A 44684-nucleotide genomic window follows, 5' to 3' on the forward strand; every position below is an offset into this window, starting at 1 on the left:
GGGTTAATGATGATGTAATTAACTTTATTGCTTCCAGCTTCTTGTATAGCATGAATTAACTCATCCTCAGCATTGCTTTGATAACAGGACAAATCAATTCCAGCTTCTTTAGCAGTCGCAATCAAATTTGAATTAATTTGATCTAAAGAAGTTCCCCCATAAATAGAGGGTTCTCTTGAGCCTAGTAGATTCAAATTAGGGCCATGTATTACTAAAATTTTTTTCATTAAACTTCAGTATAGTCTAAAGATTTGCAAATTTTGCCTGAACTTTAAAAATTTGTCTATATATCTAAGAGGATATCAACAAGATCAAAGCAAGTTTTCAATTAATACACTCTATTCAATGCATGGAGGAGATGGGGCTGTGAAGATAAGGCCGACCTCTACTTTCAGTCAATAGGACCTGCTATCAGGATGTTCTATATAATAGGTTGTGCTATCGTAAGCGATTATCGTAAATCTAGGAAGACTTATGGCAAAAACGAATTTAACGGATGTGACTTTACGTGATGCACATCAGTGTTTACTGGCAACTCGTTTGCGCACAGAAGATATGGTGCCCATTTGCCACAAAATGGATGCGGTTGGTTTCTGGGCGATGGAGGTCTGGGGAGGTGCCACTTTTGATGCTTGTTTGCGTTTTTTAAAAGAAGATCCATGGGGTAGATTGCGTCAATTGCGCCAAGCATTACCAAATACTCAGTTATCCATGCTTTTGCGAGGACAAAACTTACTAGGCTATAGACATTATGCAGATGATGTAGTTAAAGAGTTTATTCAATTAGCTGTGAAAAATGGGGTAGATGTTTTTCGGATTTTTGATGCACTTAATGATGTGCGCAATATTAAAGTAGCTATCGAAACTGTCAAAGCCTATAAGAAACATGCACAAGGGACAATTTGTTACACAACAAGTCCTGTACACACCATGGATAATTTCTTAGATTTAGGGCTCAAATTGGCGGAGTTAGGTTGCGATAGCATCGCTATCAAAGACATGGCGGGCTTACTGACTCCTGAAGTAACTGTTGAACTGTATAGTCGATTAGCCTCCAAAACGAAGTTGCCTATACATTTGCATAGTCATTCTACATCTGGCTTAGCGAGCATCTGTCATTACGAGGCTATTTTAGCAGGTTGCCAACATGTTGATACAGCGATTTCATCCTTTTCTGGTGGGGCATCTCATCCACCGTCTGAACCGTTAGTTGCCGCCCTAGCTGGTACAAAATATGATACCGAATTAAATTTAAGTTTACTTTTAGAAATTGATGATTATTTTAAGAAGGTCCGTAAAAAATATGATCAATATGAAAGTGAAGCAAAGGAAATAGATCCTCGCGTTCAACATTATCAGGTTCCTGGCGGGATGATTTCAAATTTATACAGCCAACTGAAAGAGCAGAATGCCCTTGATAAGTTGGATGAGGTACACAAAGAAATTCCTATTGTTCGTAAGGATTTAGGTTATCCTCCTCTGGTCACGCCCACTTCCCAGGTTGTTGGTTCTCAGGCAGTCATCAATGTATTAACAGGTGAGCGCTACAAAACCATTACTAATGAAGTCAAATTATATTGCCAGGGAAGATACGGTGCCCCACCAGGGAAAATTTCTTCCTCGCTGAGGAAAAAAGCGATAGGTCATACTGAAGTGATAGATGTTCGGCCTGCCGATTTATTGCCCAACGAGTTGAGCCAACTAAAGAAGGAAATAGGCACCTTAGCACTAAGCGAAGAGGATGTTTTGGTTTATGCTATGTTTCCAGAAGTAGGTCGTCAATTTCTAGAGCAGCGAAAACAGAATCAACTTATTCCCGAGCCTTTGTTAACTCAAGAACATTCTCAGTCTAGTCACGCATCTTCAGAGTTTGATATCAGCTTGCATGGGGAGATGTATCACGTCAAAGTTACTGGTTTTGGTGCATCGGAACATAATCAGCAATCTTGTTATTTATGGGTTGATGGGGTTCCAGAGGAAGTTGTTGTTCATTGGGCTGATGTAGAAAAAAATGCTGACTTTGTTGTAAGTCACAAAATTGGTCCAGGTGATATAACAGTGGCTATTCCCGGTTCTATTGTTGCAATTCATGTTGCAGTGGGAGAGTCTGTTAAGAAAGGACAAGTGGTTCTCGTTCTAGAGGCCATGAAAATGGAAACGGAAATCTTAGCTCCCGTTGATGGAGTAGTACATGCGATTTTATGCTCAAAAGGAGATAAGGTTACACCTGAGCAGGTGTTGATAAAATTAGAGCATATCTCTTAGATTGTGACTCGCCCTAAGGTTCTGAGAAAGAATAGAGTAGGGGACGGACCCTGAGGGATCGACACATTTTTTAAAAAGGGGCATTTATACCAAAGGTCAGGTGCTTCGCCGAATGGCGTTGCCTTAAGCGGTGGTATTAGGTTCATCTATCTGGCCCTCATCGGACCGCTTGCTTATGCGCGCGGCTCGGTTCCTTCGTTGCTGTCTGAATCAAATCCTAGTCACCGCAGGGAGTGAACCGAGCCGCGCGCGTCAGCAAGCGGATACGGAACTATCCGTTTTCACGAATGACGCTGCTAAGGCAGCGCCATTCGGCGAAGCGCCTAATCTAGGCTTACTGACCATCAAAGAAGAGATGAGTCGGGGCACTATCATAGGTGTCGATTCCTCATGGACGGACCCCAGTAGATTCCGTACCGATTTGGCAGTCCTAAAAGCCTATCCCAATAAAAAGAGTTTGCTTTTTTATCACAAGAGGTTAAAATTGGTCCATCTAGGATTAATTTTGTCTTAAATGCACTCATTACGCTTATGTGCTTTCTTGTTGATGCATTTGCTAATTGGTGTGGAAAAACTGAAATTAGTATTTTCAAATAAGATAATTTTATGCTAGTTTGGAACAGTTTGTAGAAGATACACTGGCCTCTTTAAATGAAGCTTTTAAAAAGTATTAGTGCTCTTCCAAATAGATTTGTGTAGGAAATATCTAATGTGTATTTTTATTGCATTAGGGATTGACCTAGTTTTGAAGCCCTTGATTTTGTAGAAATACATTAGCTATGTGATCTAGGTATGACTTAAAAATCTCTGGGTAGTAAACCAAACATGAGTTTTCCAGGAAGGATTGCTTCATGGGAATATCTTTGAAAGGAGTTAGAATCAATGCACCCTAATTATTATTTGTCGCCGATCGCTGTAGCTATTGCATTAGGGGTCGCTTCACCTGTAAAAGCGGCCGACCCGATTGCTTTGCAAAAATCAACGTTCTCAGAAGTTCAACAAAAATTTCAATTTAACGTCCCTGGTGTGCAGCAAGGGGGAGTGGTATCTGTAGACGGATTGCACTTTGTTAGCCAACACACGGATAAAAATAAAGTAACACACGTTCGTATGCAGCAAGAATACGCCGGTTTTCCAGTTTTTGGTGGTTATGCAATTATGCATAGCAAGAACACAGCAAAAATGCTTGGCGCTGCTAAGTCAGATGTGAACATGAATGGACTTGTATACAAAGGGTTACAAAAAGAATTAGGCAAACCTAGTGCTTCTTTTGTAAAAAATGCTTCAGTTGCCCTAGAGCAATTTAAGAACAAATTTGCTAACAAAGCAGTCAGTGAAGAACAAGTGACCCCAATGGTTTACATTGATGAGAATCACAAAGCTCATTGGGCCTATAAAGTCAGCGTATTTGTGACTCATACGGATCAAATTCCTGAGCGTCCAACCGCAATCATTGATGCTGAAACCAACAAACCATTTGTGCAATGGAATGATGTAAAAACAGGTGCTGCACCAGCTAAAGGCATGGGATTTGGCGGCAACCATAAAATGGGCGAATATCAATTTGGTAAAGATTTACCTTTATTAGAACTTACTCGCGATTCCAGTGCTGAGATGTGTTTCATGGAAAATACCGATGTGAAAGTCGTTGACATGGAACATAAATATTATTCTAAAAACAAGCCAATGCAATTTACTTGTAGGGATAACCCAAGAGATCCAGTGAACCAATATTGGACTGGATATAAAGCCGATGGATATGATCGTGATAATGGAGCCTCTTCTCCTACTAATGACGCATTGTATGCGGGTTATGTAATCAAGCACATGTATCATGATTGGTATGGTGTGGAAGCATTAACTAAGTCTGATGGTTCACCAATGCAGCTTGTGATGCGTGTTCATTATGGTCAGGGTTATGAAAATGCCTACTGGGATGGCAAACAAATGACCTTTGGTGATGGTGACACCATGATGTATCCATTAGTGTCACTTGGTGTCGGTGGTCATGAAATTAGTCATGGTTTCACCGAACAACATTCAGGTCTTGAGTATTTTGGTCAATCTGGTGGTATGAACGAAGCGTTTTCTGACATGGCTGCTCAAGCTGCCGAGTATTACTCTATGGGTAAAAACAGCTGGCAAATTGGCCCTGAAATCATGAAAGAAGACAGTGGCTACGATGCACTTCGCTACATGGATAAACCAAGTAGAGATGGAATGTCTATTGACGTTGCTGATGATTACTATGGTGGCTTAGATGTTCATTATTCAAGTGGAGTTTTTAATCACTTATTCTATATCTTAGCAACTCAACCAAATTGGAATGCCAGAATGGCGTTTGACGTTATGGTTAAAGCAAATATGGACTATTGGACACCTTATTCAACCTTTGATGAAGGTGGTTGTGGTGTATTAAATGCTGCTAAAGACTTGAAGTATAATCTTGACGACGTTAAAAAATCGTTGAGCGATGTTACCATCAATTACCAATCTTGCTTCACTGAATAGGGTTGCATGAGTCAATAAATTGAGCCAGAAGTCGGGTTACCACTTCTGGCTCTTCCAGATGGATATGATGTCCGCCTTCAAGTTGCTTAACTTCCATATGTTTTATCGCTTTCATTCTAGCGTTGATTAGATCGGAATTGAATGCAAATCCACTTGTAGCCCAAATTAAAAGAGTTTTGCATTGAACTTCAGAAAGACAAGAAAGAACTTGTTCCTCAGTCATTTTTAGAGGAGAGGGAATTAATAATTTTCGATCATGCCTCCAGTAATATATTCCATCTTCTTCCATCGTTCCTCTTTCACAGAGTATTTTTGCAATTTCTAACGATACATAGCCTTTTGTTGAGCGTGCTCTGGCTGCATGATCAAACGCTTTATAGCCAGTAATTTTAGAGGATTTTTTTTGGTCAAGGTAATCCATGAATGTTGTTAGTTGCTTACAAGCTGTCTCAGCGGGCAATGAAAATGGACCTAAACCTTCGATCAAGCTTAATGATAGAAATCGCTCAGGTGCGACTCCGGCAAGAAGACTTCCTAAGCAAGCTCCCATGGAATGTCCTAACAAATGTACTCTTTTCATTTTTAAAGCATTGAGTATTTCCAAAACAATAAATAGGCCATCGATAAAATGATAAATGCATCCAGCAGGCAAATGGGATGAGTGTCCATGTCCAGGAAGATCAACGGCTACAATATAGTATTTATCTTGCAGTCCTTTGGCGATTTCATCAAAGCTATTTGCATTATCAAGCCATCCATGAAGCGCAATAATGGGTGGATTTTGTGAGTTTCCCCAAGTTTTATAGGCAATGGTAAATCCAGGGATTTGAAGATGCGTAGTATTCATGTTGATTGAGAGCATTAGTTATTTTCTATAGCTTAGTACTTTATTGGACTTTGTGTAAATTGATCTTCACTGTATCTCCAGATTTCCTCCAGGGCAATCTTGGGACTTAGGCGTATCATGGCTAATTCTGGGAAGGATTTTTTTATATAAAAAATAATTTAAATATGGATTATACTTAGGAATGTTAGCCTAACTTCTGAAATTCTCACCTTGATAGAGCGATCATTTATGCTACAAAACACGAATACTGTTTCATTAATTACTTACAATATTCACAAAGGTTTTGGAGTAGGGGCAATGCGTTTTATGCTTCCAGAAATGCGCGAGGCTATTATTAGCTTAAATCCTGATTTTGTCTTTTTACAAGAGGTTCAGGGTAAGCACAGAAAACGTGAAAAGAGAATAGAAAGCTGGCCTGATTCTCCGCAATTTGAATACATTGCTGAGAACATTTGGCCTCATTATATTTATGCTAAAAATGCCGTTTACCAATCGGGGCATCATGGCAATGCTATCTTAAGCAAATACCCTTTTGAAAGTTTTGAAAGCATTAATTTATCCAATATCAATCGAGCATCGCGGGGTATCTTACATACTCGTCTGAAGTTGAATAATTCAATGATACATTTGTTGTGCGTACACTTGGGTCTATTTAAAGGTGAAAGAGCTGAACAGTGCAAAGCACTCATGGAAAGAATTCAGTCCGTTGTCCCATTGAATGAGCCGCTGTTAATGGCAGGTGATTTTAACGATTGGAGAGCAGTGATCTCTAAACCCATGCACGATGATTTGGGGATAAAAGAAGCGTTTGTTGCTGTTGAAGGGCAGCATGCACGATCTTTTCCGGCAATTAGGCCTGCATTATGTATTGATAGAGTCTATTTTCGCGGGATGCAAGTGAAAGAGGTTGCCTGTTTGCAAGGTAAACCATGGAGGCTTTTATCTGATCATTTGCCTTTGTATGCAAGCTTTGAATTGAATGGATAACTGCTATAGTTTCAGTGAGCTATCATTATACTCATCTATTAGTTCTTCTATCGACCTATCAATTGGTTGAGAAAAAAATAGGGAGGAACTTTGGGTAGTGGTGGTGAGTTGGGTCTTGACTTTGGCTTCACTGATTAAAGACTCAAGGAGAATTCCACTCACGGTAATTCCCGAATTGGTTAAAGTGGCAATTTGTAAAAATAACTCTTTAGTGAGTTTTTTATGATTCTCACGAAGCCATGTCAAACTGCAGATATTGTCTAAAGAGATTAGCCTCGCTTTACACAAATCATTAATGCAATTAATACTCAATTGATCTTCAAAGTACAAAAGATTTTGCGTAATGATTAACGTGACGGGCATGGACTCTTTTAGTTCAGGATCTTTCCAATAATCATCAAAACGAGAGCTGAGATCTTTAGCAAAATCCATGCTTGCAACAGATTTGGAGCGTTTAAGAGCTAAATCCATATCTACTAGAGTAACTTCTCCAGTATCTAATGCGGTTAGAAAATTACCTCTGGTTGCAGCATCCACGACTATTCTTCGGGTATCATTGTATAATTCGATAAGTTTATTTGCTATCTCGGCATCGGTTGAAGGCCTTGTGTTTGTTATGTAAGGGGAAACCCAACCAAGCTTATATCTCCCTGCAAAAGGTAATTTACGGTTGACTTCGTTCCATACTCTAATCGCACGGTCTGGAGTATTCATTGCATTTAGAATGGGTTTGTCTTTCTCTACAATCGGATATTTGAGAACCCATGGCCCCTCATAATCGCTAGTTGGAACTAATTTAGATGGACCAAAATTTGATCGCCAACTGATGTTGTTAGCTCCTTGTCCTATAGATAACCACTGATAACTCGATTGTGAACTTTGCGTGCTAGCTTCTGAGTTAGAAGGATTATTATCTTTATCCATGTTTTCGATAGTAGAATCTTTTGCTGAGGAGTCATTGTCAATTAATGGCATAGAAGATAGGTTGATTGCTTATAAAAATATTGAACACAACTAATATCAAATATTCAATTTGAAAGCAATACATGGCCAATAAGAGTGTGGATATTTGGGATTCATTATGATTTATAAATAATTCCACTGTCTACTAATAGAACTATGAGGATTAATAATGTAAAATATGGCAATTTAAAATTAGAAGATATTAAAAATGCCATTTGAAATTGAGTTAGCAACAAAACATGAAACCGATAAATGGTCCCTAGAACAAACCAAGGAGGCTTTAGAGTTACAAGATTTATTGGACAAAGATGATAGGAAAGGTTATGGGGAGCGCTTGATTGAACTTTCAAAAGAGAGTAATGGAGCGCATGAGTTTACTCGAATAGATGGCAAAATTTATGAATTTTTAAACAAAAATGAAAAAATTGAGGTTTTTATTAAATTCCAAGTAAAAAAATCCGTCATTACTTGGTCATTTCTTGCCCCTAAGGATGTAACTTTTCAATCGTTTAGAGATCGGGTGTTTAATACAGCAGCTATGGCCCATTCCTGCGTTGATAATTCATGTGAAACCTATTACCGAGGTACCGATCATCTGCATATTAGAGAAATGCATAGTTGTGAAGAAGAAGCTAGATACAATCATAATCACTATCGCACTGCAGATGGCGGACCTGTTACACCAATTGAAGTTTATCAGCATTTAGTTGCTTTTTGTGCACAACAAGAGGGTAGGCAATTTATTACTTCCATAGAAGAGAGAGATGACATTATATTAAAATACGCTCTGTATTGGGCTGAATTTAATGCGGATATCAATTATGTCGCTCTCTTTTTAATGGATAAAGAACAGGGATTTAAGCAAATTAATCAGAGATTGCTTGATATTGCTAGGATAGGAACACTTACCCCTGATCAAGCTGATGAAAAGTTGGATAAGTTCTTTTCTTCCACTCATGGCCGAAATATTCTGCATTTAGCATCCAAAAAAGGTTTGCCTTTGGATAAATTGAGCGATGTTAAAAATTATTTGAAATCTACCTATCGACAGATCTATTTAAAAGTATCATCTCCTATTCAAAAAGCAATTGCATCTGATCCTTCGCTTGAATCTGTTAAATCAGACGTAACTATTGTTGGAGGTTCGAAGAGCCCAAGTCGCCAAAGTCCTAGGGATGAGTACTTGTCGTCTTCTGATCAGCAGCTGGATGATATTGATAAGTTAGAGTTTCAGACTTTTGCAAGTGATGTGATCAAGCATTGTCGAAACATTGATAAGAAGTTGTTACAGGATTTGGAGTTAGAGGATTTTCGTAAAGGATTGCTATTATACTATGCACTGCGAACCGCTCAGATAAATTCAAAATTTGAATTAACCTTGGGTGAGCAACGCTTTCATTCTGATCTGACTACTGATGCAAAAATAAAGCAAATGTTAAAAGAGTTACCTTCCTTACAAGTCGGTTCTACGGAAAGTTCGATAGGTGGTGTATTATTGAGTAAATTGATCAATTGGGTTAAAAAATCCACTCCTGAGTTGGATAAGTGGGTTGCCTGGGTGAAAGTAAATGGTTCTCAAAGCTTTGGGTCAAGAATTTCAGGCGTCAGGCTAGTTGATGGCACTGTTAATTTATCTGTTTTACCCCCTAAACCAACTTCAAACACAAATGGTGGGTTTATTGACATTGATTTTGGAGAGGCCGCCTTAAAGACGGTATTTTTACCTAAATCAACAACAGTTCAATTGCCTTCTAAAACATCTGAAAGACACGAATCACTTAAAGTAGAATTAGGACATGAATTAAAATCATTAGTGGATCAGCAGTTGACTGTAAATAAGTTAGAACGAAGTGTATTTCAAGCAAAAGTTCAGGTGATTGAAGCCGCTTTATCTGTTCTTGCAGGAAAATCGTCAAAGAAGGATTTAGAGGCAGCTATGACGAAGAATAAAGGGTGGAATAGTGTTTCTTCAACTGGGTTTAAAAGCAGATTAGAAGTTAAAATTCAAGAAGTTATCGATTTGTACACTCCGGAAGCAAGTCTAGGTACAAAATTGAGCTAGAATCTTAGTTAAAACGTTCTTGAGCTAAGCTTCCCGATACCTTGAATTAAATAGATTTACTGAGCACCCAACACCAAGAGGAATGGTGCTGGGTATTTTTCACTTCTAATACAGTACTGTTGAATTGGAATTATTCCATTTCAGTACGATACTCACCCAAGCAAGCTAAACTATTTAAACGAGCTCTTTTGAGTAAAGCTTGTTGTGCTTCAGCAACATTCGCCTTTTTGCCGCTCCAGGTTTTTAAGCAATCTTCTTGCAATGCTCTGCCATAAGAGAAGCTCAATAACCAAGGTTGATCGCCAATCTGGTTAATGGCATTTAAGTTGGCTGTAGCTTGAGCAGGGGTTTGGCCACCAGAAAGGAAATTAATTGTCGGAACTGCTGCAGGTACATTATTTCGGAAAACACTTATGGTGTAGTCTGCTACTGCATCTGGGGTGCTAAAAGGAGCAAACTCTTTACCGCTAGTTACCATGCTTGGTTTTAATATTATATGTTCTAATTGAACTTGATGAATAAATAAAGTGTGGAAGAGTTCATGAAGAACCATCTCACAGACTTCAGCACAGTGTTCAATACTGTGATCGCCATCCATCAACACTTCCGGTTCAACGATAGGTACAATACCTACTGATTGGCATGCAGCTGCATAGCGAGCTAGGTTTTCTGCTCCAGTTTTAATTGCTGTCAGACTGGGAGTGAGTTGAGAAATAGAATAGACGTTACGCCATTTTGCAAACTTCGCTCCAAGATTTTTAAAGTGTGTAAGGCGTTCGGTCAATCCATCTAAACCTTGTGTGACTTGTTCGTTTTCAGTATTGGCTAAAATAGTGAGACCTTTGTCCACCTTAATACCAGGAACAATTCCTTTTTGTGCAAACAACTCAGGAATAGGTGTGCCGTTGTCATCGGTTTGTGTAAACGTTTCTTCAAACAAGATAACCCCATTAATGTATTGTTCTAAATCAGGAGTTGTTGCAAGAAGTAGACGGTAATCTCTTCGATGTTGCTCAGTATTTTCTGTGTTGATGGAAGCAAAACGTTTACCTATTGTGCTGTTACTTTCATCAGCTGCAAGGATTCCCTTTTCTTCATTTAACATGATTTCCATTGTGTTTGAAAGTTCTTCATAACTCATAATGTTCTAATCTCCTCGATTTATGGGGTGATTTATATACCCAATTCAACTATCTTGTCTTCAACGTGATATGTATTTTTCACGAATAATCTGTTGCATTGCAAATCCATGCACTTTTAAATAATTAAATGCGTCGTCGATCATACCTGGATTTCCACATAAATACACAATATCTTGTTCTGGATTTAAGTTGAGTTCAGGAAATGCATGCTGAACATATCCAGAAAATTCATTTTCATGAAGGGTTTCAGGGTTTTCGCGGCTTAAATAAGCTCTAAAACTGACCTGCTCAAACGAACTTGCAAATGTTCGAAATTCATCTGGATAAAGAATTTCATCTCGTTTTTGTACCCCTTGCAAAATAACCACTTGCAAATTTGGGTGCGTGTTTATCAACGTTTTTAATTCCTGCAACATGGCTCTGTAGGGGGTGGTTCCTGTACTAGTAGCAACTAGAATGTATCGACCGGGTATCTGTTCTTTTAGAGTAAGCCTTCCAAACGGACCATTGATTTGAATCTTATCGCCTGGCTTTAAGTTAAAGAGGAGATTGGTTCCTGGCCCCCCTTCAAAATAGCCAGCAGCGAATTCAATGCGATTATTTTTTGCAGGTTGATTTGCAATACTATAGCTGCGTTTAAGTTGTTTGCCTTCATGCTCAAAATGAATTGTAATAAATTGTCCGGGCAAATAATCAAAGGTGGGAGTAAGGTCGCAATTAAATATAAAGTGCTTTACCTTTGGAGTGATCATGAAAGATTCTTCAAGAGTGATAGGGAATGTATTAATTTGCATGGGGCATACCATATTAGTTATAAAGTGATTAATATAGGGGAAAAATTATGCAATGCAAGAGTTGGGTGCATATAATTAACATATGACTACTGTAGATTTAATCACCATAATAGGGAATATAAGCCAATCTCTATATCCAGTTCAAAAAATGATATCTGGATTGGCCTATATATTGGGAATCCTTTTTTTTTACACGGCCATAGAAAAGTTATTAAAAATAGGAGATAGACGAACTCAGTCTTCATCACACGATAAAATGTACACGCCAGTGATGTACCTGTTTATGGGGGCTTTATTAATCTATTTACCCTCTGCTTTGCCAACAATGGCTGCAACCGCCTTCGGTGTGGGAAATGTATTAACCTATGCCAATTACAACCCAATGAATGTATACAGTTCGGTCGGATTACTAATAAGAACTGTAGGAGTAATCTGGTTTGTACGAGGTTGTGTCTTGGTAGCACATGCAAGCAATCCAGGCACACAACATGGCCCCAAGGGGTTGCTCTTCATGATAGCGGGAATTTTTGCAATGAATTTTGATAATAGCATTGCTGCTGTGAATTGGTTTTTAAATTATCTGATTAAGATTACTGTATCAGTGAAAGACATGAGTGGTTATTAGGAGATGGGTTATTCTTCTTCACCACAAATCTTGAGATTATTTGCTTTCGCAAACTCCATGATCCCTTTGTAAACTTGCGGGCTTGATTCTTTTAATTTGGGATCAAGCAAAACGCATTTGTACCCATCGCTGTTCACACTTGGTTGTAATAAAGGAGAGTAAGCTATACGATTGTTTTTAAAAACGGCAAGGGTGCCACTCATGCGCTCAGCCCAATCGCTTGGTCGAAATGTTTTTCCTTGAGGGGTAATCCCTTGGATAACAATGGTTTTGCTTTTTTGGTCGGGCATACAGGTAGCTTATTTTAATTCACTATGCGTATTATAACATCATTCAACATTCACACCTAGGGTTTACTGATTAAGTTCAAGAACTTTATCTTAGGATATTACGAAGAAAATATGATAGGATGTGCTGGGTTTTGTACTATATGAGGCATGGTTTTGAATGAATAAAGAAAATCATTCAGGGATATATTTATTACCTAATTTATTGACCACTGTCAGTTTATTTGCAGCATTTTATTCTATCGTATCTTCAATGAAGGGGCGTTATGAAGAGGCTGTAATTGCGATGTTTGTGGGCATGGTAGCAGATAGTCTGGATGGCAGAATCGCTCGATTAACAAATACGCAAACGGAATTTGGTGCTCAATACGATAGCTTATCAGACATGGTTACCTTTGGAGTTGCCCCATCATTGATGTTATTTAACTTAACTCTGAGTCAGTTAGGTAAATTTGGTTGGCTAGTTGCCTTTATTTATACTGCAGCTGTTGCTCTGAGGCTCGCTCGTTTTAACACACAAATCGGGATAGCAGACAAAAGTTATTTTCAAGGTTTACCATGTCCACCTGCAGCAGCTGTAGTATCTGCTTTTGCATGGCTATGCATAGAACATGGCTGGAGAGGCTACTTCATTTCTACGCTTACCGCTGTTTTAGCGTTGACCTTATCAGTATTGATGGTCAGCAATTTACGTTATTACAGTTTTAAAGAAGTGGATTTTAAAGGAAAGGTGCCCTTTATCTACGTTTTAATTATGATCATATTGTTTGTAGCAATTGCTGCTGATCCCGCAACGGTTTTATTTATAGGCTCTGCTGTTTATGGATTGTCAGGGCCAATGCTCACTGTAGTTTCACTGCATAAAGTGAGAAAACAAAGAAGAGCTGCAAATAAGGATAAGGAAGGGGAGTTATAGGAACAGGATTTGTCTAAAACCATGGGGTTGAGTTAAAAATAGGCTTCAATGAGGGATTTTAGATAGACTAAATGACTGAATTGAAATTTATTGTTAACGAAGAGAGCATGGTTTTGAGCAAGTCGGATCGAGTTATTCGCTCTCGCCAAACCGGTCTTGAATAAGTTGCACGAGCGCATCATTCATTTCAACTTCATCTGGACCATCAATCTCAAGAGTAAGTTCGCTACCTTTATTTGCAGCTAGCATCATGACTCCCATGATGCTTTTACCATTAACTGTTTGAGAGTCTTTTATCACGTCAATATGGCTTTGAAAGCGAGCAGCAGTAGATACGAATTTTGCTGATGCCCTCGCATGCAAACCAAGTCTATTAGTAATTTTTATCGTTGTCTTAATCATAGCGGGTACAATGTACCATGAGTCGTATATTAGGTATAGACCTACAGGTGATCTTTTATAAAGTGAACAACGAGATAAGTGATATGGAGAGTGGATAGGGACGGCCCCATTGGGGTCCGTCTCATTTAGTATGTTCTTTATTACTTTTATTAACTAATCTTTATCTCTTTGGCTTAATAGTTTTTCCTTATGTTTGATGAGCTGACGATTAAGTTTGTCAACCAAAGTATCAATTGCTGCATACATATCTTCTGACTCAGAGCTTGCATGCAACTCACCCTTTGTGACTAGAACAGTTGCTTCAGCAATTTGTCTCAGTTTTTCCACATCAAATACAACATTAATGGCTCTAATATGATCAAAATGTCGCTCAAGTCTATCAAATTTCTCTTCGGTAAATGCTCTAAGGGCAGGAGTAACATCCATACGATGTCCGGTGATGTTGATTTGCATAAAACTCTCCTTTTATTATCTAATGATTTAACTGCTTATACTTTTTCGTTCATTGGATGGGGGAATTCCCATTGCTTCACGATATTTTGCTACAGTGCGTCGAGCTACTAGTATACCTTGTTCGCCAATTAATTGGGCAATTTTACTATCACTTAAGGGTTTTTTTCTATTTTCTGATGAAATTAATTTTTTAATTACGGCTCGAATTGCGGTTGAAGAACACTCTCCTCCGGCATCAGTATTAACATGGCTTGAAAAGAAGTACTTCAATTCAAACACACCTCGAGGTGTATGAATAAATTTTTGGGTGGTAACACGAGAGATGGTTGATTCATGCATGTCTAAAGCAGAGGCAACGTCATTGAGCACTAAGGGCTTCATGGCTTCATCGCCATATTCAAGAAATCCATGTTGATACTCAATAATGCACGTTGCTACTTTGAGCAATGTTTCTTGACGGCTTTGTATGCTTTTCAGAAACCAACGGGCTTCTTGTAAATTATTTTTTAAAAATTGATTGTCCACACTATTATCAGCTCGTTGTATTAAGGCAGCATACTGGCGGTTAATACTTAATTGTGGAAGTATGGTTTGATTTAAGAAGACTTTCCATTCATTGTCTATTTTTTTTACGGACAAATCAGGGATAATATACTCAGCAATATTCTGATGAATAAGGCTTCCAGGTTTTGGATTCAGTCTATGTATAATCTGTAAAATATCGTCAATTACTTGTTCATTAATTTGATGTTTTTTCATTAATTGTCGATAGTTATGCTGTCCTAGCAGATCAATGTCTTCAATAATTATCTTTCTGGCGATTAAAAGTTGCTCGTTATCTAAAGGTAGTTGTTCCAATTGAACGACAAGGGTTTCAGCTAAATTGAGAGAAGCACAACCCACAGGATCAAACAATTGGATGCGATGTCTAACAGCCTCTATCTCCTCTATATCCAGAGGAAAATCCTCACTGTTCAGGCTCGCGTGCAACTCAGGGACAGACATAGTTAAGAAGCCATCATCATTGATTGCATCAATGATGGTGGTTGCAATTACTCTATCGACATCACTCATAGGCGTTAATCCGAGTTGCCAATTAAGGTGGTCTTGCAAATTCGAAGTAGTACAATGCAAATTGTCAAAATTATAATCGTTGTCCTCGAAGTTATTGCGTTTATTCAAACTGGTATAGAGCTGAGCCCATTGAAAATCTGAGAATTCATCGAACTCTCGCCTTTGATCTAATGTAGATTCGTCCTTTTCTTCTTCGGCAGGGGTGGCTTCAAGCATAGGATTGGATTCGACGACTAATTGTATTTCTTGTTGTAAATCAATAGTTGATAATTGGAGTAGTCTGATAGCTTGTTGTAGCTGCGGAGTTAGAGTGAGATGCTGACCAATACCAATCTGTAATGTCGGTTTCATTCAAATCCTCTTTGTTTTCACTGCCATTATTTATCAGTTTAAACGATCTCATAGGATTATCCAGTACTTATAAGTCTTAATTTCTATTTAAAGAAATAGATTAGCTTGGATTTGCTAAAATAATGAAAAAGTTAGTTTAAAAAAAAACAAAAAGAATATTTTTGAAGAGAGTAAGAGGAGCAGCCCCTAGCGATTAGGGGCTTCATAACGTTATTTTACTTTTTTCTCTTTAAATAGAACATGCTTACGTACTTTAGGATCGTACATCATTAGCTCCATTTTTTCAGGATGATTTCTTGGATTTTTAGTAGTGGTTTTATAGTATCCAGTATCTGCTGTGGATTCCATTTTCACTTTGATAGTAACAGCTGCCATGGCTTATCCCCTTATTATATTTTTTCGCCTTGAGCTCTGAGTTTATCCAGAACCGTTTTAATACCTAATTTGTCAATAATTCTCATACCGCGCGTGCTTAATCTCAAAGTGACAAATCGATTTTCTTCTTCAACCCAGAACTTGTGGTTCTGGATATTTGGTAGAAAGCGTCTTTTAGTTTTATTATTAGCGTGCGACACTTTGTGACCAACCATGGGTCGCTTGCCAGTTACCTGACATACTCTAGACATTGCGTTACTCCAAAATATAGTTCGATAGTAGTATCGTATTTATAAAATTCGGGGCTTATTTATTTCATATAGCCAGTTGTAAAATACAAGAGCGGTTTTATAACAAAAATTCATTAATATTGCAATCATTATAAATCAATATAGTAGAATAATTAGGCAAAACTTGTATAATTGCATGCTTTTATTTTGAGTGATTGCGATGCAGCGTAAAATAAAGAGTTACGTTTTGCGTGCAGGCCGAGTGAGCAACCGGCAGCAGCAAGGTTTAGATTCATGGCTCCAAGACTATGAATTATCGGTAGATACTGTTTCAGTCTGGAATTTGGCTGAAGTGTTTGGGCGTCATGTAGATACGGTTGTAGAAATTGGCTTTGGCATGGGGGCATCACTTCTTCAAATGGCAATCAATAATCCTCAAACAAATTACATAGGGATAGAAGTTCATAAAGCGGGAGTTGGAAGTCTTGCCGCAGATTTGCATGAGCACCAATTAACGAATGTTCGCATTGCTGCAGCCGATGCTGTTGAGGTGTTTGAAAAAAAGATTCAAGAGAACTCACTTTCTGGGATACAGGTGTTTTTTCCTGATCCTTGGCATAAAAAGCGTCATAATAAGCGTCGCTTAATTCAACCTGATTTTATTGCATTACTGGTTAACAAACTTAAGCGAGGTGGGTTTATTCACTGTGCAACCGATTGGCAAGATTATGCTGAACATATGCTTCAGGTTTTATCAGCAGAAAGTCATTTATACAATCAGCAAATAGACGGAGATTACTCACCTAGACCAGACTCGAGACCACTGACCAAATTTGAGAGACGTGGAGAGCGACTGGGTCATGGAGTATGGGATTTGATATTTATAAAAAAATAAGGAAATAAAGATGATAAAGCAATTGCTTGGGATAGTTGGATTCATTTGCTCTTTGGCCTCTGCTGCATCAGAAATGCCCTTGTTATCAACATTGACTGAAATTCCAGGGGCATCTGGGTATGAAAAACCTGTAAGAACATTGATGCAAAATCAATGGCAACCCTACCTTTCTGAATCAAAAATAGATGGAATGGGCAATTTGATTGGACAGTTTAAAAATCAGCCAAAAGGTCCGAAGTTATTATTCATGGCACATCTAGACGAAACTGGGTTTATGGTCGAGTCAATTACTCCAGATGGATTTTTAAAGGTAGTCCCCTTAGGTGGAATTGCAAACTCAGTCCTTTATGCACAGCGATGGAATGTCTCTACAACTAAAGGAGTGGTGTTGGCATACTCCGGCATGGATTCACCCCATTTATTAGGTGATAAGAAGATGTTGAGTTCACCTGACATTAACGTGATGTTTCTTGATATTGGAGCCGAGAATAAAGAGCAAGCTCAGAGTGAGTTTGGCATTCGCCCAGGTCTTCAAGTGACTCCTATCAGTGAATTTAGTCAATTGAGTAAAAATCGCTTTTTAGCCAAGGCTCTGGATGATCGAATTGGATTGGCCGCAATCACTGAGTCTTTGGGATCTATCAAGCAAAAATCAATACCTAATCAATTGTATCTTGCTGCCACAGCACAAGAGGAAGTAGGAATGCGGGGAGCAAGTACAGTATACAATTCTACGCATCCAGATGTAGTCATCAATGTGGAAGTAGGAATTGCTGATGATTACCCAATGTTGCTTGCCGACAGAAAAGGTAGACTATTTTTGGGTAAAGGCCCTTCATTATTTGTTTATGATCGTTCTATGATTCCAAACCAAGAATTAATTAATTGGATCATGGAGTTAGCAAACAAAAATAATATTCCTTTACAACTTGAAGTAGAGCCAGGCTATGGTGAGGATGCTTCGAAGTTGCAAGTATCTGGTGATGGGGTTCCGGCTGTTAATATCGGTATTCCAATTCGCTATGCGCATCAGCATGCGGGTATTTTTGATAAAAGAGATTATGATAACGCCGTGAAATTGTTAAGCTTAATCGCTGAAAACTTAACACAGGACGTTGTTGATAAGCTTAAAACGAACTAGCATTGATCTTCAAATACCCATTATGTATCCTTGGTGATCTTGATAGGGATTTATTAAAAGTTAAAAGGAAGTCATCACTATGGATTTTTCTGCCGAAATAAATGAAATGTTGACCTTGAACATCGATGGATTTAAAAAGTATGTTCAAAAAAAAGTCGCCGAAAACAAAAATTTCCTAGAGCAAGTCTTTTGGTTGGCAGATGGCTCACAAATAAGTGTTTTGAAAGCACTTATTCAAAACCATCATGATCCTTTAAAGGCCACAGAGAGCGATACTCAGGTTAAAAAAGTGGACTTTACACCGATGATCGATCATGTGCTCTCTTTAAGCACAGACATCAATACAGGTGAGCCCGTGCATCAAGCTATTGCAGAGGGCCAAACTCAATTAGCACTCCATTTGCTGCAAGTAGCAAGTGACGATGAGCAAATCCAAGAGTCAGAGCCTAAAACGGTCTATCAATTGTTGAGTAGAGCAAAGTTCATTTTTACAAGCCCTAGAACCAAAAAATATGCTTTTGATGTAAACAAACGCGACCTAAAAGGCAGGACTTTACTTTCCTTGGCGATAGACAGTAAAAACACGGAGTTATTGATTGCTGTTTTAGCTAGAGGCCCCAATGTCCATGCTCCGACTTTAAGAACTTCGCTGGATATTCCTTTTCAACCAATCCACCAAGCAGTAGTCATTGATTCAGCAGATGCCGTTCGACTATTGGCAGCAGAAGGAGGGCAATTGGCTAATCCCTTCGGTAATTTGAAAGATACTCCAGTTATTTTGGCCGCTCGTCTCAGAAAATTGAATGCTCTGGAGGCTCTTCTAGAGAACCCTGTAGAGCAGTTATTTTTAGAAGCCGAAAATAATCATTTTGGCGAGGATAAAGTCACAGGTCACACGGCGATAGAGGAACTTTGTGTAAGTCTGAGCGAATCTAACGAAAAAACAGAGGCTCTTAAAGGCATAGCCATGCTATTGTCTAGAGGAGCTGAACCTCCTCGTAATGAGACAATGCGAGTTTTACTTAGCAGATATCGTGTTGAATTATTGTTGGAAGTTGAAAGATACATTGAAGACAAGCCTGACTTAGTGGATGATTTTGTGAATCGTTGCCATTTACGTGAAAGCGCTTTACATAATATTGTTTATGCTGATCATTCATGGGGTAGTTCGATTAGACACCTTCTCGGGGTACCTAGTGAGGCTGGTTTTATTGTTGAGCGTTTAATCAGTAACAAACATAAACTCAACATAGAAAAAGACATCTCTTCATTGACTACTACCGCGAAGCAGAATTTGGCCTCCGAAAAAGATGAATTAAAGCTGTATGCCGAATTTGTTAGGCGCTATGTGCAGGCTTATGATAGTCAGATATTTACGAACCGATGGAGTACTATGCGCTGGCTAATTGCTGAAGGGAATTGCGATTGGAAAACAGTGAAAGAATATTCTAAATCTCATCCAACCAGTCGTTCGCGATTAATTTTAAATGAAATGTTTTCAGCTAGACAAATAGTTCATGAGAGTCTTGAAACAAGTCCAGATTCCACTGTGAATGCTAATATGTAATTTAAGGCATATACTTGCTTAAACTTAATATACCCCATAAAATCATAGGATCTTTTGAAAATGATGGGAGTAGTACATGGGGTGGAATGAGCCAGAACAAGGCAAGGATCCATGGAAGGGTAAAAATCAGCCTCCAGATTTGGATGAGGCGATTAAGCGTATTCATGACAAGCTAAAAAAAGCATTGTTTGGCGGAGCTGGGAAATCACCGGGCTCTCCTTCCACGGGTACTAATGCTGGTTTGATATCACTATCAGTATTACTGATTGTCTTTATTTTATGGGCCTTATCGGGGATATTCATTGTTGATCCCGCTGAACAAGCTGCAATTCTTAGGTTTGGTAAATACGTAGAAACAGTAGGCCCTGGCCCCCATTGGATCCCTCGATTTATATCGTCCAAAGTTGTAGTGAACGTCGATAGAGTGATGGATTATTCCTATTCAGCTCAAATGCTAACAAGTGATGAGAATTTAGTAGCAGTATCATTGGCTGTTCAATATCGAATAGGTGATTTACAGGATTATTTGTTTAACGTAGCAAACCCCGAGGAAAGCCTTCAGCAAGCTACTTCTAGTGCTTTACGACAAGTTGTTGGAACAACGACTTTAGATCAGATTATTACAGAAGGTCGTGAAGTATGGGGGAATAGAGTACAAGACACGCTGACTAAAACATTAGCAATTTACAAAACTGGCGTTTTGATCGTAAACGTTTCTCCCCAACCAGCACGAGCACCTGAAAGTGTTCAGGATGCCTTTGATGATGCAATCAAAGCTCAAGAAGATGAAAAACGCTTTAAAGAACAAGCTTATGCCTATGCAGCCAAAGTTGTTCCAATTGCGGAGGGAACTGCCAGCCGAATTAAGCAAGAAGCTGAGGCTTATTCGAAACAATCAGTGTTGCGAGCTGAGGGTGAAGTAGCTGGTTTTATCGCCTTGTTGCCTCAGTACAATGCTGCACCTCAAGTGACTTCTGAAAGAATGTATTTAGATACCATGCAAAAAGTACTCAATAAAAGCAGTAAAATCATTGTGGACAGCAAGGCAGGCAACTTACTATACCTCCCTTTGGATAAAATGATTGCTGCCCAATCCTACTCTCAAACCAGCAACTCTAAAGAGAGCAAGACAGCAGCAAGTAATAGTAATGATGAGAATAGCTTGATTATTGCAGGTCGAGATTTGACCAGACCTACCTACGATCAAGGGAGAGAATGAGAATGAATGCAATTAAAGCCACTGTCGGGGTTATGGTATTACTGATTCTTCTTATTGTTCTGAGCAGCATGTTTACTGTGACTCAAGGGCAGCAAGGGATTATTTTGCGATTAGGTCGGTTGGTGAAGAATCCTCAGACAGATACGCTGAAAGTACTCCAGCCTGGATTGCACTTTAAGACCCCATTTATTGAAAATGTCAGAATTTTTGATACACGTATCCAAACCATGGACATTAAATCAACTCGTATAGTCACCAAAGAGAAGAAAGATGTGATGGTGGATTATTACGTTAAATGGCGTATAGCCGATTTAGGTAAGTACTTTAAATCTACCGGCGGTAATGAATTTAAAGCAGAAACTTTGCTGGAGCAGCAATTAAATACTTTGTTGCGCGCTCAATTTGGTAAACGTACAATTTCCGACGCCGTTTCTGGTGGACGTGATGACGTCATGGAGATTCTGCGTAAAGCCGCTGAAAAACAAGCAGGCGAGTTGGGTATTGTTGTGGTGGACGTGCGTATTAAAGGGATTGAGCTTCCAGCTAACACAAGCAATGCGATTTATCAACGAATGCGAGCTGACATGCAAAAAATAGCCAACAAACACCGAGCAGATGGCGAGGCGGCTGCTGAAGAGATTAGGGCTAAAGCGGATGCTGATGTCACTATTTTGTTAGCAAAAACAAAAAGCGAAGCGCAACAAATTAGGGCTGTGGGGCAAGCAAAAGCTGCAGAAATTTACTCCAAAGCGTATGGTCAGAATAAGCAGTTTTTTAATTTGTATAAAAGCTTACTTGCCTATGAAGCGAGTTTTCATAGCAAAAGGGATATTTTAGTACTGGATCAGAGCAGTGCATTTTTTGACTATTTCAAACGAGCAATGCCAAAAAGTGATGGTGTAACAGCAAAAAACTAAATATAATACTTGGTTTTTGTAATTAGATAACACTTGTTATAAGCCGGATCTAGACAATTCAGTCGGAGTTTTTAATACTTGGGACAATAGTCCCAACCTGAGTTTAATTTATGCAATTTAAGAGTAAATCATGGGTAAGAATGTTGTAGTTTTGGGTACACAATGGGGCGATGAAGGTAAGGGAAAAATTGTTGATTTGCTTACCGAAGATGCACAAGTGGTAGTTCGATACCAGGGTGGTCATAATGCCGGGCATACTCTTAAAATAAACGGTGTTAAAACAGTATTGCGACTTATTCCTTCAGGAATGCTTAGAGAACATGTTATTTGCTATATAGGGAATGGGGTCGTTTTGTCTCCCCAGGCCCTACTTAGTGAAATTCAAGAGCTCGAGTCCAATGGCGTCAATGTTCGCAAGCGTTTACGTATCAGTCAAGCTTGTCCATTGATCCTACCTTGTCACGTCGCTTTAGATAAAGCTCGCGAAGTTCATATGGGCAAAGCTGCAATAGGAACCACTGGTAGAGGAATCGGTCCAGCCTATGAAGATAAAGTAGCTCGTCGGGCAATAAAAGTAGGCGATTTATTTCATCGAGATCGTTTTATTACCAAGTTAACCGAATTACTGGAGTATCATAACTTTTTATTAACACACTACTTTAAGCAACCAGCCGTCGAATTGCAGCCTATCTTAGATGAATCATTGTCCTGGGCAGAGCAATTGAAGCCTTTGGTAAGCGATGTTGCTGCCAACTTGCATGAGCATAGAGAAAAAGGGGATAGAATCTTATTTGAAGGTGCTCAGGGGGTTTATTTAGATGTTGATCATGGTACCTATCCGTTTGTCACCTCTTCAAACACTTGTGTTGGTTCAGTCACCAATGGAGCTGGTTTTGGTCCAAAATACATTGATTACGTGTTAGGGATTACCAAAGCGTATACCACTCGTGTTGGTGGAGGCCCATTTCCAACAGAGTTATCTGATGAAGTCGGAAAGCGAATTGCAGAAAGGGGACAAGAGTTCGGAGCTGTGACTGGAAGGCCAAGACGCTGTGGTTGGTTCGATGCAGTTTTACTTAAACGCTCTATTGAGCTTAATAGTATTTCTGGTCTCTGCGTTACTAAATTAGATGTTTTAGATGGCTTAGACGTCATCCGTATCGCTGTTGCTTATAAAGATAGACAAGGTAATCTACTGACGCGCCCACCTCAAGCAGCTGACGATTTTGATGGTTTGGAGCCAATCTATGAAGATCATCCCGGGTGGCAGGAATCGACTGCGGATGTAACAGTCTTATCCGATTTACCAGCAAATGCCAGGTCATATTTGAATCGCATTGAAGCACTTCTGGGGGTTCCTATTGATATGTTATCAACTGGCCCTGAAAGGGATTCAACCATCATTTTACAGGATCCGTTTCATTAGGACAGGACTTCTAAATAACTCCTTTCAATTTCCCCTTCGCCCCAGGACTTGGGAGAAGGTGCCCGAAGGACTGATGAGGGGGTGATTGTTCGAAGTTATCTAATTCCTGTAGTTTTTTTATCCGTCACAATACTTTATTGACAATGACGGACCCCAATGAGGGTCTTCGACTAGTCATGCTAAGATCCAAGCATCTTTCCTGGATCGTAAGGAAGTGGATAAATGGTTCACCTATTCGTTGGAATACTGACTTTCAAAACGAATCAACTTTTGCTCTAAATCCCACTGCAAGGATGCTTTTTCACTGTTAGCAATGTATTGCTTACAAGTACCAGAATACAACTCTTTACATTCAGGCACCAAAGTGCCTGTACTTGAATCAGACCATATGCTTTTACCTGGCAAAAATGCGTAGGTTAGTGCATTACGATTGATTTGCTTAATTTGCGCATAAGTTAATTGGTGTTCTATAACAGCTTCTACATATTGTTGGGTTAAATTGGTTCTTAGCACCCCTTCATCATCGCTTGATAAAACAACGGGAACGTTATGCTGTAGATAATAGTTAAGAGGGTGCTTTTTTCCGTAGATATTCAGTATCTTTTTGTTACTGATCAAATTAATTTCTACTGGCAATCGGTTCTTTTTCATATAGTTTAAAGTATCTTCAGCTTGATTTTCATAATTGATATCTACACCATGACCGATGCGTTGTGCATGTCCAGTTTTTATAGCTTCTCGAATGTGAAAATTTAAATGTTGTGGAACCACCGATTGAGGTGATAATTCACCAGCATGTAAGCTTATTGGCACAGTTGGATAGTGCTGGTGAAGGAATTGAAATATCAGCATTTGTTGGTGGTAATCTCTTAGTGAAATAATACCATCTTCAGGTTGCACCAGATTGACTCCAACAAGAGAGCCTTTCGATTGTGTAACGGCTTCGAAGGCATTCAATGCTTGGGCAAATACATTATTAAGCGGTTGCTCTCTAAGAACATAATAAATTAACTTTGTTTTTAACTTGCAGGGATTTGTAGTTGGATTTTTAGTACACCCTAATTCTTCTCGAGATTTTGATAAAATTCGTTCACTTTCTAATACCGTTTGTTTAATATTATTCTGAAAGGCTTGATTACTTAGAAGCTGCTTACGTTTATTCGCATATGAATCATTTGAATTGAGTAACTCTCCAAAACTAAGTGATGACGCATTATCAGGTATAGACATCACTTCTAGGTAGAGCTCCTGTTGATCCGCAGCCCTTTTTATAATGACAGCAAGCAGCTCTGGTCTGTAGTCAAATACAATGGGTAAGTATTTTATAAAACCTTGAAAGAAATGATCATGTCCTGATTCTATACCAGGGATAAAATCTTTCATGGACCAATCCCTAACAACTTTTGCATAAAGATCTGGCTTATTAAATAGTTCTTTGACAGTCACACCTTTGCACTCCGCTTGATCTTTTGAGATTACAAATGTGTTTTCATCGAGGCAATAATTACCTGAAGCAGCCACCTGTAGCATTTCTTCTGGGTAGGCGCCCCCTGCCAAATGGTAATGCAGTTCACCCCCTTTGGGCATGGATTTAAAAAATGCATACAAAGAGTTTGTATCGGATTTTATGGAGTTAAAATGCGATTCTATACTGGCACTGAGGGAAAAAGAGAAAAAAAGCCCCAAAATAGATAATACTAACCTAATTTTGTTCATATTTTGCGATTGCTCATAAAATGGTCATTTATTATCGCATAATTGATTTAATATCCCAATAGTTTTGTAAGTCCTTATTGAATCAATAAAATTGAGTGGGTAGCGGAATTATATCTGAGCAAGATTGAATTTTTACAAAGATCATAGCAGAATAATCTAAGGCTAAAACCAAGGACGACGACATGTTAGATTTTTTATCCAAATCAAGCGCTGTTTTTTGCGCAATTGCTTTCTCATGTGCAAGTTTTAATTCATCAAATGCCGCTGGAATTCCAGTAGAAAATCAACAGGCTCAAACAGTCGAGGTGAATGTAGGGATTTACGCACCGTTCTCAAGTCAATCAGCGTTCATTGGAAGAAACATTTTGGCTGCGATGGAAATAGCAAATGGACAGCTAAAGCCTTCATCCATCCATTATTCATTTTATACCCTGGATCAGCAACCAAAAGGTAATCATACAGACAAAGTATTGCAAAAATTTATTACATCGCATGACATTAAAGTATTGGTTACTGCGGGGAAAGAAAATGGCCTAATTGCTGAGCCAGTAACAAAACATAATAATGTTATTCATTTGAATGTGCTTAGTAATTCGGTGGTGGCTGAAAATAATACAATCGAAGGACATCATATGAACCTCAAATTTATCACTCAATTTGAGAAAGAGTATTGGACTTATCCTTCTAAAGAAGCAGGGTATGCTTATGAAGCATTTCAGCTATTAAATACGAGCATAGCAAGCTCTATGAGTACTCATGGAGCTTATGCAAAACAGACGGTAATGAGTAAATTTAATAGTCTGGTCAAAGAAACTGCTTGAACTTGAAGGGTGTTTGTTAGCCCTGAAAAAAATCCTCCGCTTTAGCGGAGGATTTACGAGTGGATTAAAGCATGTTGCAGGACGAGGATGTTATTATTAGTTATCTATTTGCCAGCGACATTCCTTCAAGTACAGTCAGAGCGGTGTAAAGCTGATAATCTTTATACATCAAGTCACTGACTTCATTATTGGCTTTTTTGGAATCCACATTATCACCTTCTGGATTATTTTTGTTAATCAAGTGTCCATTTAGATCTGCTTCAGAAAATCCGGCAGAATCATTCTTCTTGCTTGAGTTTTTGGCGACATCAATTTCTTCTACAATAATATCAGGTGTGATCCCTTTAGCTTGAATAGAAGTTCCAGATGGGGTGTAGTATAGAGCTGTTGTCAGTTTAATACCTGTTTTGTTATCAAGTGGTAATACGGTTTGCACAGATCCCTTACCGAAGCTCTTGGTTCCTAATATAAGTGCTCTCTTGTTATCCTTCAATGCGCCAGCTACGATTTCAGAGGCTGAGGCAGAACCATTATTAATAAGAACAACTATAGGAGCATTGTCTAGCACATCCCCGGGATTTGCTAGTGCAGTAAACTTGGAACCTGGTAATCGACCTTCGGTGTAGACAATTAATTCTTGTTTTCCATTTTTATCATTGCCTAAGAATGCATCAGAAACTTGGATTGCTGAGTCAAGAAGTCCTCCAGGATTATTCCTTAAATCCAAAATGAGACCTTTAAGTTTGCCACCAGCCTGTAGTTTTAGTTGCTCAATTGCTTTTAGCATATCCTTTCCAGTCATTGCTTGGAACTGAGTTAGTTGAATGTATCCATATCCATCATTAAGCATTTTGCTTTTCACGCTTTTGATTTGAATAACTTCTCTAATCAGATCAAAGGTGAGTGGCTTGTTTTCACCTTTACGCAGTACAGTTAACTCGATAGTAGTGCCGGGTTTTCCACGCATCAAATTAACAGCGTCTTTTAGAGATAAACCTTGCACAGAGATTTTTCCTAGCTTGATGATGTAATCACCAGATTTAATTCCTGCTTTAAAAGCTGGAGTATCAACTAGTGGTGTGACTACTTTCACAACGCCTTCTTCCATAGTGACCTCAATACCCAAACCTCCAAACTCACCACTGGTTGAAGTTTGTAGCTCTTTAAATTCCTCTTCGTTTAAATAGGCAGAGTGAGGATCTAATCCACTTAACATTCCACGTATTGCATTGTCGAATAACTCTTTGTCATCCACAGGTTTTACATAGTATTTTTTTATTTCACCAATCGCATTAGAAAATCGTTGAACGTCTTCCAATGGAATTTTTTTTGTATTAGTATTGTTAGTAGATACCTCTTCTTGATCTGAGTATGCGGTAATCGGGAGCATCAGAGTGAGTGCATAAACTAATGCCATTGAGCTCGAAAGTAGTTTCTTAATAACCATAGCCATCTCCTCGGATGCAAGGCCACAAAATCAGCCACTTTTGTTTTTGTCTATTTATTTAAATGCAATTTAAATGCCAGCAGCTTTACTTTTTAAGACAACCAGTTTAACGGGTTCACCGCTTTTCCCTTTTGCCTTATTTCAAAGTATAGTCCGTTTTGTTTGATCCCGCCGGTGTGGCCAACGGTTGCGATTTGCTCGTTTTGTTGGACGAATTGTCCCTTTTGCTTGAAGAGAGATTGATTGTGGGCATAGAGAGTCATGAATCCCTGACCATGATCAATGATAATAAGTAATCCATAACCATTTAACCAGTCACTAAAAACAACCTTTCCAGGATATACTGCGGAGACTACAGATCCTTCATCGGCAAAAATTGTCACTCCCTGATTCATTCTATGTAAGGATCGGTGAGTCGAATGAATTGGAAGCGGCAATTTTTTGTGCATCTGATTGAACGGTTTGCTATTTTTCATGGCACTTTGCTGTGATAGAGACTTTAATAACTGAGATAAATTGTCTTTGTTTTTTTGAAACTCTTGTAAAGTATGTTTTTTGTTTTGAATATCATTGTCTAATGAGTGAATTAAAGCTTGATGATATTGTTTATGTTGCTCCAACTGTTGTTGATTTTGGACTAATCTAAACTTTAATTGCTGTGTTTCACTGAGTTCTTTGTGCAGTTTGTCTTTATTCGCATTAATTTCATTGGTCGTCGTTTGTATTTGTTCAATCAATTGCTCACGAGATTTAATCATGTACTGGTAGTAGGTTAAAACGCGGCTAATTTTAAAAGGGTCATCTTGATTAATTATCCATTTTAAGGGTTGATACTCGCCCATTTGATATCGTGCCTGCACCTGATTTGCCAGGAGAGCTTGATGTGTAAACAATACTTTATTTAAATCAGTGACTTTACTCTGTAGGTCTGAAATGGTTTTTTCTTTAATGGCTATATTGTTTTGAATTGTGCTTAGTTTGCGTACACCATCTCCAATTTGCTTTTCAGTTTGAGATAGCTCTTTATTTAATACTCCTTGCCTATCTGTAGCATGAGCTAAGGTGCTTTTTAAATTCGAAATTTGTGTATCCAGTTGTTTAATTTTATTTTGGGTAGTTGTGACTGAGCTTTGATTGGGTTGAGCCTCAAGATTGACTGGGAGTATCGTTCCTATCATTAAGCCTAATGCAGTATGCTTCAGTGTGTTTTTATCGATGAGATTAGGCAAACGCATGATCTTTTTCCAAAAGAATATGTCCGGTCATTTCTGGGGGAGGAGAAATATTTAATAAAGTAAGCAGGGTAGGGGCTACATCAATTAAACTGCCTGATTTGCAAGTAAAATGCCACCCGCCTCCTACATATATTAATGGTACAGGCTCTGTGGTATGAGCAGTATGTGCTTGCTGAGTAACATCATCATACATTTCCTCGGCATTCCCGTGGTCAGCAGTGATTAGTAATTGTCCTGATTTTTTTTCCAAAGCATCCCCTATTTTTTTCATGCAGGTGTCCAAGCACTCTATAGCTTTTAACGTAGCTTTAAAATTTCCACTATGACCTACCATATCTGCATTGGCAAAATTACAAATGATGACATCAAATTCATTATTGTTAATTGCATTAACGAGTACATCTGTTAGCTCTGGGGCACTCATTTCTGGTTTCAAATCATAAGTGCTTACTTTAGGTGATGGAATAAGGATCCTTTTTTCATTGGCAAAGACTTGCTCGGTTCCTCCATTTAAGAAAAAGGTAACGTGCGCATATTTTTCAGTTTCAGCAATGCGCAGTTGTTTAAGACCGTGAGCTGATAGAACCTCTCCAAGGGTATTATTCAATGGAATTGGGGGAAAGGCAATTAAGGTATCTAAATGTTTGTCGTATTGAGTCATGCTGATAAAATAAGATAACCTTGGAACACTTGGTCTTATAAAACCATTAAAATGTGGATCGATAAATGCTGAGGTTAATTGTCTTGCCCTATCTGCCCTGAAATTAAAAAATAATACCGCATCTCCATCTTTGATGGGGCTAACTTCGCCTATCAAAGTTGGTGGGATGAACTCATCGGAAATGTTGTCTTGGTAAAAAGAAAGAATGGCTTGTTCGGCGTTTAAAAATTGGTGTTTTGCAATTCCCTGAGTTAATAGACTGAACACTAATTCAATTCTATCCCAACGCTTATCCCTATCCATTGCGTAATAGCGCCCACTGATAGAATCTATTTTACCAACAGGATTTTCAGAAAGTACTCTAGATAAACGCTTTAAGCTATCCATCGCACTTTGAGGAGGAGTGTCTCTTCCATCAAGAAACAGGTGCAGATGAACGGATTTATAGTTTTTCTTATTGCATAATTCGAGCAGTGCAAATAAATGCTCCTCGTGACTATGAACGCCTCCTGGAGAGAATAACCCCATAATATGCAGGGATTTTTTATCTTTAGTTAATTCATCAATGACTAGGTTAAAATTAGAGTTCTTAGCAAACTCGCCACTCTTAATCGCGTCGTTAATGCGAGTGAAATCTTGTTGGATAACTCTACCGGCTCCAATGTGCATATGCCCAACTTCGGAGTTTCCCATTTGATGGTCTGGTAAACCAACAGGGTTTCCAGATGCTTCTAAAAGGATGTGTGGACAATTATGCCACCATTCATCCCACTGGGGGGTATTGGCTTGCGCTATAGCATTGTATTTAGCATTGCTATTATATCCCCAGCCATCAAGGATCATGAGAACTAAGGGAGACGAGTTAGGCATTCTATAAATCCCAGGAAAGTCTAGTTGATCAAAGTAAAGATTATACTCAGGTAAGAGTATAAGATCTATCGTCGACTTTAGTAATACAGGACTTGTGCAAAACTCCAAGCGCTGTGTTAACAATTACAGGACTTACGAAAATCCCCATTCTCTTCGTTAAAAGACATTGTTAATTTGGTCATTTAGTCCATCTAAACTCCTTCATTAACAATGTCTTTTGCCTCGACCTTGGGGTTTTTCGTAAGTCCTGAATTAATTTAAATTGTTCGTTCTTTTGATCAAACACCTCATTCAATACCTACTTTGCTCAGTCCTTGAAACGGACTTGGAAGTTCAGCCAGACTCTTTGACAAATCGCCAAAAGATGACTATAAAATAAACAGTATGATTAAAATATTTGCCGAGATTTTTTGGTTTGGAGACGAACATGACCGCATCTAAGAAGAATATTGAGATAGTTAATTTGATTCACTATCTACTGCAAAAAAAATACAACAAGATGAATTCAGTTCAAGTAAAAGTGATGCAGGATCAAATGGATAAACTTGATAAGAATGATCCCGCAAAGGAGGAAATGCAAAACCAAATGAATGCCTTGATTGAAACTCAAAGAAAGAACATGGCTGAGTTAGAGCAAAAAATAGCGGCAATAGTCGGTGGTAAGGAGGTGCTTGATCAGCTTGGTGCACCTGATTTATCTGAGGATCAACTAACCATGTTGAAACCGATAAAACCTAAAATTCAACAATCATTGGATTCTTTGGGCGACTTCGATGAGGAGGGGGATTCTGTGACTCTCCAAAAAGCATGTGATGGATTGATTGAAGAGATTCTTACCTTAACCAAACAAAGCAAGGATTTCGCATTTGATGAAGAAACGGAGCAAGCATTAACTTCCCTGGTTAAGGAAGTCCAACAAAATGAACAAAATACTGCAGCCTCAGTGCAGGAAGTGGTTCAGAAAGAACTAAATCAAGTTGCAAAGGTACTTGTAGAAAATATAGCGGTTACCCTTCAGGAGTACATTCGTATTAACATGGAGGAAATGGAAAAAAATAAAAGTCAACCATGGAGAGTGGGATTTATTCGACTTACGGTAGCTGTTGGAGACATGATAAAACAAGAAGTGGGTATCGTGTATATAAGAGATGAAATTACTACTTTCAGTGAGCAAAACGAGATATTAGAAGCTGTTCAATCCAATATTAATGACTTACATGACCCAACAAATATTGTTGGACTTCTTGTGCTTGTTAACGATGCTTGTAAGACCAACTATGAACTAAAAGAAGCAAAACGTACCCAACAGGAAGCGATAGCACATCAGCGTCAAGAGATGTCGCATGGTGGGTTCAATAGAAGAATTAGGAATGCATTAGAAGAGGCAGAAAAAATTGGAGCTAATTGTACAAATAAATCGATTAAAAACTCATTAAAAAGAGATAACTTAGTTGTGGTCTTTAAGGATTTAATGCGTGCAAGTATTGCACAAGGGGAAGATTTCCAACGTTTACATTTAGGAGAAAACCCCAAGGAGTCTGAGAAAGATCCAGGGGAAGAACAAGACGAGTTTATTGATGCTAAAGTAATTGAATTCTTTGGCCCTTTACTCACCCAGAAAAAAATCACTGATCGAGAGATATCATCACTTACTTCAGACATGAGAGCACTTAATAGAGCTAGACAGCATTGTGATAAAACGTCCAATGTAAAATTGCACATGGATGATAATAAGAAACTGATACGGTATGCTGGTTATGGGCTTTTAGCCGCAGGTGTTGTCGGAGCTGCCTATTATTTTAGAGGACCTATACAAAATTTGGGAACTGGGCTTGCTTCAGGCGCCAAATCGACTTCTATGACTTATGGTCCTAAAGCAGCCAGTTGGTTGGGCACGGCTATAAGTGCGTCATTAACAGCAGCATTCGTTTCCATAACCGTGAAGCCGATAGTGGCCGTTTCAGGGTATGCACAAAGCTCCATAACCTCCTTTTTTGCTAAACCCAGGGCTATACAACAGGCTACCCCTTCTCTAGCTGAGCAAGTAGAACAACAACAAAATGTACGGAAAACGTAATCTTATAGACAATTGTTGTTGTGTAATAAGGAAAATAGACTGGCGGAGTGTGCTCCTAAATTAATTAAGATGGTTACATTTGGCTCTAAAATCAGTTAGAATAAATTCTTAAGGTTTTATTAAGGATGTATGCCAAGATGTTTGATGAATCAGTCCAAAAAAAATTGATTTTAGGGTTATTGTCACGAAGAAACAAACTATTAGGACATTCAGACAAAGACAAAAACGATAATATAAAGAAGGCTATAAACTTAATTGAAGTCGCTTTGAGTGACTTTGTAGAATTAGGTATTCGCTTCGATAAAGCAAGTGCAAACTCACCAGTAGTGAATAACTCCATCTTTTCCGCCCCAAGCTATCATGATAATGGGTCTGTTTTAAATAGTATTGAAACCCATGAGGAAACATTTACACAATTAAGGAAGGTTCTTTATGCACTTACTCATACGCCTGAATATGCTTCTCTTTTAGACGAAGAGTTGTTAATAATTATTCATGAGTTTTTAATCGCCGTAGCTCAAAAGAAACCTTTTAACGATACAAATCTTCTTTTGAATGAGACTATTCCAGAGGGTCAACGAGTTTATACTTCTAGCGGCCATTGCTTTGATGTACTAGAGCTTATACAGTGCTATAAGGATAAAAAATTCATAAATCCGTATTTAAATAAGCCATTTTCACCAATTGACATTTGCCATATTTTGAATAGGAGCATTGCATACAGTCAAACGCATAAAGATAAGAATTTGATGAATTTCTTAAAAACTTTTGGACCAATTCCTGTTATGGCCATTTATATGAAGAGTATGGTGTATTTAGCAGATGATAAGGGTAGAGTCATAGGTATCCTGCCACAGTCAGTGTTACAGTTTAATTTACCAATCGAAAAAGACAAACTGATATTTTCAAATAGATATCTCCTTCAAGCTTTGTTTGCAGGAACGATGTCAATGAAGGATGTGTCTGAAATTGGTGTCGATAATCTGAGCTTAATTAACTCGTATCGAAAAGCACTGGATATACTCTGTAGCGGCCAGGCGCCTTTATTTATTGAGCTTGCGAAAACATGTTCTAAGCTCGATTTATTTGAGGTGTTAAACTCGAAGCAACCCTACGACGAAGCAATAGCGGCTGTTTCAAGTTCAAAAGCAAACAGGCTAATGAACAGGGTATAGGTAACTCGGAGCTAGTTGCAGTCTTCAAGTTGTATGCAATTTTTTTCAGCATCGCATAGCTGCACGGGATTACAACCAGGATAGTATTTAATGGACGCATGATGTTTGAGATGCAATGGAGGGACTTTCAATTGATTGCATGAGTTGCAATGGTTAAAGTCCGCAAATTGGTTTTTTTCACAAGTGGTTCGTATTCTAAAATCAGAACCAAAACCACTAATTTTAAGACATCCTGCAGGCAGTGCATGGCTGTTGTGCAAACCAAACAGGAAAGTTGAACAAGCAAAGAGAATTCTTATTTTGTTTTTATTGAAGGTGTTCTTACGCATGTATTGCTCCTAATAGGGAAGCACGTTTATAAGGGTTCTAGAAAAAAACTGAACATTAAAATTATAGACTTGATTTAATGGTGAGTATAGAGGGAGTTTAGCGTACTGTTGGGGACTTAATTTTTGGCAATAAAGAGGATAGACTATGTGTCTAATTGTTATTGGTAGGATTGAAAGTTTTGGATGATAGTTTACCTCAGCACATCGCTATTGTGATGGATGGTAATGGTCGTTGGGCTGAGCAACGTAATTTACCTCGTGTTGAGGGGCACAAAGTTGGGGTTGCAACGGTAAGAAAAGTAATTCAATGTTGCTTAGAAAGAAACATTCCCTATTTAAGTGTATTTGCTTTTAGTTCTGAAAATTGGTCGCGGCCTGACTTTGAAGTCAACTTTCTAATGGAGTTGTTTTTACAGTCTCTGAAAAATGAACTACCGGAATTGAAAGAAAATGGAATAAGAATGTATTTCACTGGTGATCTGGATTTTTTGTCTCCAGTATTGCAACAGCAAATACAAGAGTCTATTGAATTAACAAAGCACAATCAGAAATTAATCCTTAATGTGGTTATCAATTATGGTGGTAAGTGGGATATCGTCTCAGCCGCTAAAAAAATGCATCATAAGATATTGGATGGTCAAATCACATTGGAAGACGTTAACGAATCGATGTTTGCGCAGTGTTTGAGTACTAGCGAATTACCTGATCCTGATTTATTTATCAGGACCAGTGGAGAGTTAAGACTAAGTAATTTTTTTATATGGCAATTGGCCTATACCGAATTGTATTTTACTGAGGTGTTGTGGCCAGATTTTAATGAGTATGAATTTGAATTGGCTCTAGATGCTTTTAAGAAACGAGTTAGGCGTTTTGGGCTGGTTTTACCATCGGAGTAGGGCTGAAACCATGTTTATGCAACGTTTAATAACAACTTTAATACTTGCGCCACTCGTATTACTTGGGATATTCCTGGCCCCAGCTTGGTTGTTAGGTGGAGTACTGGTAATCATTTTGTTACTAGCAGGGTATGAATCACTCAAGCTAATTCCTCTATCCAATGTGCTCATACAAGGATTGTTTTTAGGTCTGTTGCTATTCTCTTTTTGGGCATCAAGTTACGTGTATCATGTCTGGCTTAGTATTGGCTTAGTCTTTTGGTTGTTTAACTGTGTCGCGATACTTAGTTTTCCTAATTCACAAGACTACTGGGGCTATCCAATAGTTGTTGCTATAGCTTGTTTAGTGTTGTTACCCTTATTTGCACAAAGTCTAATCCACCTGTATCACTTGCCGCGTGGAAAAGCATTAATCGTTTATCTCTTATTCTTGATTTGGGCATCAGACATAGGCGCTTATCTTACCGGAAAAAAATGGGGAACTCATAAGCTAATTCCTCAAGTGAGCCCTGGAAAATCATGGGAAGGTGTTGCTGGTGGATTTGGTTTATCAATGGTAGTAGCATTAATTGGTCATTTTTGTTTTCAATCAGGATTTGAACCGCTTTGGTTTATTTTAGCGTTCATTACAGTTCTAATTTCGATTTTTGGTGACTTATTTATAAGTATTTTAAAACGGCGTTGTCATTTAAAAGATACAGGTAATATAATTCCGGGTCATGGTGGTATATTGGATAGATTAGATAGCTTGATAGCTGCCTTACCTGTATTTTACTTTGGATTAACACTAATACGAACTGGATATTGATACTCTATTCGTTAAACTTTGGGCTAGCGATATGCTTTCAACCTGGGTGTATTTTTTATTAGCTTTGATTGTACTTGTAACTGTGCATGAATACGGCCACTTCCAAGTAGCTCGCTGGTGCGGAGTCAAAGTGCTTCGCTTTTCTTTTGGGTTTGGCAAAGTTCTAGCTCGATTTTGTGATAAAAAGGGAACTGAGTACGTGTGGTCATTAGTTCCTTTAGGCGGTTATGTCAAAATGCTTGATGAAACAGAAGGTGATGTTTCAGAAGAAGAACGACCACTTGCCTTCAATAATCAATCGCTACTGGTGCGTGTTGCTGTAGTTATTGCTGGACCATTATTTAATTTCATTTTTGCCTTTGTTGCATTGTGGCTGGTCCTAGTCATTGGAATGCACTCTTTAGCACCAATGATTGAATCGGTTAAACCAAATAGCATCGCTGCTCATGCTGGCCTATCCTCCAACCAGGAAATTATTGCTCTGAATGGCGAGAAAATTAATAGCTGGCGGGATTTTCAGTACGCATTGATGCCCTTTATTGGATCTCAAGAAACAATCAGTGTAACTGTTAAGTCTATGAACGATGGGACAATTAAAGAACTTTCAGTTCCTTTAGGAAATTGGGCCTTAGATGATAAAAAACCAGATCCTATAGGAAGCTTAGGCATCGAGCCTTTTATTCCCAAGATACCTCCTATCATTGGGGAAATTGTTCCTGAATCTCCCGCAGAGAAAGCAGGTTTACAAATTGGTGATTTGATATTAAGTGTAAACGGTAAACGTTTTGATGATTGGATGTTTATCGTTGATTATGTCCGAGAAAGACCGAATGCAAAACTGAGTTTAGACATAAAGAGGAAAAACCAATTAATGACCCTATCTATCTTGACGGGTAGCCAAGAAAACAATGGCAAAGTAGAGGGGTATTTGGGAGTTAGATCACAAAAGGTAGATTGGCCTTCACATTGGCTTCGTCTTGAAAGGCAAACGCCTATACTCGCATTAGGAACAGCTTTGAAGCAAACCGTGGATCTAACTGAAACGACTTTTATACTGATGGGTCGCTTGTTCACTGGAAAATTGAGTTTAAACAGCATCAGTGGGCCTGTAGGCATAGCTCAAGGAGCAGGAGATTCTGGTAGAGGGGGTTTTGTTTCCTACTTGTTGTTTTTAGCTTTAGTGAGTATCAGTTTAGGTGCTTTAAATTTATTACCAATCCCTATGCTTGATGGAGGACATTTGTTGTATTATTTGCTTGAAGCTATCAGGCGAAAACCTTTATCCGAAGGAGTAAAATCGGTAGGAATATACTTGGGACTATTAGTATTAGTGGCATTAATGTTTATTGCATTAACAAATGATATTTCAAGACTAACGAGTTGACAGTTTTGGTTGATCAGAATAACAGTGCTTGTGAGTTTTTCGCAAGTCCTGTAAATGGGTAATTGGATAATTAGCTGTCAATAAACTTGACAGCGAGTTCTACTTCCTATAAAAGGGTTTCAATTTTTGGGCATAACTGAAGTCGATGTATTTTCAGAAATGCACGTAGTACTGGACGCAAAATAATAATGAAAAAAGTCGGTAAAAAATTAATCTTAGGTGTTTGTTATTCCACGCTTATTACACTATCTAGCCACTCCTTGGCTGCTAGCGGATTTGTTGTAAAGAGTATTAAAGTCACGGGATTACAAAGAGTATCAACGGGCACAGTGTTGAATTACATCCCTGTGCAAGTGGGTGAAGAAATCACTCCAAGCTCTACTGCTGAAATAATCAGAGCATTGTACGACACAGGTTTTTTTCAGGCTGTCTCTTTAGAACGTCAAGGTAATACTCTAATCGTTAATGTCATTGAAAGAGCCACCATTGGTTCAGTTTCGATCGTTGGTAATAAAGATATACCAGCTGATAAAATGAAGGCCTTTTTAAAGGAAATGGGTTTAGTTAAAGGCCGCGTATTTCAAAAAGCATCTTTAGAACGATTAGAGAAAGAGCTTAAGCAAGCCTACACAGCTCGAGGTAAATACAACTCAAGAATTGAAACTAAGATTACCACTCTCACCGATAATCGGGTTGCTATTAATATAACCGTGTCTGAAGGGCGGGTGTCACGAATTAAAGAAATTAAAATTATTGGAAATCAAGCTTTTTCAGCAAATGAGTTGCTTCCTGAAATGGAATTAACAACCAGTAATTTGTTTACCTATTTCACTAAAAAAGATCAATACACGAAAGCCGGTATGGATGCTTCACTAGAGGCACTGAGAACATTTTATCTCGACCGCGGCTATTTAAAATTTAACATTGTGTCCTCTCAAGTACTTTTATCCCCAGATAGAAAAGATGTTTTCATTAATATTCATGTTGAAGAGGGGCCTCAATACCACTTCGCAGGTTATGATGTTACTGGAAAATTAATATTACCAAAAGAAAAAATAGACTCATTGATTCAAGTGAAGCAAGGCGATGTATTTTCACGCAAGAAAGTCACCGAATCCATTTCAGCCATCGGTTTAGCATTAGGTGATGTTGGATATGGCTTCCCAGCAATTAATGCCGAGCCACGAATAGATGAGAATGATAAAACGGTATTTATTACCTTTGTAATCCAACCCGGACGTCATGTGTATGTCCGTCGAATTAACTTTCATGGGAATACAAAGACGGGTGATTATGTTCTAAGAAATATTATTCGCCAAAATGAGGGTGGCTTATTGTCCCTGCATAATATTAAAGAATCTGAAAGGCAGATGCGTTTATTAGGTTATTTAAAGAATATTGATGTGAAAACGACGCCTGTCCAAGGAACCAATAACCAAGTGGATTTAGATGTGCAAGTGGAAGAGGCTCCTTCAGCTGAAGCGAGTGCTTCAATTGGTTATGGTACCAACGGATATCAATTTAATACCTCTGTCAACCAACGAAACTTTATGGGCTCTGGTCGCTCTTTAGGGGCTTCTTTTAATGCAAGCCAGTGGGGGCAAGATTATTCATTCAACTATTACAACCCCTTTTTTACTGACACAGGAATTGGTCGGGGGGCAAGTTTGTATTATTCAAAAATTGACCCCAAAAACTTGAATGTGGCGACTTATAGTTCAAATCGATTTGGTGGTGATATTAACTACAATTTCCCCTTAGGTGAGACAAGTGGGCTCCAACTGGGATATGGTTATCAAGATGTCCATATTAAATCGGTAGGTTTGGTAACGCCGATCATCAATTTTGTTAACTTAAATGGAAATCATTTTCAAGAGATTAGATTGACGGCAGGCTGGAGCAGAAACAGTTATGATCAAATGCCTTATCCAAACAAGGGATTCAATCAACAGGCAATTGTCATGGCGGCTTTACCAGCAACCTCGCAATCGTTGTCTTATTACAAATCCTCCTACCAAGCACACTTGTATCAGCCATTAGTGAAGGGTTGGATTTTTACCATTCTAGGAAATGTGGGGTATGGTAATGCATTTAATGGGAATGGATTGCCATTCTTTGAGAACTACTATGCAGGGGGTACTGCACAACCTGGACAAGTTAGAGGTTACGATAGTTATTCATTAGGTCCCTTAGATAATTTTGGGAACGCGATGGGTGCGAACCTCTTGGTTAATGGCAGCGTGGGTTTAATATTGCCTTATCCATTAAGTCGAGATAATGTTCGTACGACAATATTCTCCGACGCAGGTAACGTGTTCTCTGATGGGACTCCTATCGCGCTACGTGGAAGTGATGCCGGACCCTTGCGATACTCTGCGGGCGTCTCATTAGAGTGGCGATCACCATTTGGCCCATTGGCATTCAGTTTAGCTAAGGCTCTGAATCCACAACCGCGTGATCAAAAACAATATTTCCAATTTGCACTTTCTTCCGGTTTCTAGCAACTGTTGCAATGACCGCCGGGCTTTGATGTGCCGTGTTAGCCACGGCACTCAAAGAGCCTGAAGATAAGATGTAAGACATCGTAATTAAGAAGTGTAGTTAGCACACTCTTATGAGTTTTGTAAATAATTGGGGAAACTAATTACAAAAAACAGGGGTTGTACATATCGCAACCTGTTTAGAATTATGCTAGCATTTCTTACTTTAATTGAGGAGATAATTATGAAACGTTTGGGTGCGGGTTTAGTCGCATTGATATTCAGTGTATTTTGTGCCAGCGCGTTTGCTGATGTATCAAAAATTGGCGTGGTTGATTTGCAAAAGATCATGCAAACCTCCAGCCAAATGAAAGACATTCAAGCAAAACTGGAAAAAGATTTTAAACCACGTCGTGATAAATTAGTTGCAATGGAGTCTTCCATAAAAAGTGACATGGACAAATTTAAGCGTGACGCTGCAATTTTAAGTGCTACTCAAAAGAAAGACTTAGAAAAGAAAATTGTTGCTGCTCAACAGCAATTTGAAAGAGATGGACAACAATACCAACAAGAATTAAGTACTGCTCACAACGAAGCAATGGAAGGTTTGTACACTAAAGTGCGTGCGGCAATTGCTAAAATTGCTAAAGATGAAAAATACGACTTAATTGTTCAAAAAGATGCTGCTCCTTTTAGTGCAGATACTTTAGATGTTACCGATAAAGTTGTAAAAGCAATCAATTAATTCATTCGGCTATCAGATTGCTGACGTTAGCTGAACTTGCAAATAAACTAAATGGCGTATGGCATGGTAATGCCAATTACGCCATTTTTAATTTATCTTCCTTACAATGTGCTACCAATAAAGATCTTGCTTGTTTTGATAATCCTCGATTGAAAGAGCTGTTAACAACCACAAAAGCAGGTGCAGTTCTATTAAAATCAGAACACTTAGAATGGTGTCCGGTTAATGCAATTGTTGTAGAGCATCCTGAACGTGCAATAAATCAGGCAGGTAAGATTTTATTCCAATCCCATTGCCATACAGCATCTATTCATCCAACAGCTCAAATTCACACAACAGCCAAGCTGGGTAATGGTGTACATATAGGAGCTAATGTGTTCATTGGCCAGAATGTCAATTTAGGAGCTGGAGTACGTGTTGGAGTAAACAGTATTATAGAGGAAGGGGTCGCCATTGCTAATGGCACAGAAATTGGTTGCTCAGTGGTCATTCATACTGGTAGTAGAATTGAAGAGCAGGTATTCATTGGCTCAGGCTGTGTTATTGGTGCCCATCCATTTAATTACGAAAAAGCTCATGGATCATGGGTTGTTGGGCTTGTTGTAGGTGGGGTAGTTATTTCCAAACGAACACGCATTGGATCAAACTCAGTGATTGATAGGGGCTCTTTCAGTGACACCTATATTGGTGAAGGAGTGTGTATTGACAATTTAGTATTGATAGCACACGACGTTTACATAGGTAACAATACTATCATTGCTGGTTGTGCAGTCGTTGGTGCTCGAACACAAATAGGAAACGATTGCATTATTGGTGGGGCAAGTTGTATCGCAGCTAACACACAATTGGGAAATGACGTTGTCATAAGCGGAATGTCGACTGTAACAAAATCAATAACAAAACCCGGGGTATATTCTTCTGGAACGATAGTCCATGAGCATGAAAGTTGGCGTCGTAATGCAGCACGCTTTAAGCGTTTGGACGATTACATCCTGCTGTTAAAAGCGATCGAAAAGGAAATGAATGACAGGTAGGCTTGATTAGATCCTTGTAAAGCTAGATAATGTGCATCCACTGAGAGAGATATTGATAAAATGAGAATAGTCTATGAGTGAGTTTATAGATATAAATCAAATACTTAGTTTGTTGCCACATCGATACCCCTTTATCTTAGTAGATAGAGTTCTGGATTATAAAGTGATGGAATATCTGACTGCTATTAAGAATGTGACAATCAATGAGAATTTTTTTACAGGCCATTTTCCTGGAAATCCTATTATGCCAGGTGTGTTGATGTTAGAGGCATTAGCACAGGCCAGCGCCATATTATCTAATTTATCTAGAAAGCCTAGAGATGGATATGAGTACCTGTATTATTTTGCAGGAATTGATAATGCAAGATTTAAACAAGTTGTGACGCCTGGTGATCAGCTGCGCTTGGAAGTTAAACTAGTTGGACAAAAAAGGGATTTTTGGCGCATGTATTGTGAAGCTTATGTAGGTGATAAATTGGCCTGCTCAGCTGACTTGTTAAGCGCATCAAAGGAAATTAAAAAGTGATAGATGACAAAGCAATTATTCACCCTACTGCCAAACTGGCAAAAGGGGTAAGTGTTGGTCCAGGTACAGTGATCGGCGCGAACGTGGAGATAGGTGAAAATACATGGATAGGCCCCTATGTCGTCATTGAAGGGCCAACAGTTATTGGAAAAAACAATAAGATTTTTCAATTCGCTTCTGTGGGCGATGAACCACAAGACATTACTTATCAAGGGGAGCCAACCCGTTTAGAAATTGGTGACAACAATGTCATTCGAGAATACTGTATGATAAGCCGAGGCACTGTCAAAGGAGGCGGTGTTACGCGAGTTGGTAATCATAATTTTTTAATGGCCTATACGCATATTGGGCATGATTGCATGATAGGCAATCAAATTATAATGACCAACTATGCTGCATTATCAGGCCATGTGACATTAAATGATTTTGCAATTATTGGCCCCTATGCAGCTGTCCATCAATTTTGCCATGTAGGAGCTTATGCGTTTATAGCCAGAGCCACCTACGTTACTAAGGACGTTTTACCCTATGTGATGATTGCGGGACATACGACGTCGGCGTGTGGAATAAACACGGTTGGGCTAAGAAGAAGAGGATTTTCTTCTACTGCGATTGACCAATTAAGAAGAGCCTATAAAATTATTTTCCGCAAAGGTTTGACCGTGCAGCAGGCCATTGCGGAATTAGAGGTCATGCAACAAGAGTGCCCAGAGGTTGTACCGATGATTGACGCATTAAATCAATCCACACGCGGCATCGTGAGGTAAAAAGTGCATGTTCCTTATTTGGCAGTAGCCACAGGCGGAGCATTAGGAGCAATAGCTCGTTACATGACGATTATATTTGCCCAAAACCAATGGGGATTGAATTTTCCCTATGGCACATTCATTGTGAACGCATTTGGTTCATTGTTGGCAGGATTTCTCCTAGCAATCTTTGTTGGGAGATACAATGCTTCAGAATATTGGAGACTATTCTTTTTTACTGGCTTTTTGGGTGCTTACACTACTTTCTCTAGCTTTGCGGCAGAATCTTTGTTTATGTTTGAACAAAGACAGTGGCTTAAACTGATTACCAATGTATTAGTGAATAATCTTGGGTCTTTAACCATGGTGCTCTTGGGCTCTGAGCTGACTAAACGAATGCTTAAAAGATACTTAGAACTTAATTAATCGAGTGGCTTACTATGTTAGATAATCAATTACTTCGTGAAAACCCCCAATACGTGGCTGATCAGTTAGTCAAAAGAGGATTTCAATTTGATGTTAGCCAGTACGTCGCTCTAGAAGAAAAACGAAAGGTATTGCAAGTAGAAACTCAAGCCTTGCAAAATGAACGCAATTTACGTTCTAAGGCAATAGGGGAAGCAAAATCTCGTGGCGAAGATATAGAGCCTATGCGGGAGGCAGTCAATAAAATTGGACAACAGCTCGAGCAGAATAAAAACAAACTGGACGAGGTCCTTCAGCAAATTGAATTGATTACTTTATCTCTACCCAATATTCCGCATGAATCAGTCCCTTTTGGAAAAGATGAAAACGACAATCAGGAATTGAGACGATGGGGTAAGCTGCCATCGTTCGATTTTCCGGTCAAATCACATGATGAATTAGGTGAAGCGCTTGGGCAGATGGATTTTTCCTTGGCTGCTAAAATTACCGGTAGTCGTTTTGTTGTCATGAAACAACATATTGCAAAATTACACCGAGCCTTGATTCAATTTATGCTTGATACCCATACTCAACAGCATGGGTATCAAGAAATTTATGTTCCTTATATTGTGAATGCAGAGAGCCTTTTAGGAACTGGGCAACTACCTAAATTCGAAGAAGATTTGTTTAAGTTAACTGGTGATAACAATTATTATTTAACTTCAACTTCGGAAATTCCAGTAACAAACACGGTAAGAGATACCATTTTAACGGTAGATCAGCTCCCAATTCGTTATGTATGCCACTCCCCATGTTTTCGCAGTGAAGCGGGTTCTTATGGCAAAGACACCAAAGGCATGATAAGGCAGCACCAATTTGAAAAAGTAGAACTGGTTTGGGTTACAAAACCAGAGGATTCCTACTCAGCATTGGAGCAATTGACCCAACATGCTGAAGCCATATTACAGAAATTAAATCTAGCCTATCGAGTAGTTACGCTTTGTACTGGAGATATAGGTGCTGGTGCAGCCAAGACTTATGATCTAGAGGTTTGGTTACCAAGCCAAAACACCTATCGAGAAATTTCTTCATGCTCAAACACAGAAGCGTTCCAAGCCAGACGAATGAAAGCAAGATATCGTGATCCAGAAACAAACGAGATCAATCTAGTGCATACATTAAATGGATCAGGTCTTGCCGTAGGCAGAACTTTAGTGGCCATTTTAGAAAATTATCAAGATAAGGACGGTAATATTCATGTTCCTGAGGTTTTGCGCCCTTATTTAGGTGGAATGGAACTGATTAAAGCGTAGAAGCTGTATAGAAATTGAATTTAAATAAGATCCAATAGCAAAATAGCTCACAAATAAACCATTTTGATCTATAATTAAATTAAGCTGATTTAGAGTAATTGATTATGAAAAATAAATGGCAAAAGCACTTTGTAGCAGCAAACGAAAACAAGACAAATCCTAATGCTCCAGTGACAAATTATGAAAAAGCCAACGAGGACGCTCGAAAACCTGATGCAGGGAGTCCAATTGATACTGATCTAGAGAAGGTCTATGCTAATAAGCTAAAAATTGACCCGGTAACTGGTAAAGAAGAACAAGAAGAAGATAGACCTTATGGTTATAATCCATAAAATAGCATCAGGACTTACTAGGCAACGTCCCTAAAGTTTTTTGTGTACTATACTCTGTACACCTATTTTTTCATTTACTCCAATCTGCCCCCTCTCCCGCGCAAGGAATTTGAATAGTATGATGCTGCTTTTCGCGGGAGAGGGTTGGGGAGAGGGTTGGGGAGAGGGAATGTCACGGATGGTCATTGATGACGTGCTTTGGGAGTGCTTACAAAAATTACTGCCCAAGCCGAAG

At 38.7% G+C, this 44684-nt stretch carries 42 protein-coding genes (1 of these 42 only partly in view); 26 read left to right on the forward strand and 16 right to left on the reverse strand.

Annotation, left to right across the window (positions count from 1 at the left end; genetic code table 11):
* Window positions 1–227: the 5' portion of a type II 3-dehydroquinate dehydratase gene (aroQ, locus tag Lwal_RS12450; protein ID WP_058481129.1), read on the reverse strand. Its footprint begins 211 nt before the window's first position; 227 of the gene's 438 nt are visible here — the first part of the coding sequence; the start codon lies at window positions 225–227; its stop codon lies off the left edge, out of view.
* A 247-nt stretch (window positions 228–474) separates the two neighbouring features.
* Here aroQ and oadA point away from each other — a divergent pair, with 247 nt between their 5' ends.
* Entirely contained in the window at window positions 475–2265 is a 1791-nt protein-coding gene (oadA, locus tag Lwal_RS12455) for a sodium-extruding oxaloacetate decarboxylase subunit alpha (RefSeq protein WP_058481130.1), read from the forward strand.
* Window positions 2266–3147: 882 nt separating this feature from the next.
* Complete coding sequence (gene proA, locus Lwal_RS12465) at window positions 3148–4776, forward strand: zinc metalloprotease ProA (RefSeq protein ID WP_058481132.1); 1629 nt, start codon at window positions 3148–3150, stop codon at window positions 4774–4776.
* Here proA and Lwal_RS12470 read toward each other — a convergent pair.
* Window positions 4766–5623: an alpha/beta fold hydrolase gene (locus Lwal_RS12470; RefSeq protein ID WP_058481275.1), complete on the reverse strand. Its 858-nt coding sequence runs from the start codon at window positions 5621–5623 to the stop codon at window positions 4766–4768. The two genes, proA and Lwal_RS12470, sit on opposite strands and share 11 nt — an antisense overlap.
* Window positions 5624–5851: 228 nt before the next feature.
* On the opposite strand from Lwal_RS12470, the gene Lwal_RS12475 reads away from it, so the two are divergent.
* Window positions 5852–6610: an endonuclease/exonuclease/phosphatase family protein gene (locus Lwal_RS12475; RefSeq protein WP_058481133.1), complete on the forward strand. Its 759-nt coding sequence runs from the start codon at window positions 5852–5854 to the stop codon at window positions 6608–6610.
* A gap of 3 nt (window positions 6611–6613) precedes the next feature.
* Here the strand turns inward: Lwal_RS12475 and Lwal_RS12480 are convergent, their stop codons facing one another.
* The gene (locus Lwal_RS12480; RefSeq protein WP_058481134.1) at window positions 6614–7585 is read right to left on the reverse strand and encodes a hypothetical protein; all 972 of its coding nucleotides are present in this window, start codon (window positions 7583–7585) and stop codon (window positions 6614–6616) included.
* A gap of 196 nt (window positions 7586–7781) precedes the next feature.
* On the opposite strand from Lwal_RS12480, the gene Lwal_RS12485 reads away from it, so the two are divergent.
* Complete coding sequence (locus tag Lwal_RS12485; RefSeq protein WP_058481135.1) at window positions 7782–9635, forward strand: hypothetical protein; 1854 nt, start codon at window positions 7782–7784, stop codon at window positions 9633–9635.
* Window positions 9636–9765: 130 nt separating this feature from the next.
* Here Lwal_RS12485 and Lwal_RS12490 read toward each other — a convergent pair whose 3' ends face one another.
* Together Lwal_RS12490 and Lwal_RS12495 are read right to left on the reverse strand one after the other, a co-directional pair.
* Window positions 9766–10776 (reverse strand): class I fructose-bisphosphate aldolase, encoded by a 1011-nt coding sequence (locus Lwal_RS12490; RefSeq protein ID WP_058481136.1) that lies wholly within the window; start codon window positions 10774–10776, stop codon window positions 9766–9768.
* Between the two features lie 60 nt (window positions 10777–10836).
* Window positions 10837–11571: a ferredoxin--NADP reductase gene (locus tag Lwal_RS12495; RefSeq protein WP_058481137.1), complete on the reverse strand. Its 735-nt coding sequence runs from the start codon at window positions 11569–11571 to the stop codon at window positions 10837–10839.
* A gap of 82 nt (window positions 11572–11653) precedes the next feature.
* Here Lwal_RS12495 and Lwal_RS12500 point away from each other — a divergent pair, with 82 nt between their 5' ends.
* Window positions 11654–12196 (forward strand): hypothetical protein, encoded by a 543-nt coding sequence (locus tag Lwal_RS12500; protein ID WP_058481138.1) that lies wholly within the window; start codon window positions 11654–11656, stop codon window positions 12194–12196.
* Window positions 12197–12204: 8 nt separating this feature from the next.
* Here the strand turns inward: Lwal_RS12500 and Lwal_RS12505 are convergent, their stop codons facing one another.
* On the reverse strand, window positions 12205–12486 hold the full coding sequence (locus Lwal_RS12505; RefSeq protein ID WP_058481139.1) for a DUF3579 domain-containing protein: 282 nt from the start codon (window positions 12484–12486) through the stop codon (window positions 12205–12207).
* Window positions 12487–12643: 157 nt separating this feature from the next.
* Here Lwal_RS12505 and pssA point away from each other — a divergent pair, with 157 nt between their 5' ends.
* On the forward strand, window positions 12644–13399 hold the full coding sequence (gene pssA / locus Lwal_RS12510; protein WP_058481140.1) for a CDP-diacylglycerol--serine O-phosphatidyltransferase: 756 nt from the start codon (window positions 12644–12646) through the stop codon (window positions 13397–13399).
* Between the two features lie 132 nt (window positions 13400–13531).
* On the opposite strand, the gene Lwal_RS12515 is transcribed toward pssA, so the two are convergent.
* From Lwal_RS12515 to rpmB, 5 genes are all read right to left on the reverse strand, one after another.
* Window positions 13532–13801 carry an HPr family phosphocarrier protein gene (locus tag Lwal_RS12515; RefSeq protein WP_058481141.1) on the reverse strand — a complete coding sequence of 90 codons (270 nt, stop codon included), beginning with the start codon at window positions 13799–13801 and terminating at the stop codon, window positions 13532–13534.
* Window positions 13802–13954: 153 nt separating this feature from the next.
* Window positions 13955–14254 carry a ribosome hibernation promoting factor gene (gene hpf / locus Lwal_RS12520; protein WP_058481142.1) on the reverse strand — a complete coding sequence of 100 codons (300 nt, stop codon included), beginning with the start codon at window positions 14252–14254 and terminating at the stop codon, window positions 13955–13957.
* 27 nt (window positions 14255–14281) lie between these two features.
* Entirely contained in the window at window positions 14282–15679 is a 1398-nt protein-coding gene (locus tag Lwal_RS12525; RefSeq protein WP_058481143.1) for an RNA polymerase factor sigma-54, read from the reverse strand.
* 210 nt (window positions 15680–15889) lie between these two features.
* The gene (gene rpmG, locus Lwal_RS12530) at window positions 15890–16054 is read right to left on the reverse strand and encodes a 50S ribosomal protein L33 (protein WP_058481144.1); all 165 of its coding nucleotides are present in this window, start codon (window positions 16052–16054) and stop codon (window positions 15890–15892) included.
* A 14-nt stretch (window positions 16055–16068) separates the two neighbouring features.
* Window positions 16069–16305, reverse strand: a complete 237-nt coding sequence (gene rpmB, locus Lwal_RS12535) for a 50S ribosomal protein L28 (protein ID WP_058481145.1) — start codon at window positions 16303–16305, stop codon at window positions 16069–16071.
* A 199-nt stretch (window positions 16306–16504) separates the two neighbouring features.
* Here rpmB and trmB point away from each other — a divergent pair, with 199 nt between their 5' ends.
* The 6 genes from trmB (at window position 16505) to Lwal_RS12565 (ending at window position 23449) form a co-directional block, all read left to right on the forward strand.
* Window positions 16505–17179 (forward strand): tRNA (guanosine(46)-N7)-methyltransferase TrmB, encoded by a 675-nt coding sequence (trmB, locus tag Lwal_RS12540; RefSeq protein ID WP_058481146.1) that lies wholly within the window; start codon window positions 16505–16507, stop codon window positions 17177–17179.
* A 10-nt stretch (window positions 17180–17189) separates the two neighbouring features.
* On the forward strand, window positions 17190–18320 hold the full coding sequence (locus Lwal_RS12545; RefSeq protein WP_058481147.1) for a M42 family metallopeptidase: 1131 nt from the start codon (window positions 17190–17192) through the stop codon (window positions 18318–18320).
* A gap of 79 nt (window positions 18321–18399) precedes the next feature.
* Window positions 18400–19887 carry a Dot/Icm T4SS effector AnkC/LegA12 gene (ankC, locus tag Lwal_RS12550; protein ID WP_058481148.1) on the forward strand — a complete coding sequence of 496 codons (1488 nt, stop codon included), beginning with the start codon at window positions 18400–18402 and terminating at the stop codon, window positions 19885–19887.
* Between the two features lie 76 nt (window positions 19888–19963).
* Entirely contained in the window at window positions 19964–21106 is a 1143-nt protein-coding gene (gene hflK / locus Lwal_RS12555; protein ID WP_058481149.1) for an FtsH protease activity modulator HflK, read from the forward strand.
* Window positions 21107–21108: 2 nt separating this feature from the next.
* Window positions 21109–22023, forward strand: a complete 915-nt coding sequence (gene hflC, locus Lwal_RS12560) for a protease modulator HflC (protein ID WP_058481150.1) — start codon at window positions 21109–21111, stop codon at window positions 22021–22023.
* Window positions 22024–22153: 130 nt separating this feature from the next.
* Window positions 22154–23449 (forward strand): adenylosuccinate synthase, encoded by a 1296-nt coding sequence (locus tag Lwal_RS12565; protein WP_058481151.1) that lies wholly within the window; start codon window positions 22154–22156, stop codon window positions 23447–23449.
* Between the two features lie 231 nt (window positions 23450–23680).
* Here Lwal_RS12565 and Lwal_RS12570 read toward each other — a convergent pair whose 3' ends face one another.
* The gene (locus tag Lwal_RS12570; protein WP_058481152.1) at window positions 23681–25165 is read right to left on the reverse strand and encodes an amidohydrolase family protein; all 1485 of its coding nucleotides are present in this window, start codon (window positions 25163–25165) and stop codon (window positions 23681–23683) included.
* Window positions 25166–25347: 182 nt separating this feature from the next.
* On the opposite strand from Lwal_RS12570, the gene Lwal_RS12575 reads away from it, so the two are divergent.
* Entirely contained in the window at window positions 25348–25986 is a 639-nt protein-coding gene (locus tag Lwal_RS12575) for a hypothetical protein (RefSeq protein ID WP_058481153.1), read from the forward strand.
* 100 nt (window positions 25987–26086) lie between these two features.
* Here the strand turns inward: Lwal_RS12575 and Lwal_RS12580 are convergent, their stop codons facing one another.
* From Lwal_RS12580 to gpmI, 3 genes are all read right to left on the reverse strand, one after another.
* Complete coding sequence (locus tag Lwal_RS12580; RefSeq protein ID WP_058481154.1) at window positions 26087–27433, reverse strand: S41 family peptidase; 1347 nt, start codon at window positions 27431–27433, stop codon at window positions 26087–26089.
* A 92-nt stretch (window positions 27434–27525) separates the two neighbouring features.
* On the reverse strand, window positions 27526–28668 hold the full coding sequence (locus Lwal_RS12585; RefSeq protein WP_058481155.1) for a murein hydrolase activator EnvC family protein: 1143 nt from the start codon (window positions 28666–28668) through the stop codon (window positions 27526–27528).
* Window positions 28655–30199: a 2,3-bisphosphoglycerate-independent phosphoglycerate mutase gene (gene gpmI / locus Lwal_RS12590; protein WP_058481156.1), complete on the reverse strand. Its 1545-nt coding sequence runs from the start codon at window positions 30197–30199 to the stop codon at window positions 28655–28657. The genes Lwal_RS12585 and gpmI overlap by 14 nt, the downstream gene beginning before the upstream one ends.
* Before the next feature lie 427 nt (window positions 30200–30626).
* Between gpmI and Lwal_RS12595 the strand changes: the two genes are divergently transcribed.
* The gene (locus Lwal_RS12595) at window positions 30627–32276 is read left to right on the forward strand and encodes a hypothetical protein (protein ID WP_058481157.1); all 1650 of its coding nucleotides are present in this window, start codon (window positions 30627–30629) and stop codon (window positions 32274–32276) included.
* Window positions 32277–32413: 137 nt separating this feature from the next.
* A complete protein-coding gene (locus Lwal_RS12600) occupies window positions 32414–33451 on the forward strand; it encodes a hypothetical protein (protein ID WP_058481158.1) in 1038 nt (345 codons plus the stop codon).
* A gap of 11 nt (window positions 33452–33462) precedes the next feature.
* On the opposite strand, the gene Lwal_RS12605 is transcribed toward Lwal_RS12600, so the two are convergent.
* Window positions 33463–33780, reverse strand: a complete 318-nt coding sequence (locus Lwal_RS12605; RefSeq protein WP_058481159.1) for a hypothetical protein — start codon at window positions 33778–33780, stop codon at window positions 33463–33465.
* Window positions 33781–33959: 179 nt separating this feature from the next.
* Between Lwal_RS12605 and Lwal_RS12610 the strand changes: the two genes are divergently transcribed.
* The 11 genes from Lwal_RS12610 (at window position 33960) to Lwal_RS12660 (ending at window position 44449) form a co-directional block, all read left to right on the forward strand.
* Window positions 33960–34676: an isoprenyl transferase gene (locus tag Lwal_RS12610; protein WP_058481276.1), complete on the forward strand. Its 717-nt coding sequence runs from the start codon at window positions 33960–33962 to the stop codon at window positions 34674–34676.
* Between the two features lie 10 nt (window positions 34677–34686).
* On the forward strand, window positions 34687–35484 hold the full coding sequence (locus tag Lwal_RS12615) for a phosphatidate cytidylyltransferase (protein WP_058481160.1): 798 nt from the start codon (window positions 34687–34689) through the stop codon (window positions 35482–35484).
* Window positions 35485–35515: 31 nt separating this feature from the next.
* Window positions 35516–36868, forward strand: a complete 1353-nt coding sequence (gene rseP, locus Lwal_RS12620) for an RIP metalloprotease RseP (RefSeq protein WP_058481161.1) — start codon at window positions 35516–35518, stop codon at window positions 36866–36868.
* Between the two features lie 188 nt (window positions 36869–37056).
* Complete coding sequence (gene bamA, locus Lwal_RS12625) at window positions 37057–39369, forward strand: outer membrane protein assembly factor BamA (protein WP_058481162.1); 2313 nt, start codon at window positions 37057–37059, stop codon at window positions 39367–39369.
* Window positions 39370–39592: 223 nt separating this feature from the next.
* Window positions 39593–40093 (forward strand): OmpH/Skp family outer membrane protein, encoded by a 501-nt coding sequence (locus Lwal_RS12630; protein WP_058481163.1) that lies wholly within the window; start codon window positions 39593–39595, stop codon window positions 40091–40093.
* Window positions 40094–40110: 17 nt separating this feature from the next.
* The gene (gene lpxD / locus Lwal_RS12635; protein ID WP_058481164.1) at window positions 40111–41127 is read left to right on the forward strand and encodes a UDP-3-O-(3-hydroxymyristoyl)glucosamine N-acyltransferase; all 1017 of its coding nucleotides are present in this window, start codon (window positions 40111–40113) and stop codon (window positions 41125–41127) included.
* 73 nt (window positions 41128–41200) lie between these two features.
* Complete coding sequence (fabZ, locus tag Lwal_RS12640; protein ID WP_058481165.1) at window positions 41201–41653, forward strand: 3-hydroxyacyl-ACP dehydratase FabZ; 453 nt, start codon at window positions 41201–41203, stop codon at window positions 41651–41653.
* A complete protein-coding gene (lpxA, locus tag Lwal_RS12645; protein WP_058481166.1) occupies window positions 41650–42420 on the forward strand; it encodes an acyl-ACP--UDP-N-acetylglucosamine O-acyltransferase in 771 nt (256 codons plus the stop codon). Before fabZ ends, lpxA begins: the two co-directional genes overlap by 4 nt.
* A 3-nt stretch (window positions 42421–42423) precedes the next feature.
* A complete protein-coding gene (gene crcB / locus Lwal_RS12650; protein ID WP_058481167.1) occupies window positions 42424–42825 on the forward strand; it encodes a fluoride efflux transporter CrcB in 402 nt (133 codons plus the stop codon).
* A 14-nt stretch (window positions 42826–42839) separates the two neighbouring features.
* Window positions 42840–44117 carry a serine--tRNA ligase gene (serS, locus tag Lwal_RS12655; protein WP_058481168.1) on the forward strand — a complete coding sequence of 426 codons (1278 nt, stop codon included), beginning with the start codon at window positions 42840–42842 and terminating at the stop codon, window positions 44115–44117.
* A gap of 104 nt (window positions 44118–44221) precedes the next feature.
* A complete protein-coding gene (locus tag Lwal_RS12660; protein ID WP_058481169.1) occupies window positions 44222–44449 on the forward strand; it encodes a hypothetical protein in 228 nt (75 codons plus the stop codon).
* Window positions 44450–44684 lie beyond the last annotated feature (235 nt).

This window comes from Legionella waltersii (assembly GCF_001468085.1).
GTDB lineage: Bacteria > Pseudomonadota > Gammaproteobacteria > Legionellales > Legionellaceae > Legionella > Legionella waltersii.

What these genes read in the sequence shown, in the direction of transcription:
- oadA (WP_058481130.1), top strand. Translation starts at nt 475, where the DNA reads ATGGCAAAAACGAATTTAACGGATGTGACTTTACGTGATGCACATCAG.
- proA (WP_058481132.1), top strand. Translation starts at nt 3,148, where the DNA reads ATGCACCCTAATTATTATTTGTCGCCGATCGCTGTAGCTATTGCATTA.
- Lwal_RS12470 (WP_058481275.1), bottom strand. Translation starts at nt 5,623, where the DNA reads ATGAATACTACGCATCTTCAAATCCCTGGATTTACCATTGCCTATAAA.
- Lwal_RS12475 (WP_058481133.1), top strand. Translation starts at nt 5,852, where the DNA reads ATGCTACAAAACACGAATACTGTTTCATTAATTACTTACAATATTCAC.
- Lwal_RS12480 (WP_058481134.1), bottom strand. Translation starts at nt 7,585, where the DNA reads ATGCCATTAATTGACAATGACTCCTCAGCAAAAGATTCTACTATCGAA.
- Lwal_RS12485 (WP_058481135.1), top strand. Translation starts at nt 7,782, where the DNA reads ATGCCATTTGAAATTGAGTTAGCAACAAAACATGAAACCGATAAATGG.
- Lwal_RS12490 (WP_058481136.1), bottom strand. Translation starts at nt 10,776, where the DNA reads ATGAGTTATGAAGAACTTTCAAACACAATGGAAATCATGTTAAATGAA.
- Lwal_RS12495 (WP_058481137.1), bottom strand. Translation starts at nt 11,571, where the DNA reads ATGCAAATTAATACATTCCCTATCACTCTTGAAGAATCTTTCATGATC.
- Lwal_RS12500 (WP_058481138.1), top strand. Translation starts at nt 11,654, where the DNA reads ATGACTACTGTAGATTTAATCACCATAATAGGGAATATAAGCCAATCT.
- Lwal_RS12505 (WP_058481139.1), bottom strand. Translation starts at nt 12,486, where the DNA reads ATGCCCGACCAAAAAAGCAAAACCATTGTTATCCAAGGGATTACCCCT.
- pssA (WP_058481140.1), top strand. Translation starts at nt 12,644, where the DNA reads ATGAATAAAGAAAATCATTCAGGGATATATTTATTACCTAATTTATTG.
- Lwal_RS12515 (WP_058481141.1), bottom strand. Translation starts at nt 13,801, where the DNA reads ATGATTAAGACAACGATAAAAATTACTAATAGACTTGGTTTGCATGCG.
- hpf (WP_058481142.1), bottom strand. Translation starts at nt 14,254, where the DNA reads ATGCAAATCAACATCACCGGACATCGTATGGATGTTACTCCTGCCCTT.
- Lwal_RS12525 (WP_058481143.1), bottom strand. Translation starts at nt 15,679, where the DNA reads ATGAAACCGACATTACAGATTGGTATTGGTCAGCATCTCACTCTAACT.
- rpmG (WP_058481144.1), bottom strand. Translation starts at nt 16,054, where the DNA reads ATGGCAGCTGTTACTATCAAAGTGAAAATGGAATCCACAGCAGATACT.
- rpmB (WP_058481145.1), bottom strand. Translation starts at nt 16,305, where the DNA reads ATGTCTAGAGTATGTCAGGTAACTGGCAAGCGACCCATGGTTGGTCAC.
- trmB (WP_058481146.1), top strand. Translation starts at nt 16,505, where the DNA reads ATGCAGCGTAAAATAAAGAGTTACGTTTTGCGTGCAGGCCGAGTGAGC.
- Lwal_RS12545 (WP_058481147.1), top strand. Translation starts at nt 17,190, where the DNA reads ATGATAAAGCAATTGCTTGGGATAGTTGGATTCATTTGCTCTTTGGCC.
- ankC (WP_058481148.1), top strand. Translation starts at nt 18,400, where the DNA reads ATGGATTTTTCTGCCGAAATAAATGAAATGTTGACCTTGAACATCGAT.
- hflK (WP_058481149.1), top strand. Translation starts at nt 19,964, where the DNA reads ATGGGGTGGAATGAGCCAGAACAAGGCAAGGATCCATGGAAGGGTAAA.
- hflC (WP_058481150.1), top strand. Translation starts at nt 21,109, where the DNA reads ATGAATGCAATTAAAGCCACTGTCGGGGTTATGGTATTACTGATTCTT.
- Lwal_RS12565 (WP_058481151.1), top strand. Translation starts at nt 22,154, where the DNA reads ATGGGTAAGAATGTTGTAGTTTTGGGTACACAATGGGGCGATGAAGGT.
- Lwal_RS12570 (WP_058481152.1), bottom strand. Translation starts at nt 25,165, where the DNA reads ATGAACAAAATTAGGTTAGTATTATCTATTTTGGGGCTTTTTTTCTCT.
- Lwal_RS12575 (WP_058481153.1), top strand. Translation starts at nt 25,348, where the DNA reads ATGTTAGATTTTTTATCCAAATCAAGCGCTGTTTTTTGCGCAATTGCT.
- Lwal_RS12580 (WP_058481154.1), bottom strand. Translation starts at nt 27,433, where the DNA reads ATGGTTATTAAGAAACTACTTTCGAGCTCAATGGCATTAGTTTATGCA.
- Lwal_RS12585 (WP_058481155.1), bottom strand. Translation starts at nt 28,668, where the DNA reads ATGCGTTTGCCTAATCTCATCGATAAAAACACACTGAAGCATACTGCA.
- gpmI (WP_058481156.1), bottom strand. Translation starts at nt 30,199, where the DNA reads ATGCCTAACTCGTCTCCCTTAGTTCTCATGATCCTTGATGGCTGGGGA.
- Lwal_RS12595 (WP_058481157.1), top strand. Translation starts at nt 30,627, where the DNA reads ATGACCGCATCTAAGAAGAATATTGAGATAGTTAATTTGATTCACTAT.
- Lwal_RS12600 (WP_058481158.1), top strand. Translation starts at nt 32,414, where the DNA reads ATGTTTGATGAATCAGTCCAAAAAAAATTGATTTTAGGGTTATTGTCA.
- Lwal_RS12605 (WP_058481159.1), bottom strand. Translation starts at nt 33,780, where the DNA reads ATGCGTAAGAACACCTTCAATAAAAACAAAATAAGAATTCTCTTTGCT.
- Lwal_RS12615 (WP_058481160.1), top strand. Translation starts at nt 34,687, where the DNA reads ATGTTTATGCAACGTTTAATAACAACTTTAATACTTGCGCCACTCGTA.
- rseP (WP_058481161.1), top strand. Translation starts at nt 35,516, where the DNA reads ATGCTTTCAACCTGGGTGTATTTTTTATTAGCTTTGATTGTACTTGTA.
- bamA (WP_058481162.1), top strand. Translation starts at nt 37,057, where the DNA reads ATGAAAAAAGTCGGTAAAAAATTAATCTTAGGTGTTTGTTATTCCACG.
- Lwal_RS12630 (WP_058481163.1), top strand. Translation starts at nt 39,593, where the DNA reads ATGAAACGTTTGGGTGCGGGTTTAGTCGCATTGATATTCAGTGTATTT.
- fabZ (WP_058481165.1), top strand. Translation starts at nt 41,201, where the DNA reads ATGAGTGAGTTTATAGATATAAATCAAATACTTAGTTTGTTGCCACAT.
- serS (WP_058481168.1), top strand. Translation starts at nt 42,840, where the DNA reads ATGTTAGATAATCAATTACTTCGTGAAAACCCCCAATACGTGGCTGAT.
- Lwal_RS12660 (WP_058481169.1), top strand. Translation starts at nt 44,222, where the DNA reads ATGAAAAATAAATGGCAAAAGCACTTTGTAGCAGCAAACGAAAACAAG.